General features: G+C 62.9%; 53 protein-coding genes (1 of these 53 cut by a window edge). 22 read left to right on the top strand and 31 right to left on the bottom strand.

The window, feature by feature from the left end; all coding sequences use genetic code 11:
• Positions 1-5: 5 nt before the first annotated feature.
• The 4 genes from pstA to RQP54_RS15130 form a co-directional block, all read right to left on the bottom strand.
• Positions 6-839: a phosphate ABC transporter permease PstA gene (gene pstA, locus RQP54_RS15145; RefSeq protein WP_315679357.1), complete on the bottom strand. Its 834-nt coding sequence runs from the start codon at positions 837-839 to the stop codon at positions 6-8.
• 20 nt (positions 840-859) lie between these two features.
• Complete coding sequence (gene pstC / locus RQP54_RS15140; protein WP_315679217.1) at positions 860-1,825, bottom strand: phosphate ABC transporter permease subunit PstC; 966 nt, start codon at positions 1,823-1,825, stop codon at positions 860-862.
• A 102-nt stretch (positions 1,826-1,927) separates the two neighbouring features.
• On the bottom strand, positions 1,928-2,965 hold the full coding sequence (pstS, locus tag RQP54_RS15135) for a phosphate ABC transporter substrate-binding protein PstS (protein WP_315679216.1): 1,038 nt from the start codon (positions 2,963-2,965) through the stop codon (positions 1,928-1,930).
• A gap of 132 nt (positions 2,966-3,097) precedes the next feature.
• The gene (locus RQP54_RS15130) at positions 3,098-4,702 is read right to left on the bottom strand and encodes a methyl-accepting chemotaxis protein (RefSeq protein WP_315679215.1); all 1,605 of its coding nucleotides are present in this window, start codon (positions 4,700-4,702) and stop codon (positions 3,098-3,100) included.
• Positions 4,703-4,942: 240 nt separating this feature from the next.
• On the opposite strand from RQP54_RS15130, the gene RQP54_RS15125 reads away from it, so the two are divergent.
• The gene (locus RQP54_RS15125) at positions 4,943-6,085 is read left to right on the top strand and encodes an ABC transporter substrate-binding protein (RefSeq protein WP_315679214.1); all 1,143 of its coding nucleotides are present in this window, start codon (positions 4,943-4,945) and stop codon (positions 6,083-6,085) included.
• A gap of 89 nt (positions 6,086-6,174) precedes the next feature.
• Positions 6,175-7,677, top strand: a complete 1,503-nt coding sequence (locus tag RQP54_RS15120) for a Ppx/GppA phosphatase family protein (protein ID WP_315679213.1) — start codon at positions 6,175-6,177, stop codon at positions 7,675-7,677.
• Positions 7,678-7,705: 28 nt separating this feature from the next.
• Here the strand turns inward: RQP54_RS15120 and RQP54_RS15115 are convergent, their stop codons facing one another.
• On the bottom strand, positions 7,706-9,496 hold the full coding sequence (locus RQP54_RS15115) for an EAL domain-containing protein (protein ID WP_409997582.1): 1,791 nt from the start codon (positions 9,494-9,496) through the stop codon (positions 7,706-7,708).
• Between the two features lie 225 nt (positions 9,497-9,721).
• Here RQP54_RS15115 and RQP54_RS15110 point away from each other — a divergent pair, with 225 nt between their 5' ends.
• Positions 9,722-10,159 carry a hypothetical protein gene (locus RQP54_RS15110; RefSeq protein WP_315679209.1) on the top strand — a complete coding sequence of 146 codons (438 nt, stop codon included), beginning with the start codon at positions 9,722-9,724 and terminating at the stop codon, positions 10,157-10,159.
• Positions 10,160-10,197: 38 nt separating this feature from the next.
• On the opposite strand, the gene sixA is transcribed toward RQP54_RS15110, so the two are convergent.
• The 5 genes from sixA to RQP54_RS15085 form a co-directional block, all read right to left on the bottom strand.
• Positions 10,198-10,659, bottom strand: a complete 462-nt coding sequence (gene sixA / locus RQP54_RS15105; protein WP_315679208.1) for a phosphohistidine phosphatase SixA — start codon at positions 10,657-10,659, stop codon at positions 10,198-10,200.
• 18 nt (positions 10,660-10,677) lie between these two features.
• Positions 10,678-12,765: a polyphosphate kinase 1 gene (ppk1, locus tag RQP54_RS15100; RefSeq protein ID WP_315679207.1), complete on the bottom strand. Its 2,088-nt coding sequence runs from the start codon at positions 12,763-12,765 to the stop codon at positions 10,678-10,680.
• Positions 12,766-12,843: 78 nt separating this feature from the next.
• On the bottom strand, positions 12,844-13,731 hold the full coding sequence (locus tag RQP54_RS15095) for a UDP-2,3-diacylglucosamine diphosphatase (RefSeq protein ID WP_315679206.1): 888 nt from the start codon (positions 13,729-13,731) through the stop codon (positions 12,844-12,846).
• Positions 13,728-14,528: a GNAT family N-acetyltransferase gene (locus RQP54_RS15090; RefSeq protein ID WP_315679205.1), complete on the bottom strand. Its 801-nt coding sequence runs from the start codon at positions 14,526-14,528 to the stop codon at positions 13,728-13,730. Before RQP54_RS15090 ends, RQP54_RS15095 begins: the two co-directional genes overlap by 4 nt.
• Positions 14,529-14,638: 110 nt before the next feature.
• A complete protein-coding gene (locus RQP54_RS15085; protein ID WP_315679203.1) occupies positions 14,639-15,640 on the bottom strand; it encodes a M14 family zinc carboxypeptidase in 1,002 nt (333 codons plus the stop codon).
• Positions 15,641-15,801: 161 nt separating this feature from the next.
• On the opposite strand from RQP54_RS15085, the gene RQP54_RS15080 reads away from it, so the two are divergent.
• Genes RQP54_RS15080 through RQP54_RS15050 form a run of 7 tightly spaced genes read left to right on the top strand, consistent with a single transcriptional unit; the run spans position 15,802 to position 23,555 of the window.
• The gene (locus RQP54_RS15080; protein WP_315679202.1) at positions 15,802-15,930 is read left to right on the top strand and encodes a hypothetical protein; all 129 of its coding nucleotides are present in this window, start codon (positions 15,802-15,804) and stop codon (positions 15,928-15,930) included.
• A 3-nt stretch (positions 15,931-15,933) separates the two neighbouring features.
• Positions 15,934-16,077 (top strand): hypothetical protein, encoded by a 144-nt coding sequence (locus RQP54_RS15075; RefSeq protein WP_315679201.1) that lies wholly within the window; start codon positions 15,934-15,936, stop codon positions 16,075-16,077.
• Between the two features lie 58 nt (positions 16,078-16,135).
• Positions 16,136-16,729: a 2-oxoacid:acceptor oxidoreductase family protein gene (locus RQP54_RS15070; RefSeq protein WP_315679200.1), complete on the top strand. Its 594-nt coding sequence runs from the start codon at positions 16,136-16,138 to the stop codon at positions 16,727-16,729.
• Entirely contained in the window at positions 16,722-17,975 is a 1,254-nt protein-coding gene (locus RQP54_RS15065; RefSeq protein WP_315679199.1) for a transketolase C-terminal domain-containing protein, read from the top strand. Before RQP54_RS15070 ends, RQP54_RS15065 begins: the two co-directional genes overlap by 8 nt.
• A 3-nt stretch (positions 17,976-17,978) precedes the next feature.
• Positions 17,979-18,998 carry a thiamine pyrophosphate-dependent enzyme gene (locus RQP54_RS15060; protein ID WP_315679198.1) on the top strand — a complete coding sequence of 340 codons (1,020 nt, stop codon included), beginning with the start codon at positions 17,979-17,981 and terminating at the stop codon, positions 18,996-18,998.
• Positions 18,999-19,000: 2 nt separating this feature from the next.
• Positions 19,001-20,629 (top strand): NAD(P)-binding protein, encoded by a 1,629-nt coding sequence (locus tag RQP54_RS15055; RefSeq protein WP_315679356.1) that lies wholly within the window; start codon positions 19,001-19,003, stop codon positions 20,627-20,629.
• 52 nt (positions 20,630-20,681) lie between these two features.
• A complete protein-coding gene (locus tag RQP54_RS15050; RefSeq protein ID WP_315679197.1) occupies positions 20,682-23,555 on the top strand; it encodes an ATP-binding protein in 2,874 nt (957 codons plus the stop codon).
• Here RQP54_RS15050 and RQP54_RS15045 read toward each other — a convergent pair.
• Positions 23,548-25,293, bottom strand: a complete 1,746-nt coding sequence (locus tag RQP54_RS15045; RefSeq protein ID WP_315679196.1) for a sulfate permease — start codon at positions 25,291-25,293, stop codon at positions 23,548-23,550. The genes RQP54_RS15050 and RQP54_RS15045 overlap by 8 nt on opposite strands.
• 18 nt (positions 25,294-25,311) lie before the next feature.
• Between RQP54_RS15045 and RQP54_RS15040 the strand changes: the two genes are divergently transcribed.
• The gene (locus RQP54_RS15040) at positions 25,312-26,700 is read left to right on the top strand and encodes a hypothetical protein (protein WP_315679195.1); all 1,389 of its coding nucleotides are present in this window, start codon (positions 25,312-25,314) and stop codon (positions 26,698-26,700) included.
• Between the two features lie 73 nt (positions 26,701-26,773).
• Positions 26,774-27,130 carry a carboxymuconolactone decarboxylase family protein gene (locus tag RQP54_RS15035; protein ID WP_315679194.1) on the top strand — a complete coding sequence of 119 codons (357 nt, stop codon included), beginning with the start codon at positions 26,774-26,776 and terminating at the stop codon, positions 27,128-27,130.
• A 17-nt stretch (positions 27,131-27,147) separates the two neighbouring features.
• Here the strand turns inward: RQP54_RS15035 and RQP54_RS15030 are convergent, their stop codons facing one another.
• From RQP54_RS15030 to RQP54_RS14995, 8 genes are all read right to left on the bottom strand, one after another.
• A complete protein-coding gene (locus RQP54_RS15030) occupies positions 27,148-27,420 on the bottom strand; it encodes a cytochrome C oxidase subunit IV family protein (protein ID WP_315679193.1) in 273 nt (90 codons plus the stop codon).
• Between the two features lie 9 nt (positions 27,421-27,429).
• Positions 27,430-28,005 (bottom strand): cytochrome c oxidase subunit 3 family protein, encoded by a 576-nt coding sequence (locus tag RQP54_RS15025; RefSeq protein WP_315679192.1) that lies wholly within the window; start codon positions 28,003-28,005, stop codon positions 27,430-27,432.
• Positions 28,002-28,310 carry a hypothetical protein gene (locus RQP54_RS15020; RefSeq protein ID WP_315679191.1) on the bottom strand — a complete coding sequence of 103 codons (309 nt, stop codon included), beginning with the start codon at positions 28,308-28,310 and terminating at the stop codon, positions 28,002-28,004. Before RQP54_RS15020 ends, RQP54_RS15025 begins: the two co-directional genes overlap by 4 nt.
• Before the next feature lie 95 nt (positions 28,311-28,405).
• Positions 28,406-28,894 (bottom strand): GNAT family N-acetyltransferase, encoded by a 489-nt coding sequence (locus tag RQP54_RS15015; protein WP_315679190.1) that lies wholly within the window; start codon positions 28,892-28,894, stop codon positions 28,406-28,408.
• Complete coding sequence (gene glmM / locus RQP54_RS15010; protein WP_315679189.1) at positions 28,891-30,225, bottom strand: phosphoglucosamine mutase; 1,335 nt, start codon at positions 30,223-30,225, stop codon at positions 28,891-28,893. The genes RQP54_RS15015 and glmM overlap by 4 nt, the downstream gene beginning before the upstream one ends.
• Positions 30,226-30,241: 16 nt before the next feature.
• Entirely contained in the window at positions 30,242-31,120 is an 879-nt protein-coding gene (folP, locus tag RQP54_RS15005; protein WP_315679188.1) for a dihydropteroate synthase, read from the bottom strand.
• 65 nt (positions 31,121-31,185) lie between these two features.
• A complete protein-coding gene (gene ftsH / locus RQP54_RS15000) occupies positions 31,186-33,093 on the bottom strand; it encodes an ATP-dependent zinc metalloprotease FtsH (RefSeq protein WP_315679187.1) in 1,908 nt (635 codons plus the stop codon).
• Between the two features lie 123 nt (positions 33,094-33,216).
• Positions 33,217-33,870: an RlmE family RNA methyltransferase gene (locus RQP54_RS14995; protein WP_315679186.1), complete on the bottom strand. Its 654-nt coding sequence runs from the start codon at positions 33,868-33,870 to the stop codon at positions 33,217-33,219.
• Between the two features lie 31 nt (positions 33,871-33,901).
• Here RQP54_RS14995 and RQP54_RS14990 point away from each other — a divergent pair, with 31 nt between their 5' ends.
• Positions 33,902-34,381, top strand: coding sequence for a YhbY family RNA-binding protein (locus tag RQP54_RS14990; protein WP_315679185.1), 480 nt, complete (start codon positions 33,902-33,904; stop codon positions 34,379-34,381).
• A 75-nt stretch (positions 34,382-34,456) separates the two neighbouring features.
• On the opposite strand, the gene greA is transcribed toward RQP54_RS14990, so the two are convergent.
• From greA to RQP54_RS14960, 6 genes are all read right to left on the bottom strand, one after another.
• Positions 34,457-34,933: a transcription elongation factor GreA gene (gene greA, locus RQP54_RS14985; protein ID WP_315679184.1), complete on the bottom strand. Its 477-nt coding sequence runs from the start codon at positions 34,931-34,933 to the stop codon at positions 34,457-34,459.
• Positions 34,934-35,034: 101 nt separating this feature from the next.
• Positions 35,035-38,310 carry a carbamoyl-phosphate synthase large subunit gene (gene carB, locus RQP54_RS14980; protein WP_315679183.1) on the bottom strand — a complete coding sequence of 1,092 codons (3,276 nt, stop codon included), beginning with the start codon at positions 38,308-38,310 and terminating at the stop codon, positions 35,035-35,037.
• Positions 38,311-38,349: 39 nt separating this feature from the next.
• Positions 38,350-39,018, bottom strand: a complete 669-nt coding sequence (gene leuE / locus RQP54_RS14975; RefSeq protein ID WP_315679182.1) for a leucine efflux protein LeuE — start codon at positions 39,016-39,018, stop codon at positions 38,350-38,352.
• Positions 39,015-40,181, bottom strand: coding sequence for a glutamine-hydrolyzing carbamoyl-phosphate synthase small subunit (gene carA / locus RQP54_RS14970; protein ID WP_315679181.1), 1,167 nt, complete (start codon positions 40,179-40,181; stop codon positions 39,015-39,017). Before carA ends, leuE begins: the two co-directional genes overlap by 4 nt.
• Before the next feature lie 260 nt (positions 40,182-40,441).
• Complete coding sequence (locus RQP54_RS14965) at positions 40,442-41,371, bottom strand: LysR substrate-binding domain-containing protein (RefSeq protein ID WP_409997579.1); 930 nt, start codon at positions 41,369-41,371, stop codon at positions 40,442-40,444.
• A 2-nt stretch (positions 41,372-41,373) separates the two neighbouring features.
• Complete coding sequence (locus RQP54_RS14960) at positions 41,374-41,844, bottom strand: hypothetical protein (protein WP_315679179.1); 471 nt, start codon at positions 41,842-41,844, stop codon at positions 41,374-41,376.
• On the opposite strand from RQP54_RS14960, the gene RQP54_RS14955 reads away from it, so the two are divergent.
• Entirely contained in the window at positions 41,843-42,706 is an 864-nt protein-coding gene (locus tag RQP54_RS14955; RefSeq protein WP_315679178.1) for a TIGR02285 family protein, read from the top strand. The genes RQP54_RS14960 and RQP54_RS14955 overlap by 2 nt on opposite strands.
• Before the next feature lie 106 nt (positions 42,707-42,812).
• Positions 42,813-44,345 (top strand): PglL family O-oligosaccharyltransferase, encoded by a 1,533-nt coding sequence (locus RQP54_RS14950; RefSeq protein ID WP_315679177.1) that lies wholly within the window; start codon positions 42,813-42,815, stop codon positions 44,343-44,345.
• An 81-nt stretch (positions 44,346-44,426) separates the two neighbouring features.
• Here RQP54_RS14950 and RQP54_RS14945 read toward each other — a convergent pair whose 3' ends face one another.
• Complete coding sequence (locus RQP54_RS14945) at positions 44,427-45,419, bottom strand: asparaginase (protein ID WP_315679176.1); 993 nt, start codon at positions 45,417-45,419, stop codon at positions 44,427-44,429.
• A 77-nt stretch (positions 45,420-45,496) separates the two neighbouring features.
• Here RQP54_RS14945 and lexA point away from each other — a divergent pair, with 77 nt between their 5' ends.
• The 3 genes from lexA to RQP54_RS14930 are packed head-to-tail and all read left to right on the top strand — an operon-like array spanning position 45,497 to position 47,566.
• Positions 45,497-46,171 carry a transcriptional repressor LexA gene (lexA, locus tag RQP54_RS14940; protein ID WP_315679175.1) on the top strand — a complete coding sequence of 225 codons (675 nt, stop codon included), beginning with the start codon at positions 45,497-45,499 and terminating at the stop codon, positions 46,169-46,171.
• A 17-nt stretch (positions 46,172-46,188) separates the two neighbouring features.
• Positions 46,189-46,515 (top strand): hypothetical protein, encoded by a 327-nt coding sequence (locus RQP54_RS14935; protein ID WP_315679174.1) that lies wholly within the window; start codon positions 46,189-46,191, stop codon positions 46,513-46,515.
• Positions 46,516-46,558: 43 nt separating this feature from the next.
• A complete protein-coding gene (locus RQP54_RS14930; protein ID WP_315679173.1) occupies positions 46,559-47,566 on the top strand; it encodes a D-2-hydroxyacid dehydrogenase family protein in 1,008 nt (335 codons plus the stop codon).
• A gap of 39 nt (positions 47,567-47,605) precedes the next feature.
• Here the strand turns inward: RQP54_RS14930 and RQP54_RS14925 are convergent, their stop codons facing one another.
• Positions 47,606-49,384, bottom strand: a complete 1,779-nt coding sequence (locus RQP54_RS14925) for a hypothetical protein (protein ID WP_315679172.1) — start codon at positions 49,382-49,384, stop codon at positions 47,606-47,608.
• Between the two features lie 311 nt (positions 49,385-49,695).
• Here RQP54_RS14925 and RQP54_RS14920 point away from each other — a divergent pair, with 311 nt between their 5' ends.
• Genes RQP54_RS14920 through RQP54_RS14910 form a run of 3 tightly spaced genes read left to right on the top strand, consistent with a single transcriptional unit; the run spans position 49,696 to position 52,841 of the window.
• Complete coding sequence (locus RQP54_RS14920; RefSeq protein WP_315679171.1) at positions 49,696-50,415, top strand: Crp/Fnr family transcriptional regulator; 720 nt, start codon at positions 49,696-49,698, stop codon at positions 50,413-50,415.
• Between the two features lie 28 nt (positions 50,416-50,443).
• Positions 50,444-51,529: a phosphotransferase gene (locus tag RQP54_RS14915; protein ID WP_315679170.1), complete on the top strand. Its 1,086-nt coding sequence runs from the start codon at positions 50,444-50,446 to the stop codon at positions 51,527-51,529.
• Positions 51,530-51,566: 37 nt separating this feature from the next.
• Complete coding sequence (locus RQP54_RS14910; protein ID WP_315679169.1) at positions 51,567-52,841, top strand: acyl-CoA dehydrogenase family protein; 1,275 nt, start codon at positions 51,567-51,569, stop codon at positions 52,839-52,841.
• A 106-nt stretch (positions 52,842-52,947) separates the two neighbouring features.
• On the opposite strand, the gene RQP54_RS14905 is transcribed toward RQP54_RS14910, so the two are convergent.
• The 4 genes from RQP54_RS14905 to surE all read right to left on the bottom strand — a co-directional run bounded on the left by RQP54_RS14905 (position 52,948) and on the right by surE (position 56,575).
• Entirely contained in the window at positions 52,948-53,943 is a 996-nt protein-coding gene (locus RQP54_RS14905; protein ID WP_315679168.1) for an RNA polymerase sigma factor RpoD/SigA, read from the bottom strand.
• An 18-nt stretch (positions 53,944-53,961) separates the two neighbouring features.
• Positions 53,962-54,903 carry a peptidoglycan DD-metalloendopeptidase family protein gene (locus tag RQP54_RS14900; protein WP_315679167.1) on the bottom strand — a complete coding sequence of 314 codons (942 nt, stop codon included), beginning with the start codon at positions 54,901-54,903 and terminating at the stop codon, positions 53,962-53,964.
• Positions 54,900-55,694 (bottom strand): protein-L-isoaspartate(D-aspartate) O-methyltransferase, encoded by a 795-nt coding sequence (locus RQP54_RS14895; protein ID WP_315679354.1) that lies wholly within the window; start codon positions 55,692-55,694, stop codon positions 54,900-54,902. The genes RQP54_RS14900 and RQP54_RS14895 overlap by 4 nt, the downstream gene beginning before the upstream one ends.
• Positions 55,695-55,795: 101 nt before the next feature.
• Positions 55,796-56,575 (bottom strand): 5'/3'-nucleotidase SurE, encoded by a 780-nt coding sequence (gene surE, locus RQP54_RS14890; RefSeq protein WP_315679166.1) that lies wholly within the window; start codon positions 56,573-56,575, stop codon positions 55,796-55,798.
• 116 nt (positions 56,576-56,691) lie between these two features.
• Here surE and RQP54_RS14885 point away from each other — a divergent pair, with 116 nt between their 5' ends.
• Positions 56,692-56,799 carry the 5' portion of an NADPH:quinone oxidoreductase family protein gene (locus RQP54_RS14885; protein WP_315679165.1) on the top strand. 867 nt of this gene lie beyond the right edge of the window, so only the first 108 of its 975 coding nucleotides appear in the window; it begins with the start codon at positions 56,692-56,694; the stop codon falls past the right edge of the window.

Here is a 56,799-nt window from a genome sequence, read left to right as displayed (position 1 = left end):
GCGCTTCAGTGTTTCTGGCGCGTCATGACCCGCGCAATGATGTTGAGTGCCAGTACCGCCAGGGTGATCAGGAACACACCTGCCCAAGCCAGCTTCTGCCAGTTTTCATACGGGCTCATGGCGAACTTGAAGATCGTCACCGGCAGGCTCGCCATCGGCTCCGACAGCGAGCTGGTCCAGAACTGGTTGCTCAGTGCGGTGAACAGCAGCGGGGCCGTTTCGCCCGCAATGCGTGCCACCGCCAGCAGCACTCCGGTGATGACACCGGCACGTGCGGCCTTGAGCGTGATCATGGTGACCACTTTCCACTTTGGCGTGCCCAATGCATAGGCAGCTTCCCGCAGCCCGGCGGGTACCAGCAGCAGCATGTTCTCGGTGGTGCGGATCACCACGGGAATGACGATCAGCGCCAAGGCCAGGATGCCGGCATAGCCCGAAAAGGTCTTGAAGCGTGCCACGACCACCGAATAGATGAACAGGCCCACCACAATGGACGGCGCGGACAGCAGGATGTCGTTCACGAAGCGGGTAGCATGTGCCAGCCAGCTCTTGCCGTCGAACTCCGCCAGGTAGATGCCGGCCAGAATGCCGATGGGCGTACCCACAAAGGTCGCCAGTGTCACCATGAGGAAGGACCCATACATGGCATTGGCCAATCCACCCTCCTCATTCGGCGGCGGCGTCATCTGGGTGATGGCGGCCCAATTCAGACCGTCCAGGCCTAGGCGCAGCGTTTCCCACAGGATCCAGCCGAGCCAGAACAGGCCAAATGACATGGCCGCCATGGCCATCGAGGTGGCGATCAGGTTGATGCGCTTGCGCTTGTTGTAGCGGCGCATGCGCGAAGCTTCGGTGCGGCTCACGACTTGGCTCCTTCGTTCTTGCGCAGGCTGGCCAACAGCCATTTGGACAAGGCCAATATGACAAAGGTGATGGCAAACATGACCAGGCCCAGGTACATGAGCGCAGCCTGGTGCAGTCCCTCGCCGGCCTCGGCAAACTCATTGGCCAGCGCCGAGGTGATGCTGTTGGCGGCCTGGAAGACGCTGAGCGAGTCGAGTTGGTTGAAATTGCCGATCACGAAAGTCACCGCCATGGTTTCGCCAATGGCGCGTCCCAAGCCCAGCATGATGCCGCCGATGACGCCTGCCTTGGTGTATGGCAGAACAACCTTGGTGACAACCTCCCAGGTGGTCGAACCCAATCCGTAGGCCGACTCCTTGAGCATGGGCGGCGTGACTTCGAACACGTCGCGCATCACCGAGGCGATGAAGGGAATGATCATGATGGCCAGGATGACCCCAGCCGAAAAAATGCCGATGCCCACGGGGGGACCGGAAAACAAAGCCCCCAGGTAGGGCACGCCAGCCGTCATGGCCTGCAGGGGTTGTTGGACATAGGTGGCAAGCACTGGGCCAAACACCAGCAGGCCCCACATGCCATACACGATGGAGGGAATGGCTGCCAGCAACTCAATGGCGGTGCCCAGCGGGCGTTTGAGCCAGGACGGGGACAACTCGGTCAGGAATAGCGCAATGCCGAAGCTGACCGGCACCGCGATCAGCAGGGCGATGAACGAGCTGGCCAAGGTGCCGTAGATCATCACCAGGCCACCGAAATCTTCCTGCACCGGGTCCCAGGTCGTGCGTGTCAGGAAGGACAGGCCATACTTGCTGATCGCCGGCCAGGCGCTGATCGTCAACGAGGCGATGATGGCAATCAGCAGCGCCAAAGTAGCCAAGGCAGCGCCCTTGGCCAGCACGCCAAAAAGGCGATCGGCCCAAGGTTCACTACGGGTGCTCGTCGGTGGAGTGGGTTCAGTCATGGCAATTGGATCCCGAACGCGCCCCACCGGTTGTAGGGACGCTTCGTGCGCAAGTGTAGAGGACATGAAGCGTCTTTGTTTCTGGCGCTAAGTCAGAACCGATTACTTGTAAGCCACCGGCTTACCGCTGCCGTCCTTGATCTGCGCCCAGGACTTCTCGATCGCAGCCACCACGCTGGCCGGCAGAGGCACGTATTCCAGCGCAGTGGCCGATTCATTACCGTTCTTGTAAGCCCAGTCAAAGAACTTCAGCACCTGGGTGGCATTGGCGGGCTTGTCCTGCGTGGTGTGCATCAGGATGAAGGTCGCACCGGTCAGGGGCCAGGACTCCTTGCCGGGCTGGTTGGTCAGGATCTGGTAGAAGGACTTGTTCCAGTCGGCACCGGCAGCCGCGGACTTGAAGGTCAGGTCGTCAGGCGCCACGAAATTGCCTGCGGCGTTCTGCATCAAGGCATAGTTCATCTTGTTCTGCTTGACGTAGGCGTATTCGACATAGCCAATCGAGTTGGGCAGACGGTTCACGAAGGCAGCCACGCCTTCGTTGCCCTTGCCGCCGGCACCCACAGGCCAGTTCACGGCGGTACCCTCACCCACGGATGCCTTCCACTCGGCATTGACCTTACTCAGGTAGTTGGTGAAGATGAAGGAAGTACCCGAACCGTCGGCGCGGCGCACCTGGGCGATCTGGGCATCCGGCAAAGGCAGCGAGGGGTTGAGCGCCTTCAGGGCCGGGTCATTCCACTTGCTGATCTTGCCCAGGAAGATGTCGCCGAGCACCTGGCCATTGAGCTTGAGCTGCCCGGGCTCGATACCCTTGATGTTAATCACCGGCACCACACCACCGATGACGGTGGGGAACTGCATCTGGCCCTTTTGCTTGAGCACGTCGTCGGTCAGCGGCATATCGGAAGCACCGAAATCCACGGTCTTGGAGTCAATCTGCTTGATGCCACCGCCCGAACCGATGGACTGGTAGTTCACCTTGACGCCGGTTGCCTTGTTGTAGTCCGACGCCCATTTGGCATAGATCGGAGCCGGGAAGGTGGCGCCTGCACCGGTAACTTCCTGCGCCTGCACCGAAGTGCCCCAGGCGAAAGCGGAGGTAGCCAGAACGGCGAGTACTGCGTAACGGTTGCTCATAGAAACCCTTTGTGTTGGATGAAAAAGGAATGGAAATGAATGTAAGAAACTAATGTGACAGCAATGTGACAAATCCGTTGAAACCCCGACCAAACCAGGGGATACCGGAGATGCTACTTTTTTTATAGTGCTCTACGCATATTGCAAAAGGGCTGTATCCCGATTTGCCTGAAATTCCGAATCCTTGCGAACGCGGAACACCGCCACGGCACGGTCCAGCCCGGAGGCCTCCTCGGCCAATGAACGGGCGCCTGCGGCACTTTCCTGCACCATGGCGGCGTTTTGCTGGGTCGAGGCATCGATGCCCTGCATGGCCAGACTGATAAGGCGCAGACCTTCATTCTGATCATTCGCAGCGATGCGGATCGCCTCGATGACGCGGGCCACCTCACCCACGTTGTGGACGATGTCGCGCATGGTCTCCCCTGCGGTTTCCACCTGCGTCGTACCTTCCTGCACGCGCTCCACACTGGCGCCAATGATGGCCTTGATTTCCCGCGCCGCCTCGGCACTGCGACCGGCCAGCGCCCGCACCTCGCTGGCCACGACCGCAAAACCACGCCCTTGCTCGCCCGCACGGGCGGCCTCCACCGCGGCGTTGAGCGCCAGGATATTGGTCTGGAACGCAATCCCGTCAATGACCCCGATGATGTCGGCAATGCGCTGCGACGCTGCCTGGATATCGCGCATGGTCTGCACCACCTGCCCCACCACTTCGCCGCCACGCTGCGCCACGGCTGTTGCGCCCCCGGCCGTTTCCGCCGCTGCATGGGCAGAGTGCGCAGTCTGCTGCACGGCTTCGGACAACTGGGCGATCGCTGCCGAGGTCTTCTGCAGCGACATCGCCGCCTGCTCCGTGCGCTCCGACAGGTCATGGTTGGCGTTGGCGATTTCGGCTGTGTTCATGCCCACCACCCGCACACCGCTGTGCACCTGCTCCACCAGGGCGCACAGGCGCTGTTGCATCACGGCCAGGTCGCGCCGCACTTCGGCTATTTCGCAGTGTCCGTGTTCCTGCAACTCCAGCGTGAGGTCGCCCACACCCCAGGCCCGGGTTACCACCTGCAGCTCCCGTATGGGGGACAGGATCGAACGGACGATCGACAGCACCAGCACCGCGGAAACCAGGGCAACCACCAGCGTGGCTCCCAGCATCCACCATGGCGCCTGTTCTCCGACCTGGGACAGGGTGTGGTGGCGCTCCTGCGCCCGCTTCGAAAACCGGCCCGACAGGGTTTGCAGCGATGCATCGATCTGTTCCAGGTGGCGCGCCAAAGGCTGCATGGCACGGTTGGCCGCCCAGGGGTCATTGAGCTCACCGATCTCCATTTTCTTGAGCAACGCTTTGAACCCTGCAGCATAGGCCTGCAGGGCAGACGCAAGCATGGCGAACTCGGCACTGTCTGCCTCCCCGGCCAAGGCCTGGGCCTGGGCGATACCTGCCTGGGTGGTGCCCAATTCCTGGCTCCACAGCTGGGTGAAGCGCGTCGTATCAGCTTCGTCCCCCATGTGCAGGAATACATCCTTCTCGGCGCGGCGCACCGCGCCCAGACCAGTGCGCACCTCACCGAGCACCTGTACCGCCCTGAACTCGGTATCAATGAATCGGCTGGACAAGTCAGCACCCGAGGCGATGGCATAGGCAGCGAGCCCGCCCACCAGCGCCAGGGTGGACACCGAAAACCCCAGCACCAGTAGCAGGCGGGAACGAATCTTGAGTTGGGACAGCAATTGCATGGGAACCTCCGTGCCCCCACTGTGCGAATCTTTTGTTTCAGCACTGTGACACCCGCCCTTCGTCGCGTCCCTGCCTGATGCATCCACGGTTTCATTCGGTTGTCACACTGCCGTCACACGCCGCCACTAAGCTGCCCAGCGTTTTGTTGGAAATTTCAGCCCAAGCCCACGTGGAATATGCGTACACAGCTACAAAAACAGAAGCAACTCGCGATCGACACAGCGATCACCCTCCCCGCCATGACACGCCGCTCCCTGCTGCGGCACAGCGGCATGGCAACCACCGCACTGGCGCTGGGTGTCGGCAGCCTCCCGGCACGGGCCCAGGGCAGCAAGTCGGCCATTGGGAGCCGCGTACTGACCCTGGCCCAGATCGCTGACATGTCGGCAGCACAGATTGACGTCTCGAAAGACTTCCTGACCGGCGCCCGCGCGGCCTGGGCAGACATCAATGCCAAAGGTGGCGTGCGCGGTCTCCCAGTGCAGCACCTGGTGCTGGAAACCGACGGAAGCCGGGCTGGCCTGGGCCGGGCACTGGACAGCCTTCGGACCATGCCGCATTGCGCCGCGGTGTTCGGCACCGTCGGTCACCTGGCCGCCGAACAGACGTCCGAGTTGCTGCACAAGGAGTTCGGCGACCTGGCCCATATCGCCCCGTGGCTGCGGTCCACAGACGCCGATGTACCGGACAGCAGCTTTCCGATCTTCGCCGGGCGCCGGGAACAGATTCAGCACGCCCTCAAGTCGCTCTCCAACATGGGCCTGGACCGCGTCGGCATCGTGTTTGGCACGGCCGCCGACCGTGACAGCAGCCTGCCTGAACTGGAGCGCATGGGGCGCAGCATGGGCCTGCAGCAGGTGGTCTATCCCTACCAAGGCGATCTGCAGCGCCTGGGGCAGTCACTGGACACCAACAGCCCACGGGTGCTGCTGTTCATCGGTGGCACACCCGAACTGATGGCGCTGTCCCAGGGCATTGGCAAGCAGGCGCAGCAGCGCTACGTCGTCGCACTGGCCGACGTCAACGTCCAGACGCTGCAGCAAAGCGGCCTGTCGCGCCACGTCGCCGTCATTGCGACCCAGGTGGTACCGCTGGTGAATGCCCAGGCAGCGGTGGTGCGCCAGTACCGCGAGACCCTGGCGCGCCTGTACGACGAGCCGCCCAGCCCCCAGAGCCTGGCAGGCTTTGTGGCCGCGCGCTATACCTATGAGGTCCTGCGCACCATTGACGGTCCGATCCACCGCGGCTCGGTACTGGCAGCGCTGCAGCAGCGCAAGGCCATCGACCTCGGAGGCTTCCAGGTCAGCGCCGCCGCGCCGCGGCGCAGTGGCAGCTACGTGACACAAAGCATGCTGGCAAGCGACGGAAGGTTCATCGGCTGATGCGCCCCTGCGTTCGAGGACTGCCCCAAGGCCCTGCCAAGGCCGGTGATATGCTTGTGCGCACTGTCAACTTCGCCCAGCCCTTACCCATGCAACCCCTCCAACGACTGGCCGCCGTCGACCTGGGCTCCAACAGTTTCCGACTCGAAATCGGCGTGATCGAGCATGGTGTATTCCGGCGCACCGAGTACCTGAAGGAAACCGTCCGGCAGGGGGGTGGCCTGGACGAGAACCGCAACCTGACGCCCGCGGCCATGCAGAAGGGCTGGGAGTGCCTGGCACGGTTCGGCGAACGCCTGGCCGGCTTCGACGCCGACGAGGTGCGCGCCGTGGCGACGCAGACCTTGCGCGAAGCCCGCAACCGCGATGAATTTCTCGATCGCGCCAACACCTTGCTGGGCTTTCCCATCAACGTGATCTCGGGCCGGGAAGAAGCACGGCTGATCTACCAGGGCGTGGCCCACATGCTCGACAGCACGACCGAACGGCGGCTGGTCATGGACATCGGGGGACGGTCTACCGAACTCATCCTGGGCGAAGGCCACACCCCCAAGACCATGGAGTCGTTCCGCGTGGGCAGCATCGCCTGGTCTACCCGCTTCTTCCCTGAAGGCCAGTTCACCCAACGCGCCTTCGAGGTGGCCGAAATCGCCGCCAAAGCCGTGTTGGACGAGGCACTGGACCTGTACCAACCGGACCGCTGGGACGTGGCCTACGGGTCCGCCGGCACCGTGAATGCCATCACCGAAGTGCTGGAAGGCGCTGGCTGGGAGAAAGGCAGCATCACCCGCGCCGGGCTGGACTGGCTGGTGGAAAAGCTCATCGCAGCACAAAGCGCCGACAAGCTGCGCCTGCCGGGTTTGCGCGATGACCGGCGCCCGATCATCGGCGGGGGCGTGAGCGTCATTCGCGCGGTGTTCGACCTGCTGGGCATAGAGACCATGCATATCGCGCCGGGCGGACTGCGCCATGGACTGCTGTGTGACATGCTCGGTCCGCATACCGGCCTCGAAGATCTGCAGACCCGATCCATCAACCGGCTGGCCATGAAGTTCAACGTGGACCTGGCGCATGGAGAGCGCGTCGGAAGAGTCGCCAGGACGTTGCTGAGCCAGCTCTTCACGTCGCAATCCGAACCGGAGCGGCAACGCCTGCTGCAGAAGCTGGAGTGGGCGGGCCAACTGCATGAGGTGGGCGTGCACATCTCCCACAGCGACAGCCACAAGCATGGTGCCTACATTCTGGACAATGCCGACGCCATGGGATTCTCCCTTTCGGAAATGCACCGCCTGAGCCTGCTGGTGCTGGGGCATCGTGGCAAGCTGCGCAAGCTGGAATCGGCCATGAGCGACCCGGGCCTCGTGATGCAGATGCTGGCACTGCGCATCGCGGTCATCCTGTGCCACGCACGGCGCGATCCGGATCTGGACGGATTCAGGCTGACCTGGAAGAAGGAATCACAGAAGGTGACCGTAAGTGTGCGCAACCGCTGGTCTGACCTGTATCCCCAAAGCGCGCACCTGCTGCGCGAGGAAGCCCTGGCCTGGGCCCAGATCACCGACGGGCTGCGCCTGGACACCGGATCGATCTGAGCCCCGAACCAGGGCCAAACGCGCTGGATCAAGCGGCGAGCGTCTGCCGCCCGAACGGCCAGTGATTGCCCTGCCCCAACTCTGCAGGTAGCGGATCCTTGGGCTGCACCCAAATGCCGAGGTTCTCCGTCTTGGCCCGGTTCTTGGCCACGGCAGCAGCATTGGCGACATCTTCCGCACGCTGGTATTTGCCGGACTCCACGCGGATGACGCCCATGGAGACCGTGGTACAGGGAAAGAACCGCCGCACGCCAAACCGGTCCTCGGCATGAATGCCGCCCTGCTGGCGGGCCTGCGGTTCGAACAACTCGCGGGCGGCCGCATTGAACCGCTCGACGATCCTGCTACAGCGTTCATGCCAATCCGGGCTCTGGAACAGCAGTACAAAGTCGTCGCCGCCAATGTGCCCGAGAAAGTCCTTGCGGCGGTCACAGTGTTCCTGCGCCACGCGTGCCATCAGCCGGATCATTTCATCGCCGCGCCAGTAGCCGTAGTAGTCATTGAACGGTTTGAACTGGTTCAGGTCTGCATAGCAGGCGACAAAGCCACCACCACGCCGCAGCAAACGCTGCAGATGCTGGCTGGTGGGCACGTTGCCTGGCAGGAAGGTGAGCGGATTGGCATGGCGGGCCGCCTCGATGCGCGACTCCGTGACGGAGCGGACCAACTGTTCTCCAGTGCCCAGCCCCACATAGCGGCCGTTCTCGGTGACGATGAAACCATCATTCAGGTAGCGCTGATCATCGGAGGTCAGGATACCCACCAGTTCATCGATGCGGTGGCTTCTTTCCACGATGCGCGGCTGGAAATTGATGTGGGTGGTGCACGGCTTGCGGCCGGCGACCTCGCGGTAGTACAGCTTGGCGTACTCGTTCATGAACGATACGCGGTTGATCAGCCCCACCGGCCTACCCTCGCTGACAACTGCCAGGGCGTGCACATGCGGTGACTGCGCAAACAGCTTGGCGACTTCATCGTTGGTGGTGCTCAACGCCAATACCGGCGCGTCGACAATGCTGATCCTGCGCAGCGTTCCGCGGGCATTGGCGCTGCCACGTACCGGCAAGACAGCGAGCCGGTTGTCCTGCAGCACCTCCCGCGTCCCTTCGTTGACCTCGCGCAGAGGCTCCGCCTGGGGCCGCCCAAGGAAATAGCCTTGCCCCAATTGGACTCCGAGGTCGCGCAGCACGCGCAGGTCATCGCCGGTCTCGATGCCCTCGGCCACCAGCAGCGAATCGAAGGTTTCGGCGAGCTGCTGGATCGCCTGGATGGTCTTGAGCTTGTCGGCATGGACACTGATGTCACGCGTGAAGTACTTGTCGATTTTCACAACTTCAGGCTTGATCTGCGACCACAGGCGCAGGCTGGAGCGGCCATCGCCGAAGTCGTCCAACGCGATTCCAACGCCCGTGGAATGCACCTGCTGGACTACGGTCGCAAAGCCGTCCATGTCTTGCACGCGTTCATGCTCGGTGATCTCCAGAATCAAATTTCGTGGAAGCACTTTGCAAGCCTGGAGAAACTCTTTAAGCGTTTGTGGGTCGCGCGAACGCATGAGGTGCATCAGAGCGGATGCGCTCAAATTCACAAATATCCGCCCGGTTTGTCCCAGCGAATGCCAGCCTTTCAGTGCCAGCCGCACGCACGCTACCTCAAACTCAAAGAGACATCCCTCCATGGCCGCGCCTTGAAGCAAGGCCTCTGGGCTTTGAAAGCTGGACCCGTGTGGCCCGCGTACCAATGCCTCATGAGCATGCACCTCAGCCTCCGTCAGGGAAACGATGGGCTGATAGACAATGCGTAACGCGCCAGATTGCACGATCGAGCGCACCGATTCAAACTCTTGGCGAAGGACTCCCCCCGCTTGCGACTCTGCCACGGCATTCATAGGGCACCTCCCAGAGGGACGACTTTAGCCAGCGTTTGTGACACTTCCGTGAAGTGGTGTGGAGTGCGAAACCTAGGTAAAGATAGAAACTGGTTTGCAGAGGCAGTCGCACGGGAATAAACTATATAAACCGTATACATTGTTTCATGAGGATCTATGTCAACACCCGATCACGCAACATCCGCTACCACCGAAAGCACCACTGGCAATACGACGCATGCGGCCACCAAATCAGTGCCTTCCAAACAAGCGGCGAAGAAGGCAAGCGTCGCCAAGGTCTCAACCAAGCCGGCGACAAAAATTGCCACTAAGACAGTTGCAAAGCCCGTTGCGAAAGTGCCCGTTCCAAAACCTGAAAAGGTAAAGAAGGTCAAATTGGTCCGCGACAGCCTGTCGCTACCCAAGGACGAGTACGAAGTGATTGCAGTACTGAAGTTGCGTGCGGGAAAACTGGGGCACTCAGCCAAGAAGACTGAAATCATCCGCGCTGGTATCAAGGCGGTTGCTGCTTTGACCGATCAGGCGCTGTTAAAGGCACTTCAAGCTGTGCCCAGCATCAAAACCGGGCGCCCTGCAAAAACCAAGGGGAAGTAACGTTACTGTCCAGCTACGTTGCACTCAGCGTAGATCGATCAAAGAAGGTCGGGCGTTTGTACGCTAAGCAGCACTGCTTGCCCGCCTTCTTCACGCTCCCGGAACCGCAACCACCAAGCGGCGCCCTTACGCAAGGCACACTCTCCGCTACCTATTCCAAGAAGGCCGGCAACGACATGTCCCAACGTTGGCTGGTGCCCAACAATCAAAACACACCCCTTGGCTGTCGGCCAGCCCACCAGGTCCAGCAGGTCTTTCGCAGTGGCCAGTGGCGCAAGCGCACTGCTGGTCTTGAATTTGCGCCCCAGCGCCTTGGCCGTTTGCTGGGCACGCACTGCCGGACTGGACCAAATACGGGTTCCCTCAGGCAACTGCCGATCTAACCAGGCGGCCATGCGCGTAGCCTGCTTTTCGCCTTTGTGGGTAAGGTATCGTTCCATGTCGTCACCCACCAGTTCCAGGTCCACGGCCTCGGCGTGGCGCCACAAGATCAGGTCCATTGCTGCTCCATCAAGCGCTCATCGAATGCCGTAGCGATCAGCCAAGGCTGCCTGGACGCTGTGCGGCAAGGTTTCGGGAAGCCCCTTTTGCAACTGGTAGCTCCCATCGGGCTGCAGTTGCCAGGCGTCGACACCGTCGTGCAGGTAGGCGACCAGGCACTCTTCGATGATGCGCTGGCGCAGTTCTGGGTTGCGCACGGGCCAAGCCACCTCCACACGGCGCACCATGTTGCGGTTCATCCAGTCCGCACTGGAGAGGAACAACTCATCCTTGGTGCCACGCCGGAAGTAGTACACGCGCGAGTGTTCCAGGAACCGGCCGATGATGGAGCGCACCCGGATGTTGTCGGTCTGCCCCTTCACACCGGCCGGCAATTGACAGGCACCGCGAACGATCAGATCGATCTGGACACCCTTCTGCCCCGCCGCTATCAGGCTACGGATGATGGCTTCGTCGGTCAGCGAATTCATCTTGGCCACGATGCGCGTGCTTTCGCCACGGGCTGCTGCCTTGCCCAGTGCATCGATGCGGTCGATGAACGCCTGCTGCATGTGGAACGGTGCCACCAGCAGCGACTTCATGGGCAGCAAGCGGCTTTGACCCGTCAAATGGACAAATACCTGCTCGATGTCCGCAGTCAGGTCGGGATCGGCACTGAAAAAGCTCAGGTCGGTGTAGAGACGCGCCGTACGGGGGTTGTAGTTGCCAGTGGAGAGATGCGCATAGCGGCGCAGCTGGCGCCCCTCACGTCGTGTCACCAGCAAGAGCTTGGCATGGGTCTTGAGTCCGACCACGCCATACACCACTTGCGCTCCCATGGATTCCAGGGATTCGGCCCAGTTGATGTTGGCTTCCTCATCGAAGCGCGCTTTCAACTCCACCACCACCATGACTTCCTTGCCCCGACGCACTGCTTCGCGCAGCAGGTCGAGCATCTCGGAGTCGGCCCCGGTGCGGTAGATGGTCTGGCGGATGGAGAGTACCTGCGGATCCCGGACCGCCTGGCGCAGGAACTCCAGCACCCCATCGAAGCTCTCGAAAGGCTGGTGCAGCACCATGTCACCTAGCTTGAGTTGCTCGAACAGCGGCTCGCTGGAGCGCATCTGCGGGGGTACGCTCGGTGTATAGGCCGTAAAGCACAGGTCAGGCCGCTGGGCGAGGTCGATCAGTTGCGTCAAACGCACCAGGTTCACCGGTCCAGGCACGCGAAACAGTGACTCGTCCGGCAACGCGAACTGCTGCAACAGAAAGCGTGACAGGTATTCCGAGCAGCCCGAGGACACCTCCAGGCGCACCGCCTCACCATAGTGGCGTTGCACCAAACCCTGCCGCAAGGCCATGCGCAGGTTCTTCACGTCCTCTTCATCGACCGCGAGGTCCGAATGGCGCGTCACGCGGAACTGCGAGAACTGGGTGACCGACCGTCCCGGGAACAGTTCATTCAGGTGGGCACGCATGACACTGGACAGCGATACATAGCAACTGCCCTTGGGGCACAGCTTGTCCGGCAAGCGGATCAGTCGCGGCAGCACGCGCGGGATCTTGACGATGGAAATCTCGTTGTCACGACCGAACGCATCCTTGCCGCCCAGGCGCACGATGAAATTGAGCGACTTGTTGGCTACCTGCGGAAACGGATGGGCCGGGTCGAGCAATACCGGAACGAGCAGCGGCTTGACTTCGCGCTCGAAATACTGGTGCACCCACTTGCGCTGCTCGGCGTTGCGCTCACCGTGGGACACCAACCGCAACCCGGCACGCTCCAGCGCAGGCATCAAGGTCTGGTTGTACAGGGTGTACTGGTCCTCGACCAGGGCATGCAGCGACTGCATGAGCGCTCGGTAGCTCTGTGGCGAGTACACCGCCTCGGTGCGCCCACTCTGGAATGCGGCCAGGTGCGGCTCGGCACGCACCTCGAAGAATTCGTCAAGGTTGGATGAAACGATGCACAGGAAACGCAGGCGCTCCAGCAGTGGCACATCGCCGGACTGGGCCCAGTGCAATACCCGCCGATTGAAGGCAACAAGACTATGGTCGCGGTCCAGCAGTTCCAGGGAAGCGGACGTGGGCGCGGGCACCTTCTTTTGGCGAAACACAGACAGCATGTCGTTCCGGGGCAAATCAGAAAGATCCATTATTCGACAGTACGATGACAGTTTTGTGACCGGCTTGTCAAATGCGCCTCAGCGCACTTCGGTCCGCTGGTTCAGCCTGGTTTCGGTGTGCGAACCCGCGGATTTCGCCTCGCCACTCCAGTCCACCAGCTCCAGTCGTCCATCCGGGTGTTCCACCAGGGCCGTCAGGCTTTCGACCCAGTCTCCGTCATTGCAGTACAGCACACCGCCGATGTCGCGCATCTGGGCACGGTGAATATGTCCGCACACCACCCCTTGCAAGCCGCGTCTGCGCGCCTCGTCGGCCACCGCCGCCTCGAAGTCCATGACGTAGTTCAGCGCCGTCTTCACGCGGTGCTTGAGATAGGCCGACAGCGACCAGTACGGTAGGCCCAGCCGGCGGCGCCAGACATTGAGGTGGCGGTTGATGCGCAGACTCAATTCGTAGAAGTAGTCCCCCAGGTAGGCCAACCACTTTGCACACTGCACGACGCCATCGAAATGGTCTCCATGCGTGACCCACAGGCGCCTGCCATCGGCCGTGGTGTGCACGGCGTCGAGCGCCACCGAGATGCCGCCAAACTGGTGCCCCGCGAACGCCCGCGCAAACTCATCGTGGTTGCCCGGAATGAAGACGACCTCGCAGCCCTTGCGCGCACGGCGCAGAAGCTTCTGCACCACGTCGTTGTGGGCCTGGGGCCAGTACCAACGCCGCCGCAGTTGCCATCCATCGACGATGTCGCCCACCAGGTACAGGTAGTCGCTGGGGTAATGCTTGAGAAAGTCCAGCAGTGCCTGCGCCTGGCACCCGGCCGTCCCGAGATGGATATCGGACACGAACACCGCACGCACGCGCCGCGATGTGTCTGCCGGGCTCTGCCTATCCCGCACGGACCGGGTGTCCAGCAGTGCCTGCGCGAAACCGCTACCCCACTCGTGCAGCGGCGCCCGCATCATGCCCCCAGGAAATGTTTGCGGTAGCGCGGGTGCAGATCGGCCATGCGCATCAGGATAGGCAGGTCTGCGGCGTTGAAATCCGGGTCCCAGGCAGGGGCGCCCAGCACCTTGGCGCCCAGTCGCAGGTAGCCCTTGATCAGTGCCGGAGGCTCCACATCGAGGTCGCCGCGCAAGCGCTCCACCGGCAGCGGCAGGCGCGGACGGACGTGGTATTCGATGGGCGCGAGATGCGTCTTCTGAACCTTGGCCCAGATGCTGGCCGCCATGTCGCCACTGACGACACCGTTGTGCAGCATGGGGATGCTGGCGCAGCCGATCATGGTGTCCAGGTCATTGCGCACCATGAACTCGCCCAAAGCGCCCCACAGGGCCATGATGACCCCGCCATGGCGGTGGTCGGGGTGAACGCAGCTGCGGCCCAGCTCCACCATGCGTTCACGCAGGGAGCGCAGGCGGGTCAGATCGAACTCCGTATCGCTGTACGTGCTGCCCACCCGCTTGGCCTGCGCGGGGGTCAGTACGCGGTAGGTACCGACCACCTGTCCGGTGGCTTGCTCCCGTACCAGCAAGTGCTCGCAGTACGGGTCGAACAGGTCCACGTCATGGCCGGGAATGGTGGTGTGCAGGCGCGCGCCCATTTCGCCTGCAAAGATGTCGTAGCGCAGCCTCTGGGCCTCCCGTACCTCGTCGAGGTGCTTGGCCCAGGACACCGAAATTCCTGCGCTCGCGGCAGATCCAATGGGGGATGAGGCTGGCTGCTGGGGGGCCGCGATGACGATCGGTGCGACGGCTTGCATTCTGTACTCCTGCATGGTTCGTTGGAATGCATCCAGTGTCCGAAGCCGCGATGACGAAATGAAGTCGCAACCATGAAGTTTTTGTGACACGCCCCCACACCCTCAGGGGTTCAGTACCACTGTGCCAGCGCCTCGTCATGCAGGGCGGCACGCGCCTGTGGCGAAGGTCTCCACAAGGCCTGCCCGGCTGCCGCGCGGCCCACGAAATCCAGCAGTGACTGGTGGCGCCGCAACACGCGCTGCTGCCGGTGGGCGATCAGCGGGTTGAAGATGCCGTGGCGCGAAAACAGCTGGCGCGGGTTCTTCTTAATCCAGAGCCAGGACCCCATCTCAAGGGTCAGGGGAAGGAACACCACCGCCCGCTCCAATGCCTGCAGGTACAGGTAGTCCCATACATCGCCATGGGTGAGGTACTGCAGGCTTTGGGGTTCGAAGATGTATTGGTGGTGGCTGTAGGTCTGGAAAAACACGTTGCGCAGTGCCACCATTTCCGCGAGGTGCGCCATGGGTTGCCGGGTGTGGGCAAAGGGAAACCAGATGCGGTCGCGCATGCCGAAGCCCGAGTGGCAATCCAGGGCCACGCTGAACGGGCGCGACAGCATTTCCCGCGCCACCCACTCGCACAAAACCTGGTTTTCCGCCTCCATCGGTGCCCCTGGCTCCCCTCGGTACCAGGGCAGGTAAGGGCTGCGAAGTTGACCGCCCAGCAGCCACGGCACATCTGCCACGGCTTGCACCGGCGCGTTGCGCATGAGGTCGACGCCGCGGGGATTGGCGCGTGTGCCCAATGCCATACCACCCGGGTTGACGATGGGCATGAACAGCAGGCGCACGTGCTCCAGTTGGCGATGCAAGGACGAGTCCCACTGCAAGCGCATCACGATGGTGTGCAGGAACGAAATCACGACTTCGGCACCGATGCGCTCCAGTCCATGCACACCGCCGAAGTAGCCCGCGGCGGGCGCTTCGGGGTCGGTGCTGCCGAGTGCTATGCCATACAGGGGATAGGTTTGCCCCGTACCGTCGTCCACGCGACGCAGGCATTGCACCTGCAGATGCTGCTGCCCCAACTCCAACACGCGCTCCAGCGCCTGCATCTCTGCCAGTTCCATACGTCCCCCACTCCTTTGGCGACCCGACTGTAGACAGCCCACACGGCCCTTGCGAGCCCTTTTCTGCGCATGTGGTGCACTGGCCGCATTGACACGGCGTTGTCACACAAGACGACTACGCTGGCCCCACAGACCGCAGCGTCTGCATGAAAGGACCGTACATGAACTGGTGGAGCTACACCGCGACCCGCCTCGCCACACTGACCCTGGCCATGGTCATGGGCAGTCTGGAGTTGTGGGCCCTGCAACGCGCCCGCTGGACCCGCCAGCGCAGCCTGCCGCGGGGGTAAGCCATGCTGTGGAAATGGTTCAGACTGCAGCATCTGCTCGACCAGCTGTTTGACGACGGCTGGATCTGCCTGGGGCTGGACACTGCCCCCGCCCCCGGCTGGGAGGACGACGCGCTGTTCCCCATCGCCTATCCCGCAGAAACTTGATCTGACGCAAGATCCCACTGCCACAGAGTTTCCAGAATGAACCCTTCACGGAGGGTTTATGCTGCAAATTCGAATCCATGGGCGCGGTGGCCAAGGGGTGGTAACCGCCGCCGAGATGCTGTCCATCGCGGCCTTTGAGCAGGGCCGCCACGCCCAGGCGTTTCCCAGCTTTGGCTCCGAGCGTACCGGCGCACCGGTCATCGCCTACTGCCGCATCGATGACCGGCCCATCCGCCTGCGCGAACCCATCGTGGCACCCGACGTGCTCATCGTGCAGGACCCCACGCTGCTGCACCAGGTGGACGTGTTCCAGGGTCTGAAACCCGATGGCTTTGTGCTCATCAACAGCAAGAAGACTTTCCATGAACTGGGCCTGGCTGACATCGAGGCGAAATACCGCCACGAGCGTCTCACCACCGTGCCCGCCACTGAAATCGCCCTGAAACACCTGGGCCGCCCGCTGCCCAATGCCGTGCTGCTGGGGGGATTTGCTGCGCTGTCGGGCCTGATTGCGCTGGAAGCCGTGTCCCATGCCATCCGCGACAAGTTCACGGGCAAGGTGGCCGATGGAAACATCGCCGCCGCCGCCGAAGCCTTTGCCTACATCCAACGCGAGCTGGAGGAGCTAAAAATGGGAGAGCAGCATGCTTAAGCAAACCGAAGGCTCCCATGCCGTGGCCGAGGCGGTGGCGCTGTGCCGCCCCGAAGTCATCTGTGCCTACCCCATCTCGCCGCAGACCCACATCGTCGAAGGCCTGGGCGAGCTGGTGAAGAACGGCAGCCTGCAGCCCTGCGAGTTCATCAACGTGGAGAGCGAATTCAGCGCCATGAGCGTGGCCATCGGCTCCAGCGCCGCGGGGGCCCGCACCTACACGGCCACGGCCAGCCAGGGGCTGCTGTTCATGGCCGAGGCCGTGTACAACGCTTCGGGGCTGGGCCTGCCCATCGTCATGACGGTGGCCAACCGCGCCATTGGCGCGCCCATCAACATCTGGAACGACCACTCGGACTCCATGAGCCAGCGCGACTGCGGCTGGATCCAACTGTTTGCCCAGAGCAACCAGGAAGCGGTCGACCTGCACATCCAGGCCTTCAAGCTGGCCGAAGAGTTGTCCATGCCCGTCATGGTGTGCATGGACGGCTTTATCCTGACCCACGCCTACGAGCGTATCGACATTCCCGAGCAGGCCGACGTGGATGCCTTTTTGCCCCCCTATGAGCCGCGCCAGGTGCTGGACCCGGCCGAGCCAGTGTCCATCGGTGCCATGGTGGGGCCGGAGGCCTTCATGGAAGTGCGCTACCTGGCGCACGCCAAGCAGCTGATGGCGCTGGACGCCATTCCCCGCATTGCCGCCGAGTTCAAGGAACGCTTTGGGCGCGACTCGGGTGGGCTGGTGCGCGGCTACCGCTGCGAGGATGCAGAGACCATCGTGGTGGCACTGGGCTCGGTGCTCGGAACGCTGCAAGACACCGTGGACGAGCTGCGTGACGCCGGGCACGCCGTGGGTGTGTTGGGCATGCACAGTTTCCGGCCCTTCCCCTTGTCCGCTGTGCGTGAGGCGCTACAAAAAGCGAAGCGGGTGGTGGTGCTGGAAAAGAGCTTTTCGGTCGGTCTGGGCGGCGTGGTGAGCACCGATGTGCGCATGGCGCTGTCGGGCCTGCAATTGCACGGCTACACCGTGGTGGCCGGGCTGGGCGGGCGCGCCATCACCAAGGCGTCCCTCACCACCATGCTGCACCAGGCCATGACCGACGCGCTGGAGCCGCTGACCTTCCTCGACCTGGACTGGGGCATGGTGAACCGCCAACTGCAGCGCGAAGCCCAGACCCGGCGCAGCGGCCCGATTGCCGAAAACCTGCTGCGCGACGTGGGCGCGGTGGCATCGAAAGTGAGCTGAGCCATGACAAACCAAGTCAAGTTCTACCAGACCGGCACCTTCACCGTCGGCAACCGACTGCTCAAACCCGAGCAACGCAGCGTACAAGCCTCCGCCGAGCGCAGCAATGCGCTCAACTCCGGCCACCGCGCATGCCAGGGCTGCGGCGAGGCACTGGGCGCGCGCTACGCGGTGGACGCTGCCATGCGCGCCACCCGAGGCCAGCTCATTGCCGCCAATGCCACGGGCTGCCTGGAGGTGTTTTCCACACCCTACCCCGAAACCTCGTGGCAGCTGCCCTGGATCCACTCGCTGTTTGGCAACGCCGCCGCCGTAGGGACAGGCATTGCCGCAGCTTTGCGAGTCAAAGCCCGCAAAGCAGGCCAGCCGCTGAGCACGGTACGCGTCATTGCCCAGGGCGGTGACGGCGGCACCACCGACATTGGCTTTGGCTGCCTGTCGGGCATGTTCGAGCGCAACGACGACGTGCTCTACATCTGCTACGACAACGAGGCCTACATGAATACCGGCGTGCAGCGCAGCTCGGCCACACCACCAGCCGCCCGCACCGCCACCACCATGGCCGTGGGCGAAGCGCCGGGTGCCGACTTCGGCAAGGGCAAGTTTTTGCCACTGATTGCCATGGCACACGAGATTCCCTATGTGGCAACCGCCACCGTGGCGGACTTGCGCGATCTGGAAGCCAAGGTAGAAAAGGCCATGGCCATCCGCGGTGCACGCTACCTGCATATCCTGGTTCCCTGCCCGCTGGGCTGGGGCGCTGCCAGCCACGACACCATCCGCCTGGCCCGCCTGGCGCACGAGTGCGGGCTGTTTCCGGTGTTCGAGGCCGAGCACGGCGAGGTGACCGCCTCCACACCCATTCGCCGCCAGGTTCCGGTGCAGGACTACCTGAAGCTGCAGAAGCGCTTCGCCCACCTGTTTGCCGGCGACGGCGATGCCGCCACCATTGCGCGCATCCAGCAGGACGCCGACAAGAACATTCGCCGCTTCAAGCTCCTGCCCCAAGGAGAGACCGCATGACCATGCAAAAACCCTTTGCCATCACGCTCGACCCCGGCTCGTCGCTGGCCAACAAGACCGGCACCTGGCGCACCCAGCGCCCGGTCTACACCAGCCACCTGCCGCCCTGCAATGCGCAATGCCCGGCCGGGGAGGACATCCAGGGCTGGCTGTTCCATGCCGAGAGCGGACACTACGAAGCGGCCTGGCGGCACCTGACCCGCGACAACCCATTCCCCGCCACCATGGGCCGCGTCTGCTACCACTCCTGCGAAGGGGCGTGCAACCGCGGCAAGCTCGATGCGGCGGTGGGCATCAATTCGGTGGAGCGCTTCCTGGGTGACGAAGCCCTGAAGCATGGCTGGAAGTTCACAATACCCGCGTCGGAGTCCGGAAAGAAGGTGCTCGTGGTGGGGGCGGGCCCCTCCGGCATGTCGGCCGCCTACCACCTGCGCCGCCTGGGCCACCACGTGACCGTCATGGAAGCGGGCCCATTGATGGGCGGCATGATGCGCTTTGGCATTCCCCAATACCGCCTGCCGCGCGATGTGCTGGACGCCGAGATGCAGCGCATCGTCGCCCTGGGCGTGGAAGTACGCCTGAACACCAAGGTCACGGACATCCGCCAGACCATGGCAGACGGCAGCTTTGACGCCGCGTTCCTGGCCGTGGGCGCGCATATTGCCAAGCGTGCCTTCATCCCCGCCAAGGACGGTGCCCGCCTGCTCGACGCCGTGAGCGTGCTGCGCTCCATGGAAGGCGAAGAAAAACCCATGCTGGGGCGGCGCGTGGTGGTGTACGGTGGGGGCAATACGGCCATCGACGTGGCCCGCACCGCCAGGCGCCTGGGTGCCACGGAAGCCATCATCGTCTACCGCCGCACGCGCGAGAAGATGCCGGCGCACGACTTTGAGGTGGAAGAAGCGCTGGAAGAAGGCGTCATGGTCAAGTGGCTCTCCACCATCAAGCAGGCCGACGCCGGTGCACTGACCATCGAGAAGATGACGCTCGACGAGAAGGGCAATGCCGTACCCACCGGCGAGTTCGAAACATTGGAAGCCGATTCGCTGGTACTGGCATTGGGGCAGGACGTGGACCTGGGGCTGCTTGACGGCGTGCCGGGGCTGGAGCGCCAGGACGGCGTGGTGCAGGTGGACCCGCGCACGCTCATGACGGGCTACCCCGGCCTCTTTGCAGGCGGCGACATGGTGCCATCCGAGCGCAATGTCACGGTGGCCGTAGGACACGGCAAGAAGGCAGCGCGTGCCATCGATGCCTGGCTGCGCGGCGAAGCGCTGGCGACTAAGGCCAAGGCGGCCCTTGCCAGCTTCGAGCGCATCAACCCCTGGTACTACAGCGACGCCCCACACACCGTGCGCCCGCAGCTCAACCTGGCCCGGCGCACCAGCAGCTTCGATGAAGTGCAAGGTGGCCTCTCGGCAGAGAACGCGCTGTTCGAAGCCCGCCGCTGCCTGAGTTGCGGCAACTGCTTCGAGTGCGACAACTGCTATGGCGTGTGCCCCGACAACGCGGTCACCAAGCTCGGCCCGGGCAAGGGCTTTGAATTCAAGTACGACTACTGCAAGGGCTGTGGCGTGTGCGTGGCCGAGTGCCCCTGCGGCGCCATAGACATGGTGCCGGAAGACGTCTGAGAACCCGCGCAGGGAGGGCTCCATCGGCCGCAAAAATGCGCCAGAATGGGGCATGGGACTCTTCGACGTCAAGACACTGAGCCTCGTGGCCTTGGTCACGAGCCTGCTGCTTCCCCTGGTTCTGACCACCAGTGCCCAGTTCACCAGCAGCCACACCCCTGCCACACGCACCCTGATCCATGGCGCACTGGCCTATGCCGTGGGGTTTCTGCTGCTCGCATTGCGCGGCAGCATTCCGGACTGGCTGTCCTTCTTCATCGGCAACGTCCTGATCGTCGGGGGATTTGCCGAACTGGCCATCGGCATGCAGATGTACCTTCGCGGTCAGGTGAATCGGCGCTGGATGGTCTTGCTCACCGCGGGCAATGCATTAGGCATGTTCTGGTTCGTGATCGTGACTCCCGATCCGAGCCAGCGCGTCTTCACCTCATCGCTGTTCCTGCTACCCATCTGCATCGTGCTCACGGTGGAATTCCTGGCGGCAGCCCGGCGGATCGGCGCATCGATCGAGCGTGGCGCCACCGCGGAAAAACGCCTGCTGTTAGCGCTGGGGGTCGTGTTCCTCTTGAGCGCCCTGTCATTTGCCTGGCGCGGACAGGTATTCTGGAACGTCCGCGGGGACATCAACCCCGCAACAGTGGGTGGGCGGACCTGGGGACTGTCGTTCATGATCGGCGTGCTCCTCAACATCATGCTGGCCACCTGCATGCCGCTGCTGATATCGCGCCGCAACCAGCGCGAGTTGGCACAGAGCCAGGCATTGCTGCAGGAAACCGAACGCTTGGCCGACGTCGGGTCATTTCTGTATCTGCCTGAGGCTGATCGGATCATTCCCAACGGCGTGATGGCCGATTGGCTGGACGTTTCCAGTCAATTCAGGATCCCACTGTCGACCTTTCTCGACCGCATCGCGCCGAGCCAGACCACCGAACTGGAGTCTCACATCCGGGCGATCGCCTTGGGGCGGGAGTCGCAGTGGAGTGGGGAATGCCAGATGACGGGCCCCAGGGCGGATGCCCGCTGGTTGTCGGTGCACTGCGGTCGCAGCATCGATGCATCCGGACAGACCTGCGTCATCGTCTCATCCAGAAACGTGACCGAATTCAAGCTGGCCACCGATGCTGCCATTGCGGCACGCAATGAAGCAGACCGTGCCAATGCCGCCAAGTCGGCCTTCCTGGCCAACATGTCCCACGAGATTCGGACCCCAATGAATGGCGTGCTGGGGTTGACACGCCTGTGCCTCGAAGGTGAGCTACCCGCCCGGGAACGGGACTTGGTCGAAAAATGCCATGCGTCAGCCTGGACCTTGCTCGGTGTGGTCAATGACATCCTGGACTTTTCCAAGATCGAAGCCGGCAAGCTGGCGCTGGAAGAGACCCCGTTCGAGTTGGCCCGCGTCGTCGACAGTGCGCGCAACCTGTTCGAGCAAATGGCGGGTGGCAAGGGATTGTGTTTCTCGATCGACGTTGGACCTGACCTTCCCCGTTTCCTGCTGGGGGATCCGCTGCGGTTGACGCAGATTCTCAACAACCTGCTGGGCAATGCAATCAAGTTCACCGATGCAGGTGAGATCCGGCTGGGCATTTCCCGGCAAGGCCTGGACAGCGATCGGGTTGTGCTGGCGTTCTCTGTACAGGACACGGGCATCGGCATGAGCCCGCAGCAGCTGCAGGGCTTGTTCCAAGCCTTTTCCCAGGCCGATGCATCAACCACACGCCGCTTCGGCGGTACCGGGTTGGGCTTGGCGATCAGCCGCAAGCTGGCCGAGTTGATGGGCGGTCAGCTGTCGGTACACAGCGTGGAGGGTGCAGGGTCCACGTTCACGGCCACCCTGCCATTTGCCCTTGCGTCCGAGTCCACCCACCAGCACCAGGCGGTACCCAGCAGGCCACTGCAGCGTCAGCTGGATGGCCTGCAGATCCTGCTGGTCGAAGACAACCCCACCAACGTACTGGTCGCCCGACTGTCCCTGGAGGCGCAGGGTGCCGAAGTGACCCATTGTGGCGACGGGCAGCAGGCAGTGGATTACCTGCGGGAACACAGCCATGCGACCGATGTGGTACTGATGGACATTCAGATGCCCGTGATGGACGGCTACACAGCCACCCACCACATACGCCACACACTGGGCCTTTCCGCGCTGCCCATCGTTGCCATGACCGCGAACGTGCTCGATGCCGACAAGGAAGCCACCCGCGCCGCAGGCATGAGCGCCCATGTAGGCAAACCCATCGACATGGAACAGCTGGTTCAGGTGGTGTTGCAGGTCACCGGCCGCATCCCACCGGGAGCCGCTTCGCAGCAGGGTGCCGCATCCCATCAGGCGCCGCGCCCTGCCGAACGCAGCGCGTCCCCAGAGGCGCCCCTGGTTGAATTGACACCGGCACTGGAGCGACTGGGCGGTGATGCCACGCTGCTGGAGTGTGCTGCCGGATCATTTGCACAGGACCTTCCCGGCATGCTTGCGGCGCTGAAAGGTGATGCCGCCAGCACCGTCGGCCCGCTGCATACGCTCAAGGGGCTGAGTGCCACACTGGGACTGACGCGGGCCTCGCATCTGGCGCGCGAGTTGGAAGTCGCTGCCAAGGCAGGAAGCGCGCCTGCGCGGGAGGCGGTGCAGGCGTTGGAAACGATACTGCAGGACTCGCTGCACGCCTTGCATGATGAGATGTCGATGCTCACACCCGCCGCATCGGGCACCCCAGACGCCCAGGAAACGGCGGTCGATGCACCGTCCGTCTTGCGACATCTGGCCGAGCTGGTGGCGCATTCCGATCTGGCTGTGCTGGAGCATCTGGCCCGGAACCGGGTGCTCCTGCAGAACCACCTGGGCTCCGAGCTTGCACCGCTGGAAGACGCCCTGCAGGCCTTGGACCTGGAGCGTGCGGCCGCCATCTGCAGCCGCCTTCTGCAGGCTAAATAACCTCCCAGCCCTCGAATTCATTGCGCGATACGCTACGTTTTTCATAGCGACCCAGATCTTTGGGAAAGCGCAACTGTTCAAAGGCGGTGTTCACCGACAGGAATACCTCGCCCGACAGCTCCTGCCACAAGGGCACGCACTCGAGCCGGTCCTGCACTGGCCCCTTGACCTCGGCCAGGTGCAGACGCGCGCCCTTGGACTGCAAATCGCGGTTCCAGTCGGCCAGCACCTCCATGGCAGTGGTGTCGACGCGATTGACAGCGCTCATGAGCAGGACCACATCGCGCACACTTCCCTGTCGTGCGAGCTCCTGGTACAGCCGCGCCTGGACCGCGTGCAGGTTGCCGAAGAACAGGCTCTCATCGACCCGCAGGAACAGCACGCCCGCGATGGTCTCCACCCCATGGCGCTCGACGTTGCGGAAATGCTCGGTGCCAGCCACGCGCCCGACCACGGCAATGTGGGGCGTGCTGGCCCGCAGAAGCAAAGTGGCCAGGGACAGCCCTATGCCCAAGGCAATACCCAGTTCCAGCCCCAGCCCCCACACCCCCAGTGCTGTCCCCAGGTAGGCTGCGGCATCGGCGCGGTCGTACAGCCAGGCCTGTCGCAGGGATTGCAGGTCCACCATGCCCAGGGCCGCCACCACGATGCTTGCCGCCAGCGCTGCAATCGGCATGCGCTCCATCCAGGACGTACCCAGCAACAGCAGCAGGACCATGCAGAGCGCCGTCACCACACTGGCCAGAGGTGTCTGCGCGCCAGCCGCGGTGTTGATGGCAGTGCGGGAAGTCCCTCCCCCTACGGGCATGCCGCCGCTGCAGGCAGCGACCATGTTGGCCGCCCCCAAGCCCAGCAACTCCTGGTTGACGTCCAGCGCCTCCCGGCGCTTGACCGCCAAGGCCTGTGCCATCGTGATGCCCTGCACGGCACCAATGAAGGCCAGCGTCAAGGCCGGCCCAGCCAGCTGCCGCACCTGGTCCCACTGCGGCCACACGGGCGCCCACAGCGCCCCCCCCAGGTCGACGGCACCCACGACGGCCACCCCCTGGACGTGGTCCGCATCGGTTCCGACCACCCAGGCGGTGGCGGCTGCCAACACCACCAGGGGGGCCATGCGTGCCAGCCGCGCAGCGGCGGCGGGCGCTTGCCCCAAGCGCACCAAACCGGTCACCAGCCACTGCCGTGCCACCACCAGGGCCGCCATGGCCGTAGCACCGATGACCAGCGTGGCCCCATGCACGGCGCCCACCCACTGGGAAGGCGTCTCGGCCGTCTGCGCCGACAGGCCCAGCAGATGGCGCAGCTGGCTCAGCACGATCAGCACGGCAGAACCCGAGATGAACCCCGCCACCACCGGCCGGCTCAGCAATTGCGCCAGGAACCCCAGGCGCAGCAGGCCGAAGGTGGCCATCAGCAAGCCCGACATCAGTGCCAGCAAGGCCGCCAGCACCGTGTAGGCGCTTGTGCCGGGTACGGCCATGGGCGCCAGCACCGCAGAGGTCATGATGGCAGTGATGGCGACCGGGCCGACTGCCTGGGTCTGGCTGCTGCCAAGCCATGCGTAGGCCAGCACCGGTGCGATGCTGGCGATCAGGCCGGCCTGGGCCGGCAGCCCGGCCAGCAAGGCGTACGCCAGGCTCTGCGGAATGACCAGAATGGCCACCGTCACCCCAGCCAGCACATCATTTCCCAGATGCTGCTGCGGATAATGGCGAATCCAGGAGGGAATTAATTGCATGGCCCGACTGTAAAACAGATGACCCACCCCCACCTGGGCCTGACCATGACCGAATCCACCATTGACCTGGCCGACGCCTTGAACCAAGGATGCATCTGCCAAACCCTGCAACCCGAGTTGCTGCAACGCCAATTGGCCAAGGACGCCACCCTGCAGGCGCTGGTTCCGACGTTGCAGCAATCGCATCCGCACCTGTTTTCATCCACCGTTGTCTTTCTGCAGGAACGCGCCTTCCATGCCATGGCCCGCACGGTGCAGGCCATCGAGCGTGTCACCCAACTGCCAGGCTGGCAGACCCAGGTGCTCGGGAATGCCGCCACGGACTGGCCGGACCATGGTCTGGCAGGCGCGTTCATGGGCTACGACTTCCACATCGGCGCGGACGGACCGCAGCTGATCGAAGTCAATACCAATGCCGGGGGCGCCTTCCTGAACGCCGCCCTGGCCCGCGCACAGGCCGCCTGCTGTGCCGAAATGGATGCAGGCTGGACGCCCTACCGTGACATGCGCACGCTGGAAGACGATTTCTTTGCCATGTTCCGCTCCGAGTGGCAACGCCAGCGGGGCGACCTGCCGCTGCGCCAGGTCGCCATCGTCGACGATACGCCTGCCAGCCAGTACCTGGCCCCCGAATTTGCCTTGGCACGCGCCATGTTCGAAAGCCGCGGGGTATCGGCCTGCATTGCCGATGCCACCATGCTGCAATGGCGCGACGGAAGGCTGTGGGATGGCGATCGGGCCATCGATCTGGTCTACAACCGTGTCACCGACTTCGACCTCAGCGACCCGTCCCACACCGCCATGGCATCAGCCTGGCGCAGCGGCGCGGTGGTCCTGACCCCCGACCCGCGCACCTATGCGCTGCGTGCCCGCAAGTCGCACCTGGTGCTGCTGTCGGACGCCAACGCACTGCAAGCTCTCGGCGCAACTGCCGACGACACCGAAACGCTGCTGGCCCACGTACCTCGGTGCCTGGATGTGGATGCCAGCAACGCTGCCGCCCTGTGGGAAGACCGCCGCCACTGGTTCTTCAAACCCCACAGCGGCTTCGGTTCGCGGGCCGTGTACCGCGGCGACAAGCTAACCAAGCGGGTGTGGGAGAGCATTGTCCAGGGCGGCTACATCGCCCAGTCCCTGGTCACACCTGGAACGCGCAGTGTCGCACTGGCGCCGGCCGATGCGCCGCTGAAGTTCGACATCCGGGCCTATACCTACAACGGGCGGGTACAACTGCTGGCCGCACGGATGTACCAAGGGCAAACCACCAACTTTCGTACCCCGGGCGGTGGATTCGCACCGGTCGTCGTGGTGTCGCCCACACATGCCCAGGCGGTGCAGAAAGTATTGGATCAGCTGCACCACTCCAACTGCGCCAACACAGGCTTGGCCTGCAGCACAACGCCCTGACTTCTTGCGCTAAATCAAAGTCGAATCAACGCCCCTCAACGATACTGCCACCTGTATATTTCAGGAGCAGTCCATGAGCACGTTCGACCATACCGCGTTGATCCAAGACATCAACACCCATCTGGCACCGTTTCGCAAGAGCCAGCCCGATGCCATGCAGGGCTTTGCGCAGTTGGCCAAGGCGTCCATGGCCGAAGGCAGCATCAGTGCCAAGCACAAGGAACTCATCGCCCTGGCGATCGGCATCACCCAGCATTGTTCGGGTTGCATCGGCTTCCACGTCAAGGCCTTGGTGCGGCTTGGCTGTACCCGCCAGGAACTCGAAGAGATGCTGACGGTCTGCGTCTACATGGGCGGGGGACCGGCCCTGATGTATACCGCCGAAGCCCTGGCCGCTTTTGATGCCATGTCGCAGCCGACCACGGCCTGAACCCCTCCCGCGGAGGATCAGGCGCGCTGGCCTATCGCATAGGCCAGCAGGATGCCCAAGGTCACCACGACCAACCACCCCAGCAGCAAGCGCTTCCACAAGGCCGGGGCGTGGCCGATTTCCATGAATTCCCACACCACGGTCGCGGCTTTCAGCGCTGCCAGCCCCATCACCAGCAGCACCGGCCACCACTGGCCCACTCCCAGCGCGCCGCGCTCGCCCAGGAACACCGTCACGGCCGTCGCCAGCAGCAGGAACGCGAGCACCCGATCACTGCGTTTCAATGCCATGCAAGACTCCTAACGCAGCACATAGACCAGGGGAAACAGGATGATCCAGAGCAGATCAACCATGTGCCAGAACGCCGCTCCGCTCTCCAGCGCATGGGTGTCGTGCGCGCCATAGTGGCCCTGGCGTGTACGTACCCACAGGATGCCCAGGAACACCATGGCCACCACCACGTGCAGGTAGTGGAACCCCGTGAGCAGGAAGTAGAACATGTAGAAGGTGTTGGTCGACAGGTCGTAGCCGTGGGCGAACTTGTCGGAAAACTCCAGTGACTTGGTCAACAGAAAGCCCGCGCCGCACGCCATGGCCCCCAGCAGCCAGCGCGTGCCTCCCGGTACCGCGTCTTGGCGTACCGCCTGCACACCGCGCGCCACACACCAGCTGCCCAGGATCAGCAACACGGTGTTCAAGGCACCGCTGTGCAAGCTCAAGGTGGATTGGGCGGCATTGAAGCCGGTCACGTCGATGGCCCGTGCCCCCGCATAGCTCAGGAAGAGGATGCCGAAGGCCAGCATTTCGGCACAGATGATGAGCCACACGGCCAGATCCCCGGCCAGCCGGGGCTCGGCTGCAGAATGCCGTGTCATCGGGACTCGTCAGAAGGTGGTGTGAACAGCCAGCGCCGACCGTAACGGAATGCCCAGGCAATGGAGCAGCCCACGAGGGCGGTCATGAAGACCGACCAGTACACCACCGTGGCCCCCATCCACCAGAATTCCATTACCTCAAGGCGTGCCTGCGCCACGCCTGCCGCACGCAATCCGCGGTTGGCCAGAACGCCTGCCAGCGGAATCAACAAGGCCGCAAAGCCGAGAACGGGCATCAGGCGCAACAGAACCCAATCGAGCCCCTGCAGGCGGCGACGCGGTGAAACTTCCACTGAAGCATGCATGCCTGGATTCTAGAAACCAAGACATGCATTGGCAGCCTTCCTGCCGGGCTAATTGCAGTGCGAATTGACCCAGTTCAATTCCGATGAAAGTGCGATCAGAGGTACTTCTGCAAAAACTCGGCGTGCCCCATCGCCGGATCGAGCTGGTAGTTGGCAAACCCCAAGCGTTGGTACAGCTGGTAAGCGGCACGGTTGCCCTGCAGCACTTCAAGGGTCAGCTTGCAGGCGCCACGGCGCCGCGCTTCCTCCTCGATGCAGGCCATCAATGCCTGCCCGACACCGCGACCGCGCGACGATGCCAACACGGCAAAGTCATGGATGTTGACCAAGGGGCGGCACGCGAATGTCGAAAAGCCTTCGAAGCAATTCGCGAACCCGACGGCTGCTCCACCATCGAACGCCAAGACGGAAAAGGCATGGGGCATCGAGGCCAGGGAGCCGACCACATTGGCGCGCGCGTGGGCGCTCAGGGGCTCGCCGCCGCCCATGGGGTCACGGGCGTAGGCGTCGAGCATGGCCACCAGTGCATTCGCATCATCGCTTCGGTGGTAATCCACCAAGCGGACATCCAGCGCAGCACTCATGCGGCCAAGGTATCGGCAATTCGCTGGGCGCAACGGCGCGCCTGGACGGCGTCGCGGGCTTCGACCATGACACGCACCAGGGGCTCGGTGCCGCTGGCACGGATCAGTACCCTGCCTTCGGCACCGAGTTCTGCCTCCACGGCTTGCGTTGCCTCTGCCATGGCTGCATTCGACTTCCAGTCTTGCCCTGGACGCAGACGCACATTGATCAGGGTCTGCGGGAACAGGTTCAGGTCGGCGAGCATGGCGGCCAAGGACTTGCCGTGGCGCAGGCAGGCACTGAGCACCTGCAGGGCCGACACCATGCCATCCCCAGTCGTCTGCTTGTCCAGCACCAGCAGGTGGCCCGACCCCTCTCCCCCGAGCAGCCAGCGCCGCTTGTCCAGCTCTTCCAGGACATATCGGTCCCCCACCTTGGCGCGCACGAAATCCACTCCATCGGCCTTCAGCGCAACCTCTACCGCCATGTTGGTCATCAGGGTGCCCACGGCGCCCGGTACAGATCCAGGCGAGCGGTCCAGACGGTCCTTGACCAGCAGGTACAGGATTTCGTCGCCGTTGAACAGGCGGCCATTCGCGTCAACCAGCTGCAGGCGGTCGGCGTCACCGTCCAGTGCAATGCCATAGTCGGCCCGATGCAACTTGACCGCGTCGACCAGCGCCTTGGGATGCGTGGCGCCGACATCGCGGTTAATGTTCAGTCCGTCGGGGCTGCACCCGATGGGCACCACTTCGGCGCCCAGCTCATGGAACACCTTCGGCGCAACTTGGTAGGCGGCACCATGGGCCGCATCGACCACGATGCGCAGGCCGCGCAGCGACAGGTCGTTCGGAAACGTGCTCTTGCAGAACTCGATGTAACGCCCGGTCGCGTCGTCCAGTCGCCGAGAGCGCCCCAATCGGGCAGACTCCACCCATTCCGGCACCTTTTCGAGCATGGCCTCGACATCCAGCTCCCACTCATCGGGCAGCTTGGTGCCTTGGGCACTGAAGAACTTGATGCCATTGTCGGCAAACGGGTTGTGGCTGGCACTGATCACCACACCCAGAGAAGCACGCTGGGCCCGGGTCAGGTAGGCCACGGCCGGTGTCGGTACCGGCCCCAGCAGGACGACGTCCACCCCCGCCGAATTGAAGCCGCTCTCGAGCGCGCTTTCCAGCATGTAACCGGAGATACGCGTGTCTTTTCCGATCAATACTGTCGGGCGGTCATCGGTGCGCCGCAGCACCTGCCCCACCGCGTGGGCCAGGCGCAGGACGAAATCAGGGGTGATGGGCACCTGGCCCACCGTGCCACGGATGCCGTCGGTGCCGAAATACTTGCGTGACATGTCTTGACTCCTCTTCCTATTCGTTGCTGCAGGCGCCTTGCATGGCACGCCATACCTTGAGGGCCTGCACGGTCTCTTTCACATCGTGTACCCGCACGATGCGGGCGCCACGTTCCACGGCAAGCAGAGCGGCCGCCACGCTGGGAACCATGCGATCCTGCCGATCCAGCATTGCTGCCTGACTCAGCGATGTCTGCGTCACCGCCGCCAGCGACGACTTGCGCGACCACCCCGCCAACACGGCATAGCCGAGATGCAGCAGCTCTTCCTGTCGGGCCAGCAGACGGAAATTCTGTTCCACCGTCTTGCCGAACCCAATCCCCGGGTCGACCACGATGCGTGACAAATCGACACCCAACCCATGCAAATGCTGCGCGTGCAGCTTCAAAAACGATAGCACCTGGGGCACCACATCGCCTTCCATCGGTGCCACCTGCATGGTGGCCGGCTCGCGGTGCATGTGCGTCAGGCAAACGCCGCAGCGACCATGCCGCACAACCACCTCGTCGCCTCGTAACCCGTCCTCCCCCTGCCATCGCAAGGCCCATATGTCGTTGACGATGTCCGCCCCGAGGTCCAACGCCGCCTGCATCACCGCTGGTTTGTAGGTATCGACCGAAACCGGAACACCCAGGGTGACCGCGTGGCGGATCACCGGCACAACGCGTGCCAGTTCCTCTGCGAGTGGTACTGCTTGCGCATTCGGCCGGGTGGACTCACCGCCAATGTCCAGAATGTCAGCCCCTTGGGCCACCAGGTCTTCACAATGCTGAAGGGCCGCAGACGTGCTGGCAAACTGGCCACCATCCGAAAACGAATCCGGCGTCACGTTGACGATACCCATCACACGCGGTTGCGCGAGATCGATGGAAAAACGCGAAGTGGTCCAGATCATGGTGTGGTCGATGGTACAAAGAAAAACGGAGTCCGAAGACTCCGTCATTGGCAATTTGTGAACGATTACGCAACCGTGGGTGTCGGCGTGGGGCCGACCGTCGGTGCGCCACCGCCGCCCGAGTTCGGCGCCTTCAGGACACCGTCCTTGGGTGGTCGCGGATCCTTGCCAGCCATGATGTCATCAAGCTGATCTCCATCGATGGTTTCCCACTCCAGCAACGCCTTGGCCATGGCGTGCATCTTGTCGCTGTGCTCTTCGATCAGGTCACGTGCCAGCTTGTACTGCTCGTCGATGATGCGGCGCACTTCGGCGTCCACCTTCTGCATGGTCTGCTCGCTCATGTGGGTGGTCTTGGTGACGCTGCGCCCCAAAAACACTTCGCCTTCGTTCTCGGCGTATACCATCGGCCCGAGTGCATCGGTCATGCCGTAGCGCATGACCATGTCGCGGGCGATGGACGTTGCGCGCTCGAAGTCGTTGCTGGCACCGGTGGTCATCTGCTTCATGAACACCTCTTCGGCGATACGCCCCCCGAACAGCATGCTGATCTGGTTGAGCATGTAGTCCTTGTCGTAGCTGTAACGATCCTGGGCGGGCAAACTCATGGTCACACCCAGCGCACGGCCACGGGGAATGATGGTGACCTTGTGCACCGGGTCACACTTGGGCAAAAGCTTGCCGATCAGCGCGTGGCCGGCCTCGTGGTAGGCCGTGTTGCGGCGTTCCTCTTCGGGCATGACCATGCTCTTGCGCTCGGGGCCCATGAGGATCTTGTCCTTGGCCTTCTCGAAGTCCTGCATTTCCACCACGCGGGCGTTGCGACGCGCAGCCATCAGGGCGGCTTCGTTGCACAGGTTGGCCAGATCGGCACCGCTCATGCCGGGTGTTCCACGGGCAATCACGCTGGGGCTGACGTCCTGCCCAACCGGAATCTTGCGCATGTGCACGTTCAGGATCTGCTCGCGGCCACGGATGTCCGGCAGGGTCACATAAACCTGGCGATCGAAGCGCCCGGGACGCAGCAAGGCGGCATCGAGAATGTCGGGGCGGTTGGTGGCCGCCACCACGATCACACCCAGATTGGTCTCGAAACCGTCCATCTCGACCAGCATCTGGTTCAGCGTTTGCTCGCGTTCGTCATTGCCACCACCCAGACCCGCGCCGCGCTGGCGACCGACGGCGTCGATTTCGTCGATGAAGATGATGCAAGGCGCGTTTTTCTTGGCGTTCTCGAACATGTCGCGCACACGGCTGGCACCGACACCCACGAACATCTCCACGAAGTCAGAGCCCGAAATGCTGAAGAATGGCACCTTGGCTTCACCGGCAATGGACTTCGCCAGCAGGGTCTTGCCGGTGCCAGGAGGCCCCACCAGCAGCAGACCACGTGGAATGCGGCCGCCGAGCTTCTGGAATTTGCTGGGGTCCTTCAGGAAGTCCACCACCTCCTTTACTTCTTCCTTGGCTTCGTCACATCCGGCAACGTCGGCAAAGGTCACGGGATTGGCGCTTTCATCCAGCAACCGGGCCTTGCTCTTGCCAAAACTGAAAGCGCCGCCTTTGCCACCGCCCTGCATCTGGCGCATGAAATAGATCCACACCCCGATAAGCAACAGCATGGGCCCCCAGCTGACCAGCAGGGTCATGAGCAAAGAGCCTTCTTCGCGCGGCTTGACGTCGAACTTGACGCCGTTGTTGATCAGGTCACCCACCAGACCACGATCCAGATAGGTGGCCGTCGTGCGCACCTTGCGGTCTTCAGTGGTGATGGCCACGATTTCCGTGCCGCCGTTTCCTTCCTGGATCACCGCACTCTTGATGTGCTTGTTGCGCACCTCTTCCAGGAAGTCGGAATACCCGATCGTTCCCGCACTGGAGCCGCCCTGGGGGTCAAACTGCTTGAATACCGTAAACAGTACCAAAGCGACGACCAGCCACACCGCAATTTTCGAAAACCACTGATTGTTCAAGACAAGCTCCAGACAAGACGTAATGACCCACGCACCACGGATATGGTCACCATTTTAGGCCTTTCAAGCTTGACAAACCGGAAATCTGGCGTCCACAGCCATAAGTGGCAAAGGGCTAAACCACTATTTCAGGCCCCAACCGATCAGAAAGGTTTCCGACGATCGGTCTCGCGATGCCTTGGGCTTGTGCACCTTGACGGTCTGAAAGGCTTGCTTGAAGTAGCCAAACACGGTGTTGTAGCCGGGACCATGGAACACCTTGGCCACCAGGGCACCCTGGGGCTTGAGATGTTCCGTGGCAAAGGCCACGGCGAGCTCGATCAGGTGCTCCATCCGCGCCGCGTCGGCGGAGGAAATGCCCGACAGATTGGGCGCCATGTCCGAGACCACGACATCGACCACCTTCCCGTCCAGTGCGGCCTCCAACTGCGCCAGTACAGCATCCTCCCGGAAGTCGCCTTGGATGAAATCTACCCCCTCGATCGGCTCCATGGGCAGGAGATCCAAGCCAACGATCACCCCGTTCAAGGCCCCCACCGCAGCACCCTGGGGCGCCAGCCGGCGCCGCACATACTGGCTCCAGGCACCCGGCGCACAGCCCAGGTCAACCACGGTATCGCCCGGGTGGATCAAGCCGAAAGTTTCATCGATCTCCTTGAGCTTGTAGGCAGCACGCGCCCTGTAGCCATCCTTTTGCGCCTGCTTGACGTAAGGATCGTTGAGGTGATCATGCAACCACGCCTTGTTGACTTTGCCGCTACCCGGTTTGGATTTCATACAGTTTTCCGTGACAAGCCATAATACCCCCATGGCTCAAATACAACTTACCCCTGCCCAGCGCAAGGAACACCGCGCCGAAGCGCACCATCTCGATCCCGTCGTCATGATTGGATCCGATGGGCTCACCGCCAACGTCAAAAAGGAAATCGACGCAGCGCTCAAGGCCCATGGCCTCATCAAGATCCGTGTCTTCAACGACGACCGCGCAGAGCGCGAGCAGATGCTTCAATCCCTCTCGGATGAGCTGGGAGCCGCCCCGATCCAGCACATCGGCAAGCTGCTCGTGCTATGGCGCCCGATCCCCGAGAAAGCCCGCGCCATCGACGAAGACCGCAAGCCCGGCCCGCGGGACGTGAAGGTACTGAAGTTCTCGAAAAAACCCGGCCAGCGTCCCGAAGTCAAGACATTGCGCGTATTGGGCAACCAACGGTTGACCGCCGGTGGCAACATCAAGCGCGCCAAGGTGCGTGCCAACAAGCCCAGCGTCAAGAAGCGCAGCCAAACCTGAAAACCAGGTCTCGTCCCGCGTGGACTGACAACAAAGGGGCCAGCGGCCCCTTTTTTCATGCAGGTTGATTGCGCCTCAGACGTAAGACACTGCAATGATTTCGTAGGTCTTGACTCCACCTGGGGCCTGCACATCGGCGGAATCACCTTCCGACTTCCCGATCAGGGCACGGGCAATGGGGCTGCTGATGTTGACGCGGCCCAGCTTGATGTCGGCTTCATCCTCACCAACGATCTGGTACACCACTTTGTCACCCGACTCCTCATCTTCCAATTCCACGGTGGCGCCAAACACCACGCGTCCGTCGGCCTTGAGGTCGGCTGGATCGATGACCTGGGCAATCGACAACTTGCCTTCGATTTCCTGGATGCGCCCTTCCACGAAGGCTTGGCGATCCTTGGCCGCGTCATAGTCGGCGTTCTCACTCAGGTCGCCCTGGGCACGCGCCTCGGCAATGGCATTGATGACATTGGGACGGTCCTGGGTCTTGAGGCGGTGCAGTTCCGCCTTCAGCAATTCCGCGCCGCGCTTGGTAATGGGAAACGTAGCCACAACTCAACTCCAATGAATACTTGATCCGGTACAAAAGCAAACCGCCGTGCGCACAAGCGCACGGCGGTAATGGAAGCGGATTATGCCGCGAATCAGGCTGACTATGCAGCTAATTGTGCGTGCATTTCCTGCACCGAAATGACATCCAGCTTGTCCATGTACTTCATGCCTTCCACGGCCGCTTCGGCGCCAGCAATGGTGGTATAGGTCGTCACGCGGCCCAGCAAGGCCGATGTGCGGATGTAACGCGAATCGGCAATGGCGTTGCGGCGCTCCTCCACCGTGTTGATGACCATGGCGATTTCCTCGTTCTTGATCATGTCCACGATATTGGGGCGACCTTCGGTGACCTTGTTCACCACGGCACAGGGAATACCCGCTGCGGCAATGGTGGCTGCCGTCCCCTTGGTAGCGATAACCTCGAAGCCCAAGGCGACGAGGCCACGCGCCACTTCCACGGCACGAGCCTTGTCCGTCGGCTTGACCGAGATGAAGGCCTTGCCACCGCGCGGCAGCTTGGCACCCGCACCGAGCTGGGACTTCACGAAAGCCTCCCCGAAGGTCTTGCCCACGCCCATCACTTCACCCGTGGATTTCATCTCGGGGCCAAGGATGGTATCCACACCCGGGAACTTCACGAACGGGAACACCGCCTCCTTGACGCTGAAGTACGGTGGCGTGACTTCCTTGGTGATGCCCTGGCTGGCCAGGCTCTGCCCCGCCATGCAGCGCGCCGCCACCTTGGCCAACTGGACGCCCGTGGCCTTGGAGACGTAGGGCACCGTACGGCTGGCGCGGGGATTCACTTCCAGGACGTAGATGACGTCCTTGCCGTCGATCTGCTGAATGGCAAACTGCACGTTCATGAGGCCCACCACATTCAGCGCGCCGGCCATCGCGGCAGACTGGCGCTTGAGTTCAGACACTGTCTCTGCACGCAGGCTATAGGGAGGCAGTGAGCACGCGGAGTCACCGCTGTGCACGCCCGCTTGCTCGATGTGTTCCATCACACCACCAATAAAGGTGGCTCCCGTGGCGTCGCGAATGCAGTCCACGTCGCACTCGATGGCGTCATTCAGGAAGCGGTCAAGCAACACGGGGCTGTCGTTGCTCACCTTCACGGCTTCGCGCATGTAGCGCTCCAGGTCGCGCTGCTCGTGCACGATTTCCATGGCGCGGCCACCAAGCACGTAGCTTGGGCGCACCACCAAGGGGTAACCCAGTGCAGCAGCCTTCTCCAGAGCCTCGGCTTCGGTGCGGGCCGTGGCGTTGGGTGGCTGGCGCAGACCCAGGTCATGCAGCAACTTCTGGAAACGCTCACGGTCTTCCGCCGCGTCGATCATGTCCGGGCTGGTGCCGATGATGGGCACGCCATTGGCTTCGAGGCCCAGCGCCAGCTTCAGCGGCGTCTGGCCACCGTACTGCACGATCACGCCGACGGGCTTTTCCTTGTCGACGATTTCGAGTACGTCTTCAAGCGTGAGGGGTTCGAAGTACAGGCGATCACTGGTGTCGTAGTCGGTGGACACGGTCTCGGGGTTGCAGTTGACCATGATGGTCTCGTAGCCATCCTCGCGCATGGCGAGTGCCGCGTGTACGCAGCAGTAGTCAAACTCAATACCCTGGCCGATGCGGTTGGGGCCACCGCCGAGCACCATGATCTTCTTCTTGTCGGTGGGCTGGGCTTCGCACTCAGCGCCGTCGGCCTCATAGGTCGAATACATGTAGGCGGTATTGGTGGAGAACTCCGCCGCACAGGTATCGACACGCTTGTAGACCGGGCGCACACCCAGGGCACGGCGCTTTTCGCGCACGGCCTTTTCGGTGGTCTTGAACTGCTTGGCCAGACGGCGGTCGGAGAAGCCCTTTTGCTTTAACGAACGCAGCGTCGCGGCATCGATCTTGTCGAGGGTGGAACCGCTGGCGGGCTGGGGCAAGCGCTCGATTTCGAGCTCGATCTTCACGATCTGCTCGATCTGCACCAGGAACCAGGGGTCGATCTTGGTCAGGGCATGCACTTCGTCCACGCTCATGCCCTGGGCAAAGGCGTCGCCCACGTACCAGATGCGCTCGGGACCGGGCTCGCCCAGTTCCTTCTCCAACACTTCACGGTCCTGGGTCTTTTCATTCATGCCGTCCACGCCGACTTCCAGGCCACGCAAGGCTTTCTGGAACGACTCCTGGAAGGTGCGGCCCATGGCCATCACCTCACCCACGGACTTCATCTGGGTCGTCAGGCGGCTGTCGGCGGTCGGGAACTTCTCGAACGCGAAACGCGGGATCTTGGTCACCACATAGTCGATGCTGGGCTCGAACGAGGCGGGAGTGGCTCCGCCGGTGATGTCGTTCTTCAGTTCATCGAGGGTGAAGCCCACAGCCAGCTTGGCGGCCACCTTGGCGATCGGGAAACCCGTGGCCTTGGACGCCAGCGCAGACGAGCGCGACACACGCGGATTCATCTCGATGACAATCATGCGACCGTCCTTGGGGTTGATGGAGAACTGCACGTTCGAGCCACCGGTATCCACCCCGATCTCGCGCAGCACGGCCAGCGAGGCATTACGCAGGATCTGGTATTCCTTGTCCGTCAGGGTCTGGGCCGGCGCCACGGTGATGGAGTCACCGGTGTGCACACCCATGGGATCCAGGTTCTCGATCGAACAGACGATGATGCAGTTGTCGGCCTTGTCGCGTACCACTTCCATCTCGTACTCTTTCCAACCCACGAGCGATTCTTCGATCAGCAGCTCGTTGGTAGGCGAGGCTTCCAGCCCACGCTTGCAGATGGTTTCGAACTCTTCCGAGTTGTAGGCGATGCCACCGCCGGTGCCCCCGAGCGTGAAGCTGGGGCGAATCACGGTGGGGAATCCGACGCGTTTTTGCACCTCCCAAGCCTCGGCCATGCTGTGGGCGATGCCGGAGCGCGCAGAACCCAGACCGATCTTGGTCATGGCGTCCTTGAACTTCAGGCGATCTTCGGCCTTGTCGATGGCTTCGGGCGTGGCACCAATCAGTTCAACGGCTTTGCCGGTGGTGGAGCCGGTGTACTTGTCCAGTACCCCGTTGTGCCACAGATCCAGCGCGCAGTTCAGCGCGGTCTGACCACCCATGGTCGGCAGGATGGCGTCGGGACGCTCTTTGGCAATGATCTTCTCGACGGTCTGCCAGGTAATCGGCTCGATGTAGGTCACATCGGCCGTGGCCGGGTCGGTCATGATGGTGGCCGGGTTGCTGTTGATCAGAATGACCTTGTAGCCTTCTTCACGCAGGGCCTTGCAGGCCTGCACGCCCGAGTAGTCAAACTCGCACGCCTGCCCGATGACGATGGGGCCGGCGCCGATGATGAGGATGCTTTTGATGTCGGTACGTTTTGGCATTTTCGGTACTCTTTAAATTTCAGATATTTCAGATGCGGGTCAACTGAGACTCGCGGTGGCCAGCTTGGCACCAAACCACACAAACAGACCGCCCACGGCACTCGACAGCGACGCCGACAAGCGCTTGCGTTGGCTGAAGCCCTGGGCCAGTCGCGCACCCGCAAAGATCAGGGCAGACAAGTACAGCGCACTCAAGGCCATGATGATGGAGCCCAGGATGAGGAAGGGAACCGCCGGCGTGTCATAGGTCGGGTCGATGAACTGCACGAAGAAGGACAGCAGGAACAAAATGGCCTTGGGGTTGAGCAGGCTGATCACCAGTGCGCGCCTGAACGGCTGCTGCAGGTTGGCCACCATTGCGTTGACCGCAGCCTGGCTGTCCACCACCACCGGCGAGTTGGAACGCCATTTCTGGACGGCCGCACGAATCAGGTTCAGCCCGACCCAGGTCAGGTAAGCGGCACCGACATACTTGACGACCAGGAACAGGGCCGGATGCGTACGCAGCAAACCAGCAGCACCCAAGGCCGTCAGCAGCAGCAAGATGGTGTCACCAAGGAAAACGCCAAAGGCACCCTGGTAGCCCGCCCGCACTCCACGCGCGGTAGCGACAGACAGGACGTACAGCGAGTTCGGGCCAGGCAACAGAATGATGCCAACCGCACCCAGCAAGTAGGTCCAGAGATCCGTCACGCCGTAAAAGCTCATGCGCGCTTTTCCATCAGACCGATGAAGCGGTCGAACAGGTAACCAATGTCGTGCGGCCCGGGCGACGCTTCGGGGTGGCCCTGGAAGCAGAACGCGGGCTTGTCGGTGCGCTCCAGGCCCTGCAACGTGCCGTCAAACAGGCTGACATGCGTGGCGCGCAGGTTGGCGGGCAAGGTCTTCTCGTCGACGGCAAAACCGTGGTTCTGGCTGGTGATGCTCACACGGCCATTGTCCAGATCCTTGACAGGGTGATTCGCACCATGGTGGCCGAACTTCATCTTGAAGGTCTTGGCGCCAGAGGCCAGGGCCATGATCTGGTGCCCCAGGCAGATGCCGAAGGTGGGAATGCCGGTTTCAATCAGTTCCTTGGCGGCCGCGATCGCGTAATCGCATGGCTGCGGGTCGCCCGGGCCGTTGGACAGGAACACGCCATCGGGTTGGTACTTGAGCACATCGGAGGCCGGTGTCTGGGCCGGCACCACGGTGACCTTGCAGCCGCGCTGGGCCAGCATGCGCAGGATGTTCTTCTTGACACCAAAGTCATAGGCCACAACATGGAAGCGGGGAGCAGTCTGCTGCCCATAGCCTTCGCCCAAGGCCCACTCCGACTCGGTCCAGCTGTAGCTTTGGGGCTTGGTGACCACCTTGGCCAGGTCCAGACCCGACATGTTGGGAGCTGACTTTGCTGCAGCAATGGCCTGGTCGATGGCTTCTTTGGTCACCGACTCGCCTGCAGCCAGCGCCAGGATGCAGCCATTCTGCGCGCCACCGGTGCGCAATTGGCGGGTCAGTTGGCGGGTGTCGATGTTGGCGATGGCCACCGTACCTTCTGCCACCAGGTACTGCGTCAGCGTCTGGCTGTGGCGGAAATTGGACGCCAGCAACGGCAGGTCCTTGATGATGAGGCCGGCGGCGTGGACCTTGTCGGCTTCCACGTCTTCGGCATTGACACCGTAGTTGCCGATATGGGGATAGGTCAGCGTAACGATCTGCTGGCAGTAGCTGGGGTCGGTCAGGATTTCCTGGTAACCGGTCATGGAAGTGTTGAAGACCACTTCACCGACAGTGGAGCCAGGGGCCCCGATGGAATTGCCAATATAGACCGTGCCGTCTGCGAGCGCCAGAATGGCGGGTGGGGTAGTTCCCTTGAGAGACAAAAGCACTGGTTTCTCCGAATGGGTTGCGGTGGGGCCCAAACGCGCGCAAGACGAATCCTGGCGGGTGCTTCTGTGAGGGAAAGGTGCTTGTACTGCGCTTGGGCGGGCTGGATGCTGAAAAGCCTCCCATTATAGCCGCACCAGCCCCATGACCTCGGGTACCCGGGTGCAATTATTCAGTGTTGAAGCCGGGTCACCTGGGGCGTACCCGTGAACGAGGCTGCTCGCCAGCCAACACGGACGGGGTCCAGATGAACAACCGTTCACTAGGGGTCGCGATGAACCCGGTCTGTCTGCAAGGCCGCCGTCAGTGCAAATTCGGACTCCAGCCAAGCGCGCAGGGCCTGCAAGGGTGGCCAGTCAACCAGTTCAGGGGGGTGCAACAGCCACAAGGCGCTACGCGTGTCTTCCACCATTTCGGTCTCGAAAAGTTGCACCAGGCGCCCTGCGCGCAATGCATCGGCAGCCATGAGCTGGCGTCCAAGCGTGACGCCCATCCCTTGCTCGGCGGCCTGCAGCATCAGCCCCATGTCATTGAACGAGGCCACGGGATGGACACGACAGGGGTGTCCGGCTTGCGCAAACCAACGCTCCCAGTTTTCACTGTCACCAAGAAGCGGCTCGTCCAGCAGAGCGGAAAGCGGGCGTCCGAGCAGACGTTCTGCAAACAGGGGGGCCGCCACCACGATCAAGGGGGACTGGACCAAGCGGGTGCCTTCCAGGCCTCGCCAAGGGCCCGTACCCTGGCGCAGGGCAGCATGAAAACCCTCGCGCTTGAGGTCGGCCACCTGTAGCGAGGTATGCAGATCCAACGCGATGTCGGGGTGCTCCTGGCGCCAGCGCGCCATGCGCGGCAGCAGCCAGCGCTGTGCAAATGAAGGCAGGAGTGTCAGACGCAAATGGTAGGCCGTGCCTTGCGACAGTTCTGCCGCTACCCGGGCACCGGCCTGGATTTGCGCCAATGCCGGCTCGACGGTGCGAAGAAAGCTTGCCCCTGCGCCGGTAAGCAACAAGCGCCGAGCACTTCGTTCGAACAACGCAAAACCCAATTGCTCTTCCAACAAGCGAATCTGCTGGCTGATGGCGCTGTGCGTCAGATGCAGTTGATCTGCCGCCGCACGCAGACTCGGCGCGCGGGCAACTGCCACGAAGGTCGGCAAGAACTGAAGGGGAACTCTGGACATATTGGTAAGCAATGCTAACCACAAAGGTCGGAAATAAGCGCTTTATACACCTTCAATGGATCAATATGCTTACCAACAATCAAACCACCTGATGAAGGAAGACCATGCGTAGCGCATCCATGTCCCAGTTCGCAAAACCTCCCCAGGGCGTCTATCTGGTATTGAGCCAGATCCGGCAATGGTGGCCCCTGCGGGCGTCCCAAGCCAAGCTTGGTGTGCCAAGCCACCCCGCCACCGAGACGTCTACGCCATTGGACCTTGTGAACTTGAGCCCCCACCTGGCCAAGGATTTGAACCTTCATGACGGCGGGGACGCCGGAAGAGTGCGCCAGCAGGCCATCGCACAACACGATCAACTCAGAACCGATTTCCTGGCACGCCCTTTCTTCTAGCAAAGCCTTGGCCTGCCTAGAGGAGCGGGCGTGCTGCGCCTCGGTGAAATCGCGCATGCCACGGTGAGCGATTTCCGCTAGCATGGCGGACATGTTTCTTTCCTTTCGCGCCAGTTGTCTCGCGGCACTCCTCTGGATCGGACTGGCGGGAGGAGCGCTCGCCGATCCCCCCTTGGTACGTTGGCTGGTGCTGGACTTCCCGCCCTACCACATGGTTGCGGGGACCCAACAGGAGCTTGGCCTGCGGGACAAGTACCTGCGGGCACTCCAATCCGACCTGCCCCAGTTCAGGCACAGCACGGAGTTTGCGAGCGTGGCGCGCATGAGTGGGCTGATGCAGGCCGCCGAACCGGTGTGTACCCTGTCACAACTCAAAACACCCGAACGCGAAGCCTACGCGCTGTTCGCCCGACGGCCCTATGGGCACCAGTTGCCGGTTCGGCTCATTACTCACCCGCATACAGTGGCGCGCAACATCGCCTTGCAGCAGGAGCCGGTCAGTCTGAGACGTTTGCTGACCTCCACATCGCTGACACTGGGCCTGGTGGAAAAGCGCCGCTTCGGTACTGCCCTGGATGAATTGCTCGAAAACGAATTGAGCAAGCAGGTCGTGCGCTTCAGTAGCGACACCTTGCTGCCTGCACAGATCAAGCTGATGGAGCATGGACGCTTTGATCTGACCTTGGGCTATGCCTTGGAAGTCGAATGGCTGCGCCAGCACGACCCCAAGGTCAAACCCGTGGTCTACTTGCCACTGGCAGAAAGTGATGTGCTTATCCCAGTCTATGTGAGTTGCGCGCGCGGCGAAACAGGGGAAGCCGTCATGGCGGCCGTGAACGCCCTGCCACCGAATTCAGTCGCACAGCAAACCCTGAAGCGAGAATACGAAGCAATGCTTCCCAAGCCTGAGCGGTCACGGTACCGCAAACTGGTCGAACGTCTCGGCGACAATTAGCGCCGGTTTGCGCACCACTCCCAGGTGGCGGTGGCGCCGCCACCAGCTTGTTCCGTGCCCCATGCTCCCCTCGCTGACCGATAGCCGTTTGACATCGCGCAATGAAATGCTGCCAGGCACCCGCCTGGGCCTGCTGTTTGCCGTCATCGGCTTGACCAGTACCTGGCTGGTATTTCCGCTCGTCGCGGGATCATTGGCATTGCTGCGTGACTTCTGGAGTTGGGCTGTCCTGTGCCTGGTGGCACTGTGGTGCAGCCAGCAGAGCAAGCCGCGCGTGCGCCTGGAACAGTCACTCGCCTATAGCCTGCTGCTGGCCGCCTGGATCAATGCCGCACAGGGCCTAGCCCAGGCCTATGAACTCTGGCGCCACGTGGGCACTGGCGATGTGAACGGCTTCCTGCATCAGCGCAACCAGTTCGCCACGCTGTCCCTCCTGGGACTCGCAGCCAGTGCCTGGATCCTGGAACGGCACGGCAATTCCGGGCGCCACGGGCGAGCATGGCGCACAACAGTACTGATCGGCGCCCTGGCGCTGGGCGGCGTCCTTTCCCTGTCAGCTTCGCGCACCGGACTGCTCGGCCTGGCCCTGCTGTGGTTGGCTTCCGAATGCTTGGGCCGTGGTGGAGCGGCCGGTCATTCGGCCCCTCACAATCTGCGCACGGCCCTGCGTTGGGCAATGGTCGGTTATGGCCTGGCCTTGCTGCCATCCCTGCAGGTATCGCTACAGGGCGGTCTGCCATCGCTGGGAATCCTGGCCCGCCAAACGGCACAGGAAGGCGTTCAGGTCTGTGCGAGCCGCCTGAGCCTGTGGTCCAACGTGATCGAACTCATCGGACAGCGCCCGTGGACCGGATGGGGATGGGGCGAGCTGGACTATGCCCACTTTGTGACGCCGTTCCACTCGACCCGATTCTGCGAATTGCTCAGCAATGCCCACAACCTGCCCCTGCACCTTGCCGTGGAACTGGGCCTGCCGGCTACCTTGCTGGCATGCGCAGTGGCTGCTTGGTGCATCGTGCGCGCACGCCCCTGGAACGAACGCCACCCCACACGCCTGATGGCCTGGAGCCTCTTGCTTGCCATCGGAGTGCACAGCATGCTGGAGTATCCCTGGTGGTACGGACCGTTCCAGGTCTGTGCCCTGGGTGCTGTGTGGCTGCTGTGGCGTACCCGGCCATCCAACGAACGCGTGGGCCGATCCGGCCCAACCCCAGAACTGCGACGCACCAGCGTGCAGGTTGGCATGACGGCACTGCTGGGACTGGTTCTCCTGGTCGCTGCCGACTACTACCGCGCCAGCCAGATCTACCTGCCTGCCACCCAGCGCCTAGGCGCCTACCGCACTGCAACGCAGGCACAGATCCGCTCTTCGGTGTGGTTTCAGGACCTGATTGACTTTGCCGACCTCGGCCTGATGGAAGTCACGCCCGACAACGCCGCCCAAGTGCATGGACTGGCCTTGAAGATGCTCCACTTCTCACCGGAAGCCGCCGTGGTGGAAAAGCTGCTCGACAGCGCCTATCTGTTGGGATTGCTGCAGGAGTACGAACACTACCAGCAGCGCTTCTCCGCTGCCTACCCCCAAGCCTTCCTGGCCTGGAAAGCGCGGCAAACAGCCCCCAACCCACCGAAAAAATAGAAACCGCCCAGGGTGTCGCTATTCTTTCAATAGCTGTCAACGCAATATATTCGCGGGACACAGGCCAATTTGACCTGAATTTCAGGGCTTGGATGGCGTGAGCAGCTGCAATACTAGGGCGATGCGCGCCTGGTATGGTGACACCACCTGACCCAATGCGAAAGCGCGCCCTTCCAGCCCTGCCCCCACCAGGGCACCATCGGCACAACGCGACACCAACGCCACCCGCACACCGCGCCGCTGTGCGTTCCCCAACGCTGGCTCCAGTGCCGAATGCACGGTGCCGTTGCCGGTAGCTGCCAGCACCAACCCATCCACCGCACCGTTCGGTCCCTGGTAGGCCAACAGGGCGTCAATGAGGTCCGCACTGGCCTCGGAATAGGACAGCAGCACCTCGACCCGTGGCCACCGCGCGGGACGCTCTGGCAGTACATGGGCGCCGGCGCCGGGCAGAAGTGTCGCGCAAGCATCACACCAGCGCACACATCCCTCTTCCACATAGCCCAGCACACCTCCCCCGACTGAAGCAAACGCGCGCGTGCTGTAAGTATGGGTCTTGCGCACCCGCGTAGCCGCATGCACTTCGCCTCCACAGACCACCACCACCCCGGCGGCACGGCCATCCTGCACCGCAGCGACCGCATCGCGCAGGTTCTGCGGGCCATCAGGCGCCAGGGCACTGGCGGGGCGCATGGCGCAGGTCATCACCAACGGTTTGGCCTGCTGCAGGTCCTGCGGAATCGTCAGGTGCAGGAAATACGCGCCTTCCTCCAGCGTATCGGTACCGTGGGTAACCACTACCCCTGCGACCTCGGCGCGACGCAGGTGGTGCGCCACACGCTGAGCCAGCAAGGCCCAATCGTCGAACACCATGTCCTTGCTGTCTTTCTGAACCACCTGCTCGCAGAGCACCTGCCAAGCCATGGGGTCGAGGCTACCCGCGAGGCACTCGTTCACCAGCACATCCACGGGCACTTCGCCAGCCACATAGCCGACGTTGTCACTCGCCCGACTGGCGCGTCCCGCAATCGTTCCACCCATGCCCAGCACCACGATTTCCCGCTTCACCACCATGCGCTTGCCTTTTTGAAAATACTGAATAGAATTACAGTTACTGTTTAAATTCACAGTAACCACAGGAGCCAAAATTGATGCCTGACACACCCAAGCTTACCGCGCGCCAGCAGGAAATCCTGGAACTCATCCAGTCCGCCATCGCCGAGACCGGCTCCCCCCCTACCCGCGCCGAAATTGCCTCGCAACTGGGCTTTCGCTCTGCCAACGCAGCGGAAGAGCACCTGCAGGCCCTGGCGCGCAAGGGTGTGATCGAACTCGTGAGCGGTACCTCGCGCGGTATCCGCCTTACCGGCACAGCACTGCATTCGATGCAGACCTCACGGCTCAAGCAGTTCTCCCTCCCGATTCCCGGCCTGTCGCAGTTGACACTCCCCCTGGTGGGTCGCGTGGCCGCTGGCTCCCCCATTCTGGCGCAGGAGCACGTGGACCAGAGCTACTTCGTAGAGGCCAGCTTGTTCGCCCACCGCCCCGACTACCTGTTGCGCGTGCGTGGCATGTCCATGCGTGACGCCGGCATCATGGACGGCGACCTGCTGGCCGTGCAGACCTGCAAGGACGCCAAAAATGGGCAGATCGTGGTGGCGCGCCTGGGAGAAGAGGTCACGGTCAAGCGCTACCGACGCAACAAGGATTCGATCGAACTCCTGCCCGAAAACCCCGACTACCGCCCGATCGTGGTCATGCCCGGTGACCAGTTCGAAATCGAAGGCCGCGCCGTCGGCCTCATCCGCAACACCATCTTGATGTAACCGACAGGACTACCCGCATGACCCGCTTGTTTTCCCAATGGTTGCGCCTGTGCATGGCGCATTGGCACCGTCGGCCAGGCTTGGAGCGCCCAGCCTTGCCTCGAATCTCTTCGGCGCCCGTTACGGCCACTGCAGCCTGCAACGGAACCATCACTTCCCTGCCCACAGCTCGAACCTGCGTTGCACCGCGCGCACATGCTGCACGCACTCCTTCAACCCGCATCATCGAATGGGAAACTGCCAGCAACGGCAGCGCACGTACCTTGGGACGCGTGGTCATGGTGGGCAAGTTTTCGGAGATCTGTGCGGAACTGGATCGATTGACCGCCCTAGAAACGGCCTGAGTCGACACCCCGTCCACGACTGTGTTCAGGGCACAATCGGGGGATGAACATTGTCATTCTGGACGACTATCAAGATGCGGTGCGCAAGCTGAACTGTGCTGCTAAGTTGGACGCCTACCAGGCCAAGGTGTATACCAATACTGTCAAGGGGATCGGACAGCTCTCGGTACGGTTGAAAGATGCTGACGTCATCGTCCTCAACCGTGAACGCACCCACATCAACCGGCAGTTGCTGGACAAGCTGCCTCGGCTCAAGCTGATCGCCCTTACCGGGCGTACGGGCGATTTCGTTGACGTGCAGGCCTGCACCCAGAAAGGTATCGCCGTGGCTGAGGGCCTGGAAGACCCCACAGCCGTTGCCGAGCTGACCTGGGCGCTGACCATGGCGGCCATGCGGCGCCTGCCACAGTACATCGGCAACCTCAAGCACGGTGCCTGGCAGCAGGCAGGTCTCAAGTCGAGTGCCATGCCGGTCAATTTCGGAATTGGACAGACCTTGCGTGGCAAGTCCATGGGCGTATGGGGTTATGGCCGCGTTGGCCGCTTGGTTGCTGGCTATGCACGTGCCTTCGGCATGGGCGTGTACGTCTGGGGCAGCACCGAGTCGCGCAATGCGGCACTGGCCGACGGGCACATGATTGCTTCCAGCTGCGAAGAATTCTTTGGCCACTGTGACGTGGTCTCGCTGCACCTGCGCCTGAGCGAAAGCACCCGGCACATCGTCAGTCAGGAATTGCTGAACACCATGAAGCCGACCGCCATGCTGGTCAACACCGCACACCCCGACCTGATCGGGCCGGATGCCCTGCTCGCCGCGCTTAACCGCGGTCGCCCCGGAATGGCAGCGGTGGACGTATTCGAGAACGAACCGATCCTGCAGGGACATGCGCTGCTGCGATTGGAAAATTGCATCTGCACACCGCACATCGGCTACGTCGAAGCGGACAACTATGAATCGATGTTCAGCACGGCGTTTGACAATGTGGTGAGCTTCATCCGCGGAACGCCAACCAACATCGTCAATCCCGGAGCCTTACAGGTACTGCGATAGATCCCGTCCACAGCGGACGAGACCGGGTTCGCACACGGTTCAGGACAAATCCAGGTCCAGCGTGGTCACCGTGGTGCGGCCTCCCGAACGAAGCGCGCCTGCAACAGGCCGTTCGCTCGCCGGCAACGACCTGAACGCCGGGCGGCTGCGCCCCGGCTCCGGTGCCGTGGGTTGCATGTGTGCCAGCATGGCATGCAACAGCAGCAACTCGCGAAAGGCTTCCAATTCGAATCCGTGGTCCGCAGGGTCTGCCGGCTCTCGAACCAAGCATTGCTCGATGTACTCCAATGCATACCGAGACGGCCAAGCTTCGGCCAGCGCATGGGCGATCCCAGGGTAATCCAGCAGGCCGCTGCTGGGCTGCTCGAAATCACCAAAGGCCGGAACCAAGCCCGTATACCGGGCCATGAAAGACTCGCGCACGTTCTGGTATTCGTCCCTGCGTCCCAGCCGATGCATCAGGGCGAGCAGATCCAGGTAGATGTGGGGATTGGACTCGCTGCTATGACTCAGGGCAGATTGCAGCAAGCTGGCCGCTTCATCGAGCTGACCCAGTGCCAGGAAAAACTCTGCCTGCTGACGCACATCGAGCATTTCCTGGGTATTGATGGATCGCAATGCACCGGTCACGCTGTTGGCGAAATCGGAAGGTCGGAACGAGACCTCAGCCTGCTTGGAAGCCGCTGGCCCCGACACACCACCGGGCCCCACGCCTGTCGATGCAGCCGCTTCGGCCGCTACCCCAGCAGCTGCGCTAGCCGTATTCTGCTCAACCGGCCCGGTGCCAGTGGGCGCAATGGGGGCTGAGGATGGCGCCCAGTCGCGGTTGGATAACGGGTCGGGGCGCAATCCACTGTCAGCGGCCTCGTTGCCGCGCCCCATCCACCAGGGGCCTCCCCCGCCATCCGGCCGGCGCATGCGCACGGCCAACACTGCACCGCATACCACCAGCAGGGCCAACAGAACAAACAATGCCGGGTTGGCCATGCGTCCGTCCTGTGCCTTGCGCAAAGCCAGTGTCAACTCGGCAATCGACTGCTGGTTGGCCTGACTCATGCGCGTGAGCTCGGACAACTCCTTCTCCAACGCGACGCGTTGTGCGCTCTCCCGCAGGATGTCCTCCGGGCTGGCCTGGATGGCACGCCACAAAGCCTGCGCCTGCGCCCGTTGGGCAGTATCTGGCGCATCAGCCAATGCAGAGAGTTCGTTCGAAAACCGCAGGCTGGGATCCCAGTCCTTGGAAAGATCAAGCGGTGTGAGCTTGAGTCGAGGCCCACTGCGCTGCGCAACGGTCGGCTGTTCTGCCAATCGGTGGCCATCGGGCGCACGCAACACAGGCGCTTTTTTCGACCTCGCTTGCGACGTATCCGGATTGGCGCCTGAAGGCTCTGCAAATGCCTGGCCCGATGCAGTGGATGGAGTGGGTTCAGCCCGCACCGGCCGAGTGCGCTTTTCCGGCGCTTTGACGCTCGCCACTGGGGCGGCGGGAGCGGGTTGGCTCAGCTTCGGCAGCGCGATCGCGGCTGGGTCTGGCGTCCGGATCGGCGGCAGCGCTTCGCTCACCAGCTCGGAGAGCAGGACGTACTTGCGGGACACAGCGGTTCTGCACCCGGCACGCAGGTAGACCGTCACCACGGGCTCATCCACAGGTCGCCGCACCGTTACCGACACGCTGCTTGCGCCCGGCGCACCTGGCAGCAAGCGCACCACCACAGCAGACGCCTCGACCATGGCATCGCCAAAGAGCACGTCGGCACCGACGCACTGCGCCGCGGGGTCGTCTTCGGCAGCGAACTGCACCGCGACTGAAATATCCAAAGGCTGGCCCAAGATCGCTGCGCCCCGCAACTTCCCCAGTGACAAGGCATGTGCCGACCCGGCCACCATTGCCAACACTGAGAACCAACCCCCGATCAATCTGCGCACCGAGCTCATATCTGCGCCGATTCTCGCATATGCCTCGGCGCAGTTACGCACCTGACAAGCCCATTTTTGGCCGCGTCATCAGGCACCCATGCGACAGCGGATCTGCCTGCACTGGCGCACAATGGCTTTGCCCTGCATACTGATTCGCGCTGGAACCACCACTTTGCAGCGACTGCTGCGCAAGGCCTTGTGAAACATTGACTATGGATGACCCGATTCTCACCAACGAAGAACGATCTGCAATCAATGCCGGTCGCTGGTTTTCGACCCTTTCCCCCTCGCTGCGTCACGATATCCTGCGCTGCTCGTACGTACGTCGCTATGCCGATGGCACGCTGATCGCTGCCCGTGGCGAACCTCCAGAGGAGTGGATCGCCTGTGCCAAGGGCGCCGTGCGGGTCAGTTCCACCTCCATCAGCGGCAAGCAGATCACCCTGACCTATGTCGAACCCGGCATCTGGTTCGGCGACGTCTCCATCTTCGACGGTGACCGGCGCACCCACGACGCCTACGCCCATGGCGACACCACCATCCTGGCCGTGGCCAAGGCCGACTTCAAGAAGATCCTGACCCAGCACACCGAGCTGTACGAAGCGTTGCTGCGCCTGAACGCCCGACGCATCCGCCAGCTCTACGGTCTGGTGGAAGACCTCAACACCCTGCCCCTGCGCGCACGCCTTGCCAAACAACTCATCCACCTGGCACGCAGCTATGGAGTGCCCTCGCTGAGCGACCCGGACGAGGTCCGCATCGGACTGACCTTGGCACAGGAGGAACTGGCGCAACTGCTGGGCGCATCGCGCCAGCGCGTGAACCAGGAGCTCAAGGCCATGGAGCGCGAAGACATCATCCGCATCGAACCCGGTGGCCTGGTCATCCGCGACCGTGAACGCCTCATGCGTCTGATCGACGCGGACAACTGAATTCACCTGTCACATCTGTCCATCCCACATGTCTGACTTCGACCATTTCATTGGCACGCGTGCCGTTCCTGCATCCCACCAATTCGACAGTGACGCACTCTCGCGCTGGCTGGAGGCAAACCTACCGGGCTATGGCGGCCCGCTCACGGTTGAGCTGTTCAAGGGTGGCCAGTCCAACCCCACCTACAAGCTGATCACACCTGCCAAGACCTATGTCATGCGGGCCAAGCCCGGCCCCGTGGCCAAGCTTCTGCCTTCCGCCCACGCCATCGAACGCGAGTATGCGGTCATGCGTGGCCTGGGCCAGACCGACGTACCCGTGCCGCGGATGCTCTGCCTGTGTGATGACGAGTCGGTCATCGGCCGCGCCTTCTACGTCATGGAGTTCATGGCCGGGCGCGTCATGTGGGACCAGTCGCTGCCCGATATGACGACGCAGCAACGCGCCGACATCTACTGGGAGATGAACCGTGTGATCTCGGCCCTGCACCGGGTGGATTTCGCCGCCATCGGTCTGGCCGACTACGGCAAGAGCGGGAACTACTTCGAGCGCCAGATCGGCCGCTGGAGCAAGCAGTACCAGGCTTCCATCACCCAGCCTATCCCTGAGATGGACAAGCTCATGGAATGGCTGCCGGCACACATCCCCCCCATGGCGCGCGATGACCGCATGGTCTCCATCGTGCACGGTGATTACCGGCTGGACAACCTGATGTTCGACGCCCAGGAACCGCGGGTGATTGCCATCCTGGACTGGGAACTGTCCACCCTGGGCCACCCGCTGGCCGACTTTAGCTACCACTGCATGGCCTGGCACATTCCTCCAGGGGCGTTCCGCGGCATTGCCGGACTGGACTGGCAAGCGCTGGGCATACCCACCGAAGAAGCCTACATCGAACGCTATTGCGCCCAGACCCAGCTGGCGCAGCCCGAACAGCTGCTGGCTGACTGGAACTTCTACATGGCCTACAACATGTTCCGCATTGCCGCCATTCTGCAAGGCATTGCCAAGCGCGTGGAAGCGGGCACGGCCTCCAGCGCGCAGGCCGTGAGCTCGGCCGCCGGTGCCCGCCCCCTGGCCCAGATGGCCTGGTCATTTGCCCAGAAGGCCTAGGCGCCACTACCCCCATTTTTCTCAGGAAGGATCTGCCATGGATTTCGATTACTCCCCCAAGACCAAGGAACTTCAGCAACGCCTGCTCAAGTTCATGGACGACCACATCTACCCGGCTGAAGGCGCCTACCACGCCGAAATCGCCGCCAACACGGCTGCCGGCAAGCGCTGGACACCGCTGAAGGTCATCGAGGACCTCAAGCCCAAGGCGCAGGCCGAAGGACTGTGGAACCTGTTCCTGCCGGTGGACACGGCCGAAGCCTCGGGCTACCACGGCGCAGGCCTTACCAACCAGGAATACGCCCCATTGGCCGAGATCATGGGCCGTGTGCTGTGGTCGAGCGAAGTCTTCAACTGCTCGGCCCCCGACACGGGCAACATGGAAACCATTGCCCGCTACGGCTCGGAAGCCATCAAGGCAGCCTGGCTCAAGCCGCTGCTCGAAGGCAAGATCCGCTCGGCCTTTGCCATGACCGAGCCCGCCGTGGCCTCCAGCGACGCCACCAACATCGAGACCCGCATCGAGCGCGTGGGCGGCGAGTACATCATCAACGGCCGCAAGTGGTGGACATCGGGCGCAGGCGACCCGCGCTGTGCCGTGTACATCACCATGGGCAAGACCGACCCTGAAGCGGCGAAGCATTCGCAGCAAAGCATGGTGGTTGTGCCTGCCAACACGCCGGGCATCACCGTGGTGCGCCCGCTCAACGTGTTTGGCTACGACGATGCCCCGCACGGCCACATGGAAGTGCTGTTCGAAAACGTGCGCGTTCCGGTGGACAACATCCTGCTCGGTGAAGGTCGCGGCTTCGAGATCGCCCAGGGCCGCCTGGGCCCGGGCCGCATCCACCACTGCATGCGCCTCATCGGCCTGGCCGAACGTGCACTGGAGCTGATGTGCAAGCGCGCCTCCACCCGCGTCGCTTTCGGCAAGCCCATTGCCGCCCAGACCGTGACGCAGGAACGCATTGCCGAAGCCCGCTGCAAGATCGACATGGCGCGCCTGCTCACGCTCAAGGCGGCCTGGATGATGGACGTGGCCGGCAACAAGTTCGCCAAGACCGAAATTGCCATGATCAAGGTCGTGGCCCCGACCATGGCCTGCGAGGTCATCGACTGGGCCATGCAGGTGCATGGCGGCGCCGGCATGTGCGACGACTTTCCGCTGGCCTATGCCTACACGGCGGCGCGCACCCTGCGCTTTGCCGACGGCCCGGACGAAGTGCACCGCAACGCCATTGCCAAGATGGAGCTGGGCAAGTACTTCCCGCGCACCAAGCCTGTCGACATGCCGGTCACCCGCGGCTGCTGAAGCACGGCGCGAAAACGCGACAGGCGCTATGCAACGCATAGCTGCCTGCCCTTGTTCTGTGCGGGCTACAGGCCAAAAATGCCAAAAGAACAGGATCCAGGGGCGATCAGAGCACGTTGTCGCTCTGCACGCCGCTGCGGCCGATGCGCCGCCGCAGCTTGACCAGGGCCTCGTTCTGCAGTTGCCGCACCCGCTCCTTGGTCAGCCCGAGGCGCTGGCTCAGGCTCTCCAGGGTTTCCGGCTCGTGCTGGTCCAACCCGTAACGCGAGCGGATGATCTCGCGCTCGCGGGCATTGAGCAGTTCAAGCCACTGGTTCAGCAAATCGTGTACCTCGTGTGCCAGTGCTGCATCCTGGGGCTCGGGTGTCGTTTCGTCGACCAGGCTGTCGAGCAGGGCCGGATCGCCCTCTTCGCTGCCCACGGCGGCGTCGAGCGAGCGCGGCAGATCGCCCAGCAACAGCAGATCCTCCACCTCCGACACATCCTTGCCCACCAAGGCGGCAATATCCTCGCTGCGGATGCCTTGCGGGCGTCGCGCCACCAGGTCCGGGTCGCTCTCCAGCAGACGCCGCGCCCGACGCACGTGCATGAGATCGCGCACCACATTCACCGGCAGGCGCACGGTGCGCGCCTGCATGCTCAGGGCCCGGTCCACGGCCTGGCGGATCCACCAGGTGGCGTAGGTGGAAAAACGGAAACCGCGCTCGGGCTCGAACTTCTCGATCGCCGCCATCAGCCCGAGATTGCCCTCTTCGATCAGGTCTTCGAGCGGCACGCCGCGCCCTGCGTACCCCTTGGCGATGCTGATGACCAGGCGCAGGTTGTGCTCGATCATGCTCTGGCGAGCGGCTTCGTCGCCTGCTCGGGCCCGGGTAGCGGCCTCCAGCTCCTCCTGCGGTGAAAACAAGGGCGTCTTGCGCACACCGCGCAGGTAGGCGTTGAGCGAGTCCGGGATATCAGACCCCCCACCGACACCCACCTCCGCTACCAAATTGGTAGCTATCTGCCCAGTATCTTCGCGGGCTAGCGGTTCATTGGCACCAAAATCCTGGTCTTGCACCGGACTCGGCGAGGCTGGGGGACTGTTTCGTTGTTCGCGCATGCAGCCCCCCTGCGTCGTTCAATGGCCGGGCAGGTACTTGGCCGGATCGACCGGCTTGCCCTGCTTGCGCACTTCGAAGTGCAGCTTCACGCGGTCGGCATCCGAGTTGCCCATCTCGGCAATCTTCTGGCCCTTCTTCACCGTCTGGTCCTCCTTGACCAGCAGTGCCCTGTTGTGGGCATAGGCGGTCAGGTAGGTATTGTTGTGCTTGAGGATGATGAGGTTGCCGTAGCCACGCAGGCTGGAGCCCGCATACACCACCTTGCCATCGGCGGCAGCGACCACGGCATCGCCTTCCTTGCCACCGATGTCGATACCCTTGTTCTTGGACTCGTCGAAGCCGGCCACCACGTTGCCGCTGGCAGGCCAGACAAAGCCGAGGTCATCGTCGTTGGCCGGTGCTGCGGCGACAGGGGCAGCGGCAGCGGGCGCCGGTGCAGGCGCCGACGCAGCCTTGGCGGGTGCTGCTGCGACGGCGGCGGGAGCGGACGCAGGTTTGACCGGCGTGGGCGCCACAGCACCCGGTGCCGCTGCAGGCAATGGCGTAGCAACCACCACCGGAGCCGGTGCGGGCTTGCCTACCACCACTGCGCTGGCTGGCTCGACCGGTGCCACGACACGGATCACCTGCCCCACCTCAATCTTGTTCGGGTTGTCCAGGCTGTTCCAGCGGGCAATATCCTTGTAACTCTGCCCGGTCTCCAAACCGATGCGGATCAGGGTATCGCCGGGTTTGATGGTGTAGTAACCAGGCTTGCCCGCGTTCTCGAATCCCGGCGGCTGCTTCACGGCGAGCGTGCGCGGGTCGGTCTGCGCCGGTGCATTGGTCACCATACCGCGGTCTTCAACCGGTGCCTTGGTGACTGGCTTGGAGCCACACGCGGTCAATACCGCGACGGCGACGATCGACATGGCCCACCCTTGAATTGCTGCGCGCACGCTGCGTCCTTTCTCGTTCATGCTGTGCCCGATTTTAGGGGCACGAAGTGCACGGCTTCCAACAGGGTCTGGCGCACCCCCTGGGCCGTCTTGTCCACCACCAACAGGGCCTGCGACCCCGGGCGCGATCCGTCGCGGCCATTGGCCACCACCGGCGCCACCAGACGTCCACCAACCGCCAACTGGTCAATCCAGGCCTGGGGTACCGCTTCGCCACCCGCGGCAGCGACGATGCCCGCATAGGGTGCGCCCTTGGCATACCCCACCATACCGTCCCCAAAGAGAAGGTGCAGGTTCGGCACGCGCAATGCACGCAGGTTGTCGCGTGCCTTGTCGTGCAGGCCACGCAGCCGCTCGATGCTGTACACCTCCTCGGCCAACTGCGCCAGCACGGCCGCCTGGTAGCCGCAGCCGGTACCGATCTCCAGCACCCGCCCCAGCTTGCCTTGGCGCCCGTTGCGCAGCAGTTCGAGCATGCGCGCCACCACGTTGGGCTTGGAAATCGTCTGTCCCAGGCCGATGGGCAGGCTGGTGTCTTCGTAGGCCTGGTTTACCAGTGCGCTATCGACAAAGCGGTGCCGCTCCACCGTGCCCATGGCGGCCAGCACCACCTCGTCAACAATGCCGCCCTGGGCCAGCTTCTGCACCATGCGCTGGCGCACCGGGGCGGAATCCATGCCCAGCCCTTGCGGCACGGCGGCCACGGGAAGGGGCGCACTGCGCACGCCACCACTCGCGGCACGGGCCACCGGTGTCACCGACTTGGGCGGCGGCACGAGGCTGGCAGCCAGCGTGGCCGTTGGCCGCGGCATCGAGGGCGAAACGGACGGCGCAGCCAGCTTGCCCACGGCATTGGGCCGGTTGCGCTCCAGAGTGGCATCCAGCCGGGCCGGAAAACTCGGACGCGGCTTGCTCACTGGATGCCCTGGGCCAGGGTGGCCTTGAGTTGCGACGCGGTCTGCGCCCAATAGCCCAGGCTGTCGTGATCCGTCAGGTCCACTTTCAAGGGTGTCATCGCCACATGGCCCTGGGCCGTGGCGTGGAAGTCGGTGCCATCGGCATCGTCACGGGCCGGGCCCGCAGCGCCGATCCAGTACATGGTCTCGCCGCGCGGATTCACCTGCTGGATCACCTTTTCTGCCGCATGGCGCCTTCCCAGGCGGCACAGCTTGAGGTGGCCGATCTGGTCGTACGGTCGGTTCGGGATGTTGACATTGAGCAGCCACGGCTTGTCCGCCACCAGCCGGTTCGTCAGCATGGCCTGGACGATGTCGCGCGCCTTGCGCGCAGCCGCATCCAACTCGACCCAGTCACGCTCCACCTGGGAAAACGCAATCGCCGGAATGCCAAACAGGTAGCCCTCCATGGCCGCGCCGACCGTGCCCGAATAGATGGTGTCATCTCCCATGTTGGCACCGTTGTTGATGCCGGACACCACCAGGTCCGGCTTGTAATCGAGCAAGCCGGACAGGGCAATGTGCACGCAGTCGGCGGGCGTGCCATTCACGTACCGGAAACCGTTGGCAGCGCGGTGGACATAGAGCGGGGAATGCAGCGTGAGCGCGTTGGACTTGGCGCTGTTGTTCTGCTCGGGCGCAATGACCTCGACATCGGCCAGGTCCTTGAGGGCCTCATACAGGGCCACGATGCCAGGCGCCTGGTAGCCGTCGTCGTTCGAAATAAGGATCTTCATGGGGTATTTGTCTCGTGAGGGGCATTGTAGGTGCGTCACGCCAGCGACAAGGCCCCATGCGGTGAAATGCCTGACACCCTATGATGGTGTGAAACCACCAACTGGAGACACGGACCATGCATGCCTGGCTTTGCGAGAACCCTGTGGGCGTTGACGCCCTGACCTGGAAAGAACTGCCCACGCCCACGCCAAAGGCCGGTGAGGTGCTCATCGAGATCAAGGCA

Source organism: Curvibacter sp. APW13, assembly GCF_032337135.1.
Classification (GTDB): Bacteria; Pseudomonadota; Gammaproteobacteria; order Burkholderiales; family Burkholderiaceae_C; genus Allorhodoferax.
This window is presented reverse-complemented; position numbering and strand designations above follow the sequence as displayed.

Coding starts and splice junctions, on each gene's coding strand:
- pstA (WP_315679357.1), bottom strand. CDS start 839: ATGCGCCGCTACAACAAGCGCAAGCGCATCAACCTGATCGCCACCTCG.
- pstC (WP_315679217.1), bottom strand. CDS start 1,825: ATGACTGAACCCACTCCACCGACGAGCACCCGTAGTGAACCTTGGGCC.
- pstS (WP_315679216.1), bottom strand. CDS start 2,965: ATGAGCAACCGTTACGCAGTACTCGCCGTTCTGGCTACCTCCGCTTTC.
- RQP54_RS15130 (WP_315679215.1), bottom strand. CDS start 4,702: ATGCAATTGCTGTCCCAACTCAAGATTCGTTCCCGCCTGCTACTGGTG.
- RQP54_RS15125 (WP_315679214.1), top strand. CDS start 4,943: ATGACACGCCGCTCCCTGCTGCGGCACAGCGGCATGGCAACCACCGCA.
- RQP54_RS15120 (WP_315679213.1), top strand. CDS start 6,175: ATGCAACCCCTCCAACGACTGGCCGCCGTCGACCTGGGCTCCAACAGT.
- RQP54_RS15110 (WP_315679209.1), top strand. CDS start 9,722: ATGTCAACACCCGATCACGCAACATCCGCTACCACCGAAAGCACCACT.
- sixA (WP_315679208.1), bottom strand. CDS start 10,659: ATGGACCTGATCTTGTGGCGCCACGCCGAGGCCGTGGACCTGGAACTG.
- ppk1 (WP_315679207.1), bottom strand. CDS start 12,765: ATGCTGTCTGTGTTTCGCCAAAAGAAGGTGCCCGCGCCCACGTCCGCT.
- RQP54_RS15095 (WP_315679206.1), bottom strand. CDS start 13,731: ATGATGCGGGCGCCGCTGCACGAGTGGGGTAGCGGTTTCGCGCAGGCA.
- RQP54_RS15090 (WP_315679205.1), bottom strand. CDS start 14,528: ATGCAAGCCGTCGCACCGATCGTCATCGCGGCCCCCCAGCAGCCAGCC.
- RQP54_RS15085 (WP_315679203.1), bottom strand. CDS start 15,640: ATGGAACTGGCAGAGATGCAGGCGCTGGAGCGCGTGTTGGAGTTGGGG.
- RQP54_RS15080 (WP_315679202.1), top strand. CDS start 15,802: ATGAACTGGTGGAGCTACACCGCGACCCGCCTCGCCACACTGACCCTG.
- RQP54_RS15075 (WP_315679201.1), top strand. CDS start 15,934: ATGCTGTGGAAATGGTTCAGACTGCAGCATCTGCTCGACCAGCTGTTT.
- RQP54_RS15070 (WP_315679200.1), top strand. CDS start 16,136: ATGCTGCAAATTCGAATCCATGGGCGCGGTGGCCAAGGGGTGGTAACC.
- RQP54_RS15065 (WP_315679199.1), top strand. CDS start 16,722: ATGCTTAAGCAAACCGAAGGCTCCCATGCCGTGGCCGAGGCGGTGGCG.
- RQP54_RS15060 (WP_315679198.1), top strand. CDS start 17,979: ATGACAAACCAAGTCAAGTTCTACCAGACCGGCACCTTCACCGTCGGC.
- RQP54_RS15055 (WP_315679356.1), top strand. CDS start 19,001: ATGCAAAAACCCTTTGCCATCACGCTCGACCCCGGCTCGTCGCTGGCC.
- RQP54_RS15050 (WP_315679197.1), top strand. CDS start 20,682: ATGGGACTCTTCGACGTCAAGACACTGAGCCTCGTGGCCTTGGTCACG.
- RQP54_RS15045 (WP_315679196.1), bottom strand. CDS start 25,293: ATGCAATTAATTCCCTCCTGGATTCGCCATTATCCGCAGCAGCATCTG.
- RQP54_RS15040 (WP_315679195.1), top strand. CDS start 25,312: ATGACCCACCCCCACCTGGGCCTGACCATGACCGAATCCACCATTGAC.
- RQP54_RS15035 (WP_315679194.1), top strand. CDS start 26,774: ATGAGCACGTTCGACCATACCGCGTTGATCCAAGACATCAACACCCAT.
- RQP54_RS15030 (WP_315679193.1), bottom strand. CDS start 27,420: ATGGCATTGAAACGCAGTGATCGGGTGCTCGCGTTCCTGCTGCTGGCG.
- RQP54_RS15025 (WP_315679192.1), bottom strand. CDS start 28,005: ATGACACGGCATTCTGCAGCCGAGCCCCGGCTGGCCGGGGATCTGGCC.
- RQP54_RS15020 (WP_315679191.1), bottom strand. CDS start 28,310: ATGCATGCTTCAGTGGAAGTTTCACCGCGTCGCCGCCTGCAGGGGCTC.
- RQP54_RS15015 (WP_315679190.1), bottom strand. CDS start 28,894: ATGAGTGCTGCGCTGGATGTCCGCTTGGTGGATTACCACCGAAGCGAT.
- glmM (WP_315679189.1), bottom strand. CDS start 30,225: ATGTCACGCAAGTATTTCGGCACCGACGGCATCCGTGGCACGGTGGGC.
- folP (WP_315679188.1), bottom strand. CDS start 31,120: ATGATCTGGACCACTTCGCGTTTTTCCATCGATCTCGCGCAACCGCGT.
- RQP54_RS14995 (WP_315679186.1), bottom strand. CDS start 33,870: ATGAAATCCAAACCGGGTAGCGGCAAAGTCAACAAGGCGTGGTTGCAT.
- RQP54_RS14990 (WP_315679185.1), top strand. CDS start 33,902: ATGGCTCAAATACAACTTACCCCTGCCCAGCGCAAGGAACACCGCGCC.
- carB (WP_315679183.1), bottom strand. CDS start 38,310: ATGCCAAAACGTACCGACATCAAAAGCATCCTCATCATCGGCGCCGGC.
- leuE (WP_315679182.1), bottom strand. CDS start 39,018: ATGAGCTTTTACGGCGTGACGGATCTCTGGACCTACTTGCTGGGTGCG.
- RQP54_RS14955 (WP_315679178.1), top strand. CDS start 41,843: ATGTTTCTTTCCTTTCGCGCCAGTTGTCTCGCGGCACTCCTCTGGATC.
- RQP54_RS14960 (WP_315679179.1), bottom strand. CDS start 41,844: ATGTCCGCCATGCTAGCGGAAATCGCTCACCGTGGCATGCGCGATTTC.
- RQP54_RS14950 (WP_315679177.1), top strand. CDS start 42,813: ATGCTGCCAGGCACCCGCCTGGGCCTGCTGTTTGCCGTCATCGGCTTG.
- RQP54_RS14945 (WP_315679176.1), bottom strand. CDS start 45,419: ATGGTGGTGAAGCGGGAAATCGTGGTGCTGGGCATGGGTGGAACGATT.
- lexA (WP_315679175.1), top strand. CDS start 45,497: ATGCCTGACACACCCAAGCTTACCGCGCGCCAGCAGGAAATCCTGGAA.
- RQP54_RS14935 (WP_315679174.1), top strand. CDS start 46,189: ATGACCCGCTTGTTTTCCCAATGGTTGCGCCTGTGCATGGCGCATTGG.
- RQP54_RS14930 (WP_315679173.1), top strand. CDS start 46,559: ATGAACATTGTCATTCTGGACGACTATCAAGATGCGGTGCGCAAGCTG.
- RQP54_RS14920 (WP_315679171.1), top strand. CDS start 49,696: ATGGATGACCCGATTCTCACCAACGAAGAACGATCTGCAATCAATGCC.
- RQP54_RS14915 (WP_315679170.1), top strand. CDS start 50,444: ATGTCTGACTTCGACCATTTCATTGGCACGCGTGCCGTTCCTGCATCC.
- RQP54_RS14910 (WP_315679169.1), top strand. CDS start 51,567: ATGGATTTCGATTACTCCCCCAAGACCAAGGAACTTCAGCAACGCCTG.
- RQP54_RS14905 (WP_315679168.1), bottom strand. CDS start 53,943: ATGCGCGAACAACGAAACAGTCCCCCAGCCTCGCCGAGTCCGGTGCAA.
- RQP54_RS14900 (WP_315679167.1), bottom strand. CDS start 54,903: ATGAACGAGAAAGGACGCAGCGTGCGCGCAGCAATTCAAGGGTGGGCC.
- RQP54_RS14895 (WP_315679354.1), bottom strand. CDS start 55,694: ATGCCGCGGCCAACGGCCACGCTGGCTGCCAGCCTCGTGCCGCCGCCC.
- surE (WP_315679166.1), bottom strand. CDS start 56,575: ATGAAGATCCTTATTTCGAACGACGACGGCTACCAGGCGCCTGGCATC.